General features: G+C 49.1%; 49 protein-coding genes (1 of these 49 running past the window's edge). 24 read left to right on the top strand and 25 right to left on the bottom strand.

Annotated elements, in window-relative coordinates; all coding sequences use genetic code 11:
* The 3 genes from recJ to yjgA all read right to left on the bottom strand — a co-directional run.
* Positions 1–357, bottom strand: the start of a protein-coding gene (recJ, locus tag ACTHTJ_RS08015; RefSeq protein WP_070584304.1) for a single-stranded-DNA-specific exonuclease RecJ. It extends 1344 nt beyond the left edge of the window; the window shows 357 of its 1701 coding nt (coding positions 1–357); its start codon is at positions 355–357; the stop codon falls past the left edge of the window.
* Between the two features lie 103 nt (positions 358–460).
* On the bottom strand, positions 461–1171 hold the full coding sequence (locus tag ACTHTJ_RS08010) for a hypothetical protein (RefSeq protein WP_070584302.1): 711 nt from the start codon (positions 1169–1171) through the stop codon (positions 461–463).
* A gap of 72 nt (positions 1172–1243) precedes the next feature.
* On the bottom strand, positions 1244–1777 hold the full coding sequence (gene yjgA / locus ACTHTJ_RS08005) for a ribosome biogenesis factor YjgA (protein WP_004519422.1): 534 nt from the start codon (positions 1775–1777) through the stop codon (positions 1244–1246).
* 124 nt (positions 1778–1901) lie between these two features.
* Here yjgA and pmbA point away from each other — a divergent pair, with 124 nt between their 5' ends.
* The 3 genes from pmbA (at position 1902) to ACTHTJ_RS07990 (ending at position 5150) form a co-directional block, all read left to right on the top strand.
* On the top strand, positions 1902–3233 hold the full coding sequence (gene pmbA, locus ACTHTJ_RS08000) for a metalloprotease PmbA (RefSeq protein ID WP_070584300.1): 1332 nt from the start codon (positions 1902–1904) through the stop codon (positions 3231–3233).
* Positions 3234–3320: 87 nt separating this feature from the next.
* The gene (locus ACTHTJ_RS07995; RefSeq protein WP_070584298.1) at positions 3321–4490 is read left to right on the top strand and encodes a glycosyltransferase; all 1170 of its coding nucleotides are present in this window, start codon (positions 3321–3323) and stop codon (positions 4488–4490) included.
* 153 nt (positions 4491–4643) lie between these two features.
* Positions 4644–5150 (top strand): cold-shock protein, encoded by a 507-nt coding sequence (locus ACTHTJ_RS07990; protein ID WP_070584296.1) that lies wholly within the window; start codon positions 4644–4646, stop codon positions 5148–5150.
* A gap of 96 nt (positions 5151–5246) precedes the next feature.
* Here ACTHTJ_RS07990 and smc read toward each other — a convergent pair whose 3' ends face one another.
* A complete protein-coding gene (gene smc, locus ACTHTJ_RS07985) occupies positions 5247–8732 on the bottom strand; it encodes a chromosome segregation protein SMC (RefSeq protein WP_070584295.1) in 3486 nt (1161 codons plus the stop codon).
* Between the two features lie 362 nt (positions 8733–9094).
* Between smc and ACTHTJ_RS07980 the strand changes: the two genes are divergently transcribed.
* Positions 9095–10534, top strand: a complete 1440-nt coding sequence (locus ACTHTJ_RS07980; protein WP_070584293.1) for a transferrin-binding protein-like solute binding protein — start codon at positions 9095–9097, stop codon at positions 10532–10534.
* A gap of 59 nt (positions 10535–10593) precedes the next feature.
* Here ACTHTJ_RS07980 and ACTHTJ_RS07975 read toward each other — a convergent pair whose 3' ends face one another.
* Entirely contained in the window at positions 10594–11388 is a 795-nt protein-coding gene (locus ACTHTJ_RS07975) for a thymidylate synthase (RefSeq protein WP_049331396.1), read from the bottom strand.
* A gap of 414 nt (positions 11389–11802) precedes the next feature.
* On the opposite strand from ACTHTJ_RS07975, the gene gdhA reads away from it, so the two are divergent.
* Positions 11803–13137, top strand: a complete 1335-nt coding sequence (gene gdhA / locus ACTHTJ_RS07970) for an NADP-specific glutamate dehydrogenase (protein ID WP_070584291.1) — start codon at positions 11803–11805, stop codon at positions 13135–13137.
* A gap of 69 nt (positions 13138–13206) precedes the next feature.
* On the opposite strand, the gene recG is transcribed toward gdhA, so the two are convergent.
* The 4 genes from recG to grxC form a co-directional block, all read right to left on the bottom strand.
* A complete protein-coding gene (gene recG, locus ACTHTJ_RS07965) occupies positions 13207–15246 on the bottom strand; it encodes an ATP-dependent DNA helicase RecG (RefSeq protein ID WP_070584346.1) in 2040 nt (679 codons plus the stop codon).
* A gap of 248 nt (positions 15247–15494) precedes the next feature.
* Positions 15495–18539, bottom strand: coding sequence for a TonB-dependent siderophore receptor (locus tag ACTHTJ_RS07960; RefSeq protein ID WP_070584344.1), 3045 nt, complete (start codon positions 18537–18539; stop codon positions 15495–15497).
* 263 nt (positions 18540–18802) lie between these two features.
* Positions 18803–19237 carry a protein-export chaperone SecB gene (gene secB / locus ACTHTJ_RS07955; protein ID WP_003745844.1) on the bottom strand — a complete coding sequence of 145 codons (435 nt, stop codon included), beginning with the start codon at positions 19235–19237 and terminating at the stop codon, positions 18803–18805.
* A 21-nt stretch (positions 19238–19258) separates the two neighbouring features.
* A complete protein-coding gene (gene grxC / locus ACTHTJ_RS07950) occupies positions 19259–19516 on the bottom strand; it encodes a glutaredoxin 3 (protein ID WP_003684090.1) in 258 nt (85 codons plus the stop codon).
* A gap of 237 nt (positions 19517–19753) precedes the next feature.
* Here grxC and ACTHTJ_RS07945 point away from each other — a divergent pair, with 237 nt between their 5' ends.
* Positions 19754–21247: an Rne/Rng family ribonuclease gene (locus ACTHTJ_RS07945; RefSeq protein ID WP_440360908.1), complete on the top strand. Its 1494-nt coding sequence runs from the start codon at positions 19754–19756 to the stop codon at positions 21245–21247.
* Between the two features lie 57 nt (positions 21248–21304).
* On the opposite strand, the gene ACTHTJ_RS07940 is transcribed toward ACTHTJ_RS07945, so the two are convergent.
* The 4 genes from ACTHTJ_RS07940 to ACTHTJ_RS07925 form a co-directional block, all read right to left on the bottom strand.
* Complete coding sequence (locus ACTHTJ_RS07940; RefSeq protein WP_070584289.1) at positions 21305–21973, bottom strand: DUF3108 domain-containing protein; 669 nt, start codon at positions 21971–21973, stop codon at positions 21305–21307.
* Positions 21974–22003: 30 nt separating this feature from the next.
* Entirely contained in the window at positions 22004–22630 is a 627-nt protein-coding gene (gene purN / locus ACTHTJ_RS07935; protein WP_070584287.1) for a phosphoribosylglycinamide formyltransferase, read from the bottom strand.
* 96 nt (positions 22631–22726) lie between these two features.
* A complete protein-coding gene (locus tag ACTHTJ_RS07930) occupies positions 22727–23542 on the bottom strand; it encodes an FKBP-type peptidyl-prolyl cis-trans isomerase (RefSeq protein WP_070584285.1) in 816 nt (271 codons plus the stop codon).
* A gap of 160 nt (positions 23543–23702) precedes the next feature.
* Positions 23703–24968, bottom strand: coding sequence for a Glu/Leu/Phe/Val family dehydrogenase (locus ACTHTJ_RS07925; protein ID WP_070584284.1), 1266 nt, complete (start codon positions 24966–24968; stop codon positions 23703–23705).
* A gap of 422 nt (positions 24969–25390) precedes the next feature.
* On the opposite strand from ACTHTJ_RS07925, the gene ACTHTJ_RS07920 reads away from it, so the two are divergent.
* The 3 genes from ACTHTJ_RS07920 (at position 25391) to ACTHTJ_RS07910 (ending at position 26899) form a co-directional block, all read left to right on the top strand.
* Complete coding sequence (locus ACTHTJ_RS07920; protein WP_440360907.1) at positions 25391–26104, top strand: phosphoglycolate phosphatase; 714 nt, start codon at positions 25391–25393, stop codon at positions 26102–26104.
* A gap of 96 nt (positions 26105–26200) precedes the next feature.
* Positions 26201–26662, top strand: a complete 462-nt coding sequence (gene recX / locus ACTHTJ_RS07915) for a recombination regulator RecX (RefSeq protein ID WP_070584279.1) — start codon at positions 26201–26203, stop codon at positions 26660–26662.
* A gap of 75 nt (positions 26663–26737) precedes the next feature.
* Positions 26738–26899 carry a hypothetical protein gene (locus tag ACTHTJ_RS07910; protein ID WP_049344044.1) on the top strand — a complete coding sequence of 54 codons (162 nt, stop codon included), beginning with the start codon at positions 26738–26740 and terminating at the stop codon, positions 26897–26899.
* A 117-nt stretch (positions 26900–27016) separates the two neighbouring features.
* On the opposite strand, the gene ACTHTJ_RS07905 is transcribed toward ACTHTJ_RS07910, so the two are convergent.
* The 3 genes from ACTHTJ_RS07905 to gmk all read right to left on the bottom strand — a co-directional run bounded on the left by ACTHTJ_RS07905 (position 27017) and on the right by gmk (position 30155).
* Positions 27017–29173 carry a RelA/SpoT family protein gene (locus tag ACTHTJ_RS07905; RefSeq protein ID WP_070584277.1) on the bottom strand — a complete coding sequence of 719 codons (2157 nt, stop codon included), beginning with the start codon at positions 29171–29173 and terminating at the stop codon, positions 27017–27019.
* 105 nt (positions 29174–29278) lie between these two features.
* On the bottom strand, positions 29279–29485 hold the full coding sequence (rpoZ, locus tag ACTHTJ_RS07900) for a DNA-directed RNA polymerase subunit omega (RefSeq protein ID WP_003682294.1): 207 nt from the start codon (positions 29483–29485) through the stop codon (positions 29279–29281).
* Positions 29486–29537: 52 nt separating this feature from the next.
* Positions 29538–30155, bottom strand: a complete 618-nt coding sequence (gene gmk, locus ACTHTJ_RS07895; protein ID WP_003686079.1) for a guanylate kinase — start codon at positions 30153–30155, stop codon at positions 29538–29540.
* Between the two features lie 168 nt (positions 30156–30323).
* On the opposite strand from gmk, the gene ACTHTJ_RS07890 reads away from it, so the two are divergent.
* Positions 30324–30884: an adenine phosphoribosyltransferase gene (locus tag ACTHTJ_RS07890; RefSeq protein WP_314512994.1), complete on the top strand. Its 561-nt coding sequence runs from the start codon at positions 30324–30326 to the stop codon at positions 30882–30884.
* A gap of 49 nt (positions 30885–30933) precedes the next feature.
* On the opposite strand, the gene ACTHTJ_RS07885 is transcribed toward ACTHTJ_RS07890, so the two are convergent.
* From ACTHTJ_RS07885 to ACTHTJ_RS07875, 3 genes are all read right to left on the bottom strand, one after another.
* Positions 30934–31671 (bottom strand): toxin-antitoxin system YwqK family antitoxin, encoded by a 738-nt coding sequence (locus ACTHTJ_RS07885; protein WP_070713118.1) that lies wholly within the window; start codon positions 31669–31671, stop codon positions 30934–30936.
* A 226-nt stretch (positions 31672–31897) separates the two neighbouring features.
* Positions 31898–32797 carry a 50S ribosomal protein L3 N(5)-glutamine methyltransferase gene (prmB, locus tag ACTHTJ_RS07880; RefSeq protein WP_070584272.1) on the bottom strand — a complete coding sequence of 300 codons (900 nt, stop codon included), beginning with the start codon at positions 32795–32797 and terminating at the stop codon, positions 31898–31900.
* A gap of 95 nt (positions 32798–32892) precedes the next feature.
* On the bottom strand, positions 32893–35148 hold the full coding sequence (locus tag ACTHTJ_RS07875) for a nitric-oxide reductase large subunit (protein WP_070584270.1): 2256 nt from the start codon (positions 35146–35148) through the stop codon (positions 32893–32895).
* Positions 35149–35547: 399 nt separating this feature from the next.
* Here ACTHTJ_RS07875 and nirK point away from each other — a divergent pair, with 399 nt between their 5' ends.
* The 4 genes from nirK to ACTHTJ_RS07855 all read left to right on the top strand — a co-directional run bounded on the left by nirK (position 35548) and on the right by ACTHTJ_RS07855 (position 40383).
* Positions 35548–36705: a copper-containing nitrite reductase gene (gene nirK, locus ACTHTJ_RS07870; protein WP_070584268.1), complete on the top strand. Its 1158-nt coding sequence runs from the start codon at positions 35548–35550 to the stop codon at positions 36703–36705.
* Between the two features lie 173 nt (positions 36706–36878).
* A complete protein-coding gene (locus tag ACTHTJ_RS07865) occupies positions 36879–37634 on the top strand; it encodes a formylglycine-generating enzyme family protein (RefSeq protein WP_070584265.1) in 756 nt (251 codons plus the stop codon).
* 210 nt (positions 37635–37844) lie between these two features.
* Entirely contained in the window at positions 37845–38114 is a 270-nt protein-coding gene (rpsO, locus tag ACTHTJ_RS07860) for a 30S ribosomal protein S15 (RefSeq protein ID WP_003679932.1), read from the top strand.
* A gap of 175 nt (positions 38115–38289) precedes the next feature.
* Positions 38290–40383, top strand: coding sequence for an AsmA family protein (locus tag ACTHTJ_RS07855; protein WP_070584264.1), 2094 nt, complete (start codon positions 38290–38292; stop codon positions 40381–40383).
* Between the two features lie 267 nt (positions 40384–40650).
* Here ACTHTJ_RS07855 and ubiD read toward each other — a convergent pair whose 3' ends face one another.
* Positions 40651–42129 (bottom strand): 4-hydroxy-3-polyprenylbenzoate decarboxylase, encoded by a 1479-nt coding sequence (gene ubiD / locus ACTHTJ_RS07850; protein WP_070584260.1) that lies wholly within the window; start codon positions 42127–42129, stop codon positions 40651–40653.
* A gap of 249 nt (positions 42130–42378) precedes the next feature.
* On the opposite strand from ubiD, the gene ACTHTJ_RS07845 reads away from it, so the two are divergent.
* From ACTHTJ_RS07845 to trmA, 7 genes are all read left to right on the top strand, one after another.
* Positions 42379–43041 carry a DedA family protein gene (locus ACTHTJ_RS07845; RefSeq protein ID WP_070584258.1) on the top strand — a complete coding sequence of 221 codons (663 nt, stop codon included), beginning with the start codon at positions 42379–42381 and terminating at the stop codon, positions 43039–43041.
* Positions 43042–43107: 66 nt separating this feature from the next.
* Positions 43108–44091 (top strand): asparaginase, encoded by a 984-nt coding sequence (locus ACTHTJ_RS07840; protein ID WP_070584256.1) that lies wholly within the window; start codon positions 43108–43110, stop codon positions 44089–44091.
* Positions 44092–44104: 13 nt separating this feature from the next.
* A complete protein-coding gene (locus ACTHTJ_RS07835; RefSeq protein WP_107792399.1) occupies positions 44105–44872 on the top strand; it encodes a TatD family hydrolase in 768 nt (255 codons plus the stop codon).
* Between the two features lie 287 nt (positions 44873–45159).
* The gene (locus tag ACTHTJ_RS07830; protein WP_440360906.1) at positions 45160–46428 is read left to right on the top strand and encodes an Nramp family divalent metal transporter; all 1269 of its coding nucleotides are present in this window, start codon (positions 45160–45162) and stop codon (positions 46426–46428) included.
* Positions 46429–46583: 155 nt separating this feature from the next.
* A complete protein-coding gene (prfA, locus tag ACTHTJ_RS07825) occupies positions 46584–47660 on the top strand; it encodes a peptide chain release factor 1 (RefSeq protein ID WP_009174477.1) in 1077 nt (358 codons plus the stop codon).
* 161 nt (positions 47661–47821) lie between these two features.
* Complete coding sequence (pta, locus tag ACTHTJ_RS07820) at positions 47822–49324, top strand: phosphate acetyltransferase (protein WP_070584248.1); 1503 nt, start codon at positions 47822–47824, stop codon at positions 49322–49324.
* 117 nt (positions 49325–49441) lie between these two features.
* Positions 49442–50524 (top strand): tRNA (uridine(54)-C5)-methyltransferase TrmA, encoded by a 1083-nt coding sequence (gene trmA, locus ACTHTJ_RS07815; protein WP_440360905.1) that lies wholly within the window; start codon positions 49442–49444, stop codon positions 50522–50524.
* 69 nt (positions 50525–50593) lie between these two features.
* Here trmA and ACTHTJ_RS07810 read toward each other — a convergent pair whose 3' ends face one another.
* Positions 50594–51634: a zinc-dependent alcohol dehydrogenase family protein gene (locus ACTHTJ_RS07810; RefSeq protein ID WP_003745786.1), complete on the bottom strand. Its 1041-nt coding sequence runs from the start codon at positions 51632–51634 to the stop codon at positions 50594–50596.
* A gap of 161 nt (positions 51635–51795) precedes the next feature.
* On the opposite strand from ACTHTJ_RS07810, the gene mutY reads away from it, so the two are divergent.
* The gene (gene mutY / locus ACTHTJ_RS07805) at positions 51796–52830 is read left to right on the top strand and encodes an A/G-specific adenine glycosylase (protein ID WP_049322116.1); all 1035 of its coding nucleotides are present in this window, start codon (positions 51796–51798) and stop codon (positions 52828–52830) included.
* A 6-nt stretch (positions 52831–52836) separates the two neighbouring features.
* Here the strand turns inward: mutY and ACTHTJ_RS07800 are convergent, their stop codons facing one another.
* Together ACTHTJ_RS07800 and ACTHTJ_RS07795 are read right to left on the bottom strand one after the other, a co-directional pair.
* Positions 52837–53193 carry a hypothetical protein gene (locus tag ACTHTJ_RS07800; protein ID WP_049322115.1) on the bottom strand — a complete coding sequence of 119 codons (357 nt, stop codon included), beginning with the start codon at positions 53191–53193 and terminating at the stop codon, positions 52837–52839.
* A gap of 3 nt (positions 53194–53196) precedes the next feature.
* On the bottom strand, positions 53197–53394 hold the full coding sequence (locus tag ACTHTJ_RS07795) for a zinc-finger domain-containing protein (protein WP_003745781.1): 198 nt from the start codon (positions 53392–53394) through the stop codon (positions 53197–53199).
* Between the two features lie 112 nt (positions 53395–53506).
* Here ACTHTJ_RS07795 and ACTHTJ_RS07790 point away from each other — a divergent pair, with 112 nt between their 5' ends.
* On the top strand, positions 53507–54001 hold the full coding sequence (locus ACTHTJ_RS07790; protein ID WP_049322134.1) for a DMP19 family protein: 495 nt from the start codon (positions 53507–53509) through the stop codon (positions 53999–54001).
* Between the two features lie 63 nt (positions 54002–54064).
* Here ACTHTJ_RS07790 and ACTHTJ_RS07785 read toward each other — a convergent pair whose 3' ends face one another.
* Both ACTHTJ_RS07785 and ACTHTJ_RS07780 read right to left on the bottom strand, forming a co-directional pair.
* A complete protein-coding gene (locus ACTHTJ_RS07785; protein ID WP_003745777.1) occupies positions 54065–54838 on the bottom strand; it encodes a M48 family metallopeptidase in 774 nt (257 codons plus the stop codon).
* 108 nt (positions 54839–54946) lie between these two features.
* Positions 54947–55855, bottom strand: coding sequence for a serine hydrolase (locus tag ACTHTJ_RS07780; RefSeq protein WP_371459479.1), 909 nt, complete (start codon positions 55853–55855; stop codon positions 54947–54949).
* A gap of 313 nt (positions 55856–56168) precedes the next feature.
* Here ACTHTJ_RS07780 and clpX point away from each other — a divergent pair, with 313 nt between their 5' ends.
* Positions 56169–57434, top strand: a complete 1266-nt coding sequence (clpX, locus tag ACTHTJ_RS07775; protein ID WP_070584238.1) for an ATP-dependent Clp protease ATP-binding subunit ClpX — start codon at positions 56169–56171, stop codon at positions 57432–57434.
* Positions 57435–57671 lie beyond the last annotated feature (237 nt).

Genomic DNA, 57671 nt, shown 5'->3' with positions numbered 1-57671 from the left:
GGGCGTTAAACCGTAGCCGTGTTCAAAGCGGTTGGGCACAAGGAAATCCACTTTCGCCCCCATCGCCGCCAAACCGCTCATACCGACGGAACACGCCGTCGCACCGTCGGCATCATAGTCGGCAACAATCAGGATTTTTTCCTGACGCTCAATCGCATCCGCCAAACGTCCGGCGGCGGCTTCGCAGTTTGTCAGCGTTTGATACGGCAAAAGCGCAGCAAGCTTGTCGTCCAACTCGGCCGGACTTTGCACTTCACGAGCAGCACACAGCCGCGCAATCAAAGGATCGGTACCTGCAGTGAGCAAGTCGTTGAAAACAGTCGGATTAATGGAACGTGTTTGGATTTTGACGGACATGGTGTGTGGGTTTAAATAGAGAGAAAATTAATATTTTTGAAGCGTTTATTTTAAGGAGGAGGCCGTCTGAAACCTACAATCCGTTTTCAGACGGCCTTGGATATTATTTGCGTGAATCATCGACAATTTCACCGATCACGACATAGGAGACTGCAATCACTGCGCCGACTGCGTCCAAAGCCAATGTAAATGGCGTTTTCAGGATATTCCCCGTCAACTTCCGAACGTCGGTGCTTTTTTTGGTTTCCGTATAATAAATTCTGACCGGAACGGCAGTGTCAAAACGGCGGTCTTCGGCAACATTTTTCGGCGTTGCATAATAATGACCTTCGGTAGAAATACACCGTGTGTAAACAGTTTTACCATCAAGTTCGACCGGTTTAAACGCCAGCTGTTTCAACTTGGCAATCTCGGCAACTTTTTGAGTATCGTAACGCAGGCAGAAATTCGAGCGGAAAGTTTGCGCTTCAGGGGATTTCAATTCAACCGGCAAAGCTTCATACACCTGTTTTGAATTTTGCCGAACCATTTGAAATCGTTTGCTCAGCTTAGCATCCAAAACCGCCTTCAACTTAGCTGAATCTTTAGGATTAACGACAAACCAATATTTTCCACCCATCATGACCAAGCTGCCTGTTTCCAATTGCGTATTGTCTTTGGCAACCACGCCAAATGCTTGAATATTGTCTTTGGCAACGGTTTTTTCAGTTGTGGTTTGCTGGAACGGGCTATTTCTTTCCCAAAGATCGGTAGTACATCCATTGAGGATCAATACACCAACCAGCAAGGCAGTTACAGAGTGGCGAAATTTCATGGTCATCCTCCTTCGGCATTACGATACAGGCCGTCTGAAAACCGCAATCCGTTTTCAGACGGCCTTAAGGGTTTATTCTTCCCAATCCTGCCCTTCTTCTGAAGCATCGGATTGACCGGCCTCCATCACTGCTTTAATTTCTTGGAACAGCGCGCGGAAGTTTTTAGGCGGTTTGTTTTGTTCCTGCTCTTTTTTGGTATTGCGGATCAAGGTGCGCAATTTACCGGCGTCGGCTTGCGGAAAATCGGCCATAAATTGGGTAATCGCGCCATCGTCTGCCAACAGTCGGGTACGCGCCTGCTCGACGCGTTGCAAAAAGGCATTGTGTGCTGCATTGTCGCCGCGCAGTTTGGCCAAATAGGCTTCGATGGGCGCAGGGTCGGTATCGCGCATCAGGCGGCCGATAAATTGGGCTTGGCGTTTGAGCGCGCTGTTGGACGTGATTTTTTTATAGGTGGCAATCGCCTCGAACAGTTCTTCGTCCAAGCCGATTTTTTTCAACGTATCGCTGGAGAGCTTGGTCAATTCCATACCCAAAGCCTGCAAATCGTTCATCTGCTTTTTCATTTGGGTTTTGCTGACCCATTCGTCTTCTTGTTCAAACATTGTGTTTACCTGATTTTCTGAATCTGCCTATTTTATCAGTTTTCAGACGGCCTTTCCGTGCGATTTTTGCAGAGGCCGTCTGAAACGGTTAAAATGCCGCAAAACCCTGTCAGGAAACCTTTTTATGCTGTTTAACCACACACCGGACGAGCTGTTGCGCTTGTGCGGACACACGCTGGATTTGGCCAAACAATCCGGCGCCACCTCGGCCGAAGCCGATTTCAGCGAGTCGCTCGGCCAAAGCGTCAGCGTGCGCTTGGGCGAAATCGAACAAATCGAGTTCCAACAAGACAAATCTTTAGACATTACGGTCTATGTCGGCCAACGCAAAGGCCGCGCCAGCACTGCCGACTTCTCCGAACGCGCCCTGCAAGATACGGTCAAAGCCGCCATCGATATTGCGCGCTATACCGCCGAAGACGATTGTGCCGGCCTTGCCGATGCTGCCTTAATGGCAACCCATATCGGCGACCTCGACCGCTACCACGAATGGGATTTAAGTACCGAATCCGCCATCGATTTGGCCAAGCAATGCGAACAGGCCGCGCTGTCAACGGACAAACGCATTGAAAATTCCGAAGGCGCATCGGTTCATACCGGCCATTACCAATACGTTTACGGCAACACCCACGGCTTTGCCGCACATCAGCAAAGCACGCACCACAGCATTTCTTGCAGCGTAGTCGCCAGTGACGAACACGGCATGCAGCGCGACTATTGGTACGATTCTTCCTGCCGTCACGAAGACATGGATGCGCCCGAACTCATCGGAAAAACCGCAGCCGAACGGACTTTACGCCGTCTGAACAGCCGCAGCGTTCCGACCGGCAGCTATCCCGTACTGTTTGACACCACTGTCGCCGTCGGCTTAATCGGCCACCTTATCGGCGCACTCAGCGGCGGCGCGCTCTACCGTCAAAGCAGCTTCCTGATTGACAGCATCGGCAAACAAGTGCTGCCCGAGTTTCTCAGCCTTCGTGAAGAACCGCATATCCTGCGCTCGTTCCGCAGCACTTATTTCGATGCCGAAGGCGTGGCCACGCAGCCGCGTTTTGTGGTGAAAGACGGCATAGTCGAAGGCTATTTCCTCAGCAGTTACAGCGCGAAAAAACTCGGTATGCAGACAACGGGCAATGCCGGCGGCGCGCACAATCTGTATCTGAACCACACCCACGCCACGCAGGCCGACCTGTTGAAAGAAATGGGAACAGGTTTGCTGGTTACCGAATTGATGGGACAAGGCGTCAACGGGATTACCGGCGACTACTCGCGCGGCGCGGCCGGTTTTTGGGTGGAAAACGGCGTTATTGCCTATCCGGTTCAGGAAATCACCATTGCCGGACGTTTGCAGGATATGTACCGCGACATCACCGGCGTGGCAGACGACGCATTACGCCGTTCATCCAATCAAATCGGCTCCATCTTGGTTTCTAAAATGACGGTTGCCGGCAACTGATTGAACTAAATATACAAAAGGCCGTCTGAAAGATATCTTTTCTTTTCAGACGGCCTCGCCGTTATCTACTTCCATAAAAAACACATCATGCATATTGTCGTTATCCCCTCTTGGTATCCTTCTTCCGAAACCGACGTGGACGGAATCTTTTTCCGCCTCCAAGCCCAAGCTCTGCAACGCGAAGGCATGAAAATCGGCATGGTCGTACCCATGTTCCGCTACTTGAGAAGCCATCCAAAAACCATCTTCTCACGCTTCTACGGCCTGCGCCGCCATCAGCAAGGCGGACTCAACACTTACGCCTACGACAGCATGTATTTCTTCCCGCGCTGCCCGGTTGTCGATATCGACCGCATCCGCTGGGTTAATGCAGGCATGAAAGCTTTTGAAGCCTATATCGCCGACAACGGCAAACCCGACGTAATTCACGCCCATTGCGTCAACTACGCCGCTATTTTGGCCTGCACCATCTTCAAAAAATACGGCATTCCCTATGTGATTACCGAACACAGCAGCGCCATTTCACGCGGCCTTGTCCGCAAAAACCAATGGCCGTCCATGCACGAAGCCGTGCGCCACAGCGCGGCCCGGTTCGCAGTAAGCCGTGATTTCTGCCGCATTCTCGAAAAAACCTACGCCGGTACAGACTGGCAATACCTGCCCAATATGCTGGGCGGCAATTTTGAACAGGATTTCGAGTTCCCCGAAAAAAACAATCAAGACTTCACCTTCTGCAGCGTCTCCCACCTGCGCCACCTCAAAGGCCACGACCTGCTCCTGCCTGCTTTTGCCGAAGCACTCAAAACCTATCCGCAGCTCAAACTCAAAATCGGCGGCGGCGGCGCAGAAGAAGGCCGTCTGAAACAACTGGCAAGCGACTTGGGTATCAACCACGCCGTTACCTTTACCGGCGCATTGACCACCGACCAAACCCTAGACCTCATGCGCCACAGCAACGCATTCGTCCTCGCCAGCCGTACCGAGACCTTCGGCGTCGTCTATATCGAAGCACTGTCGCAAGGTTTGCCCGTTATCGCCACACGCTGCGGCGGCCCCGAATCCATCGTCACATCCGACAACGGCCTGCTGGTGCCAATCGAAAACATACCGGAACTGACCAAAGCATTGCTCACCCTCTACGAAACCCATGCACAATACGATCCCGTCCGCTTACGCCAAGATTGCCTGCAACAATTCGGCAGCCGTGCCATTGCGCAACACCTGATTGACACCTTCCAAAAAGTGCTTAATAAGTAGGCATAAACCATACAGGCCGTCTGAAATCCTTCAGACGGCCTGCCTGCTTCCAATAAGACAAATCTAGTGTAAAATTAAGACAATAACTAAACTTTTTGATTTAAAATCAGTCAAAGGAAAAATTGTTACCTACAATAATATCCCACATATATTATGCGCTATTACGGAACGATTACTCGCTGGAACAGCAAACGCGGCTTCGGCGCCGCTACCATAGAAGACACAGGCCAAGAAATCTTTCTTGCCCTTGCCGCCTTCACCGCCCTTACTCGCCTTCCGGCCGAAGGGCAGCACATCTCCTTCAACATCACAGAAGGCCGACGCGGCCGCAAAGAAGCTGAAAATGTCTGCTTCGCCCTCGATTGCGCCGACTGCTTCGATGTCCTCGTCCCTCCCCCCGAAAAACCCCTCGCCGGCAAACAGGCCATCGTCGGCTTGATTGCCGTTATCTTCGTCTGCAGCATTTTCGCCGCCTTGTGGTACAGCCTCCACTTTTCCGACAACACGCCAAAAGAGCCGGCCGTCAAAAAACAAGAAACCATGGTTCACGAAGTAGCCGCCAAAATCGAAGCCGAACGCAAAGCATGGCGCGATGCCGTCAACCGCAGCAACCAACGCTCGGGGCAGCCTCAACGCGCCAAAGATAATACGTCGAAATAATAACGCTTTATCCAATACAAAAAGGCCGTCTGAAAAAATGGGAAGATGAAATTATAGATTTCTTCCTCATTCTTTCAGACGGCCTTTGTTCTTACCTCAATTCGGCTCAGCCATTTCCAACGCCTGTTTGATGTCCACGGCAACGACGCGCGATACGCCTTTTTCCTGCATGGTTACGCCGACCAGCTGCTCTGCCATTTCCATGGTCAGGCGGTTGTGGGAGATGTAGAGGAACTGGGTTTGCGCCGACATTTCTTTGACCAGGTTGCAGAAACGCGAGGTGTTGGCATCGTCCAGCGGGGCGTCGACTTCGTCCAGAAGGCAGAAGGGGGCGGGGTTGAGGCTGAACAGGGCGAACACGAGGCTCATGGCGGTGAGGGCTTTTTCGCCGCCGGAGAGGAGGTGGATGGTGCTGTTTTTCTTGCCGGGCGGGCGCGCCATGATGGACACGCCGGCGGTCAGGAGGTCGTCGCCTATCATTTTGAGGGTGGCTTCGCCGCCGCCGAACAGGGTCGGGAAGAAGGTTTGGACTTTGCCGTTGACGGCGTCGAAAGTTTCTTTGAAACGCGCTTTGGTTTTGTCGTCGATTTGGGCGATGGCTTCTTCCAAAAGGGTGATGGCGGCCTGCACGTCTTCGCTCTGGCTGCGGTAGTAGCCGTCGCGTTCGCGCGCTTCTTCGAGTTCTTGCAGGGCGGCGAGGTTGACGGCGCCGAGGGCTTCGATTTGCTGGGTGAGGCTGCCGATGCTGCTGTTCAATACTTTCGGCGATTCTTTCGCCAACGCTTCGAGCGCGTCCAAATCGGCGGCGCGTTCGGTCAGGTTTTGATGGTAGCGTTTGGCGTTGATCAGGGCTTCCTGCTGTTGCAGCAGGGCGGTTTGGGTGGCGGCCTGAAGCTGCGGCAGCTTGGTTTGCAGGGCTTGTACGCGGGCGTATTGTTCCCTGCCCTGCTCCTGAATCTGCGCGAGTTTTTCCTGCACGGCGATGTATTCTTCGTCCAGCGTGTGCACGGCTTCGGTCAGCTCGTCGAGCTTGATGTGCTGCTCGTCGTTTTGGAACTCGGTTTCATAGGCGAGGGCAAGCTCTTGCTGGCGTTCCTGCCAGTCTAGGGTTTGCTGTTCGAGCCGGGCGATTTGCTGCTGGTAGTTTTGTTTTTGCTGGTTGAGCTTGTGGACGGCGACTTCGGCCAGCCCGTATTGGCGGTTGGCTTCCAGCAGGGCAAGCTGCGCCTGTTTCAGACGGCCTTGTTGCTCTTGGCGGCTGTGTGCGGTGGTTTGCTGTTGGTGTTCGAGTTCGGCGGCGGCTTCCTGCAAAGTAGCGATGTCGTCTGAAAGCCCGTCGGACGTGTGTTGCAACACGGTCTGTTCTTCCGCCAACTGGGCCAGTTCGCGCTCGATGTGTTCGCGGCGGATTTGCCCTTGGTTGGTGCGCGCCAGAAGTTCGGCGGCGCGTTGCTGCGCCTGGCTGTATTGGCGCGTGTGCTGCTGTTGCTGCTGCATCAGGTTTTTGTGTTGCACTTCAGACGAGCGCACGACGGCTTCCGCCTGTTTGAACGCGGCTTCGGCGGCAGAAAGTTCGGGGGCGAGGTTGTCCAGTTCGGACGCGATGCCGTCGAGGCGCGCTTTTTGGGCAATCAAGCTTTCCTGCGCGGGTTTGGCATAGAGCAGGACGCTGACTTTATCAACCTGATGGCCTTCGGGTGTGAGCCAGATTTGGTGTGCGCCCAAATCGCTTTGATGCGCGAGGGCATAGCTCAAATCGGGCGCGCACAATACGCCGTCGAGCCAGTGGTGCAATGCCGTCTGAAACGGCGGCTGCGCTTGGATTTGATTCAGCAATGCCTGTACGGGCAGGGATTTTTTGATGCCGCCGGAGAGGTCGTCTGAAAGCCATGCCGCCTGCCCCTGCGGCAACGGCGCGGGCGGCACGAAGCCGTGCGGCACGGCGCGGGCGTGCAGGCGTTCGGCAAGGATGACGGACAAGGCGTGTTGCCACTCGGCGGGCGCGGTGATGTGTTGCCACAGCTGCGGCGCGGCGGCGTGGTCGGTTGCCTGCCAGAAGTCGGCGGCTTCCTGCTGTTGCGACAGGATTTGCGACAACGCCTGCTGCTGCGCCTGCAAGGTGATGTGTTGCTGCTTCAGACTTTGGAAGCGGTTTGAGGCCGTCTGAAACACCTCGCGTGCGGCGTGTAAGGCTTCTTCGGCGGCAATGATTTGTTCTTCGTAATGCTCTTGCTGGCTTTGCAACAAGGCGGCGGCTTCCTGCGCAGCGGCGGTTTCGGCTTCGTCGGGCAGGTTCAGGGCTTGGTTTTCCTGTTTCAGACGACCTTTGCGCTCTTCGTGCTTGGCAATCGTTTGTTCGGCATGGGCAAGCTGCTGCTGCTTCAACGCCAGTTCGCGGCGGATGCGGTTTGCCTCGTCCTGCTGGGTTTGGAAGGCGGCGTTGAGCGTGGCTTGGGCTTCTTCCAATTCGGGCAGACGCTCTTCGTGTTCGGCAACCTGCATCGCCCATTCCGCCAACTCGGTTTGCTTTTCTTCGGCCTGAAACTCGTTTTCTTCAAGCTGCACGCGGATTTGCTGCTGCTCCTGATGGATGCGCTGCATCTGCGCCTGCGCCGCCTGCTTGTCACGTTCGATGCGTTGGTGCAGGTTTTGCTGATGGCGGATTTGTTCTTCCAAACGGGCAATCTGCTCACGCAACACGCCGCGTTTGTTGCTCAGTTCGTGTACCGCCTGCTGCTGCGACTGTTCGGCGGTCTGCAAGGCGTGTACTTCGTCGTTTAACGCCTGAACCTGCGCGGCGGTTTCGTCCTGCTGCGCCTGCAAAGACTGATGCTGCGCGGTCGCCTTGTCGGCGGCGGCAAGCGATTGCTGCCATTGGGCGTAATCGAGCAAATCCTGTTGTTGGTTCAACTGCGCGGTCAGGGATTTGTAACGTTCGGCGGTTTCGGCTTGTTTCTCCAGCTTTTCCACCTGACGCGCCAACTCGTTCTGCAAATCGCCCAAACGCTGCAAATGCTCGCGCGTGTCTTTCAGACGGCCTTCCGTCTCCTTGCGGCGTTCCTTATATTTGGACACTCCCGCCGCCTCCTCGATATAGGCGCGTAACTCCTCCGGCCGCGCTTCGATGATGCGCGAAATCATCCCCTGCTCGATAACGGCATAACCGCGCGCGCCCACGCCCGTACCCAGAAACAAATCGGTAATGTCGCGGCGGCGCACGGTTTGATTGTTGATGAAATATGTCGATTCGCCCTGACGCGTCAGCTGCCGCTTGATGCTCACCTCGGCATACTGCCCCCATGCCCCCTGCAAACTGTGGTCGCTGTTGTCAAACACCAGCTCCACCGAAGCCCTCGGCGCAGGACGGCGCGTCGCCGCACCGTTAAAAATCACGTCCTGCATACTCTCGCCGCGAAGCTGCTTCGCCGAAGCCTCGCCCAACACCCAGCGCACCGCATCAATCACATTCGACTTGCCACAGCCGTTCGGCCCAATAACCGCAACAAGCTGCCCCGGCACATGAATCGTGGTCGGGTCGGTAAAAGATTTGAAGCCGGAAAGTTTGATGTGGGTAAGACGCATGGCAATGTTTCGAATCGGAAAAGAAGGCGTATTTTAACGGAAATACGCTTATTCGTTGAGAGAAAAGCATCCATAAAGTCCGACTGCTTTTTTATCCTCAAAAGGCCGTCTGAAAAGTTTGTTAAAAAGAAACAGACCAGCTATCGAACTCACTAAAATATTTAAAATAAATTCATATAAAACAATTAACTAAAAAAATACCCACCCAACCACCTTACCTTTGATTAATTTTTGTACAGAAATGAAAACAAACTGTTTATTTTTTTATGATTTATGGTTATTATCGGGCATTAAAGGTTTAAAAATCAGATAAACGATCTCTCCGACCTTTTTATCAAGCGAATAACTATACAGGGAATCTCATGTCAAACATCCAAACCAAACTTAAAACCATCGTTTTTACAGCCATCAGCGCAGCTATCTTGTCCGCATGCGGTGGTGGCGGAGGCGGCGGTTCATCTGCTTTAAGCACCGGCGCGACTCCTACCAATAATACCGGCAACTCTGCTGGCAACAATGGCAATTCTGCCAATAACAACAGCAATGCCAACACTCCGAAAGCGCCCTCTACTACGCTTACCAATAGTGCCGACAAGCTTGCCGAACTGACCGATGAAGCTCCAATCGATCCGGCCAATGTTAGCCAGCCTTTGCACACACATTTCATCTCTTCCAAAGGTGCACAACAATCCAACCCTAACGTACAAATCCGCAAAGATGCCACAGGCAAAATGTTCCAAACGGACAATCAAGACCGCAACCAAAATGGTCTGATCAGTTCTATTGACTTTAACAGCAATGATGAAGTCAAAATGGACGGCGTTGTGTTATTTAACAAGACCACTGATGGCAACGCAACCCAACCTACATGGACAAGCTATGCTTCTGTTATTGCCAAAGTATATTCAAAAGGCAATACTCAAACTGATGTCAGCGAACAAAAAGGTAAAGAGAAAAATACCGAATTCGCATACGGTAAATCAACTTTGGATGAACGTATTGTTGAACTTCATAAAAAGTTAGAAGCTGAAAAAGAAAATCTAAAAAAAGAACAAAACTCAGAGTCTGGTCAAGTTGATCATGACAAAATAAAGGAAATTAAAGCTAAAATTGAAGAATTAAATACCTTACACGCTAAAAATCTTGAAGTTCGGGCTAAACTAGCAGAAATGAATGAAAAAGCCAGCAAGAATCTAGCCTATTTCCGTCCAGACCAAGATGGCTTAGTTTTTGACAAACAATTCGACGGTGTCTATGTCATCAATTTTGATGACAAAACCAAAATTGTGTTGCATGATCCTTCTGCGGCCGGCTGGACATATCAAACCTTCGCGCATTACACCGACCCTAAAGGACATGTATACCAAGGCTACCAAAGCCTGGGCGATGAAACTGTCTTCACGACCCTGCCTGCTAAAGGTACAGCCACCTACAAAGGTATTTCCACTGCCTATGTGGTTACCGACAATAACAATCGTCAGTTGACTTCCAATGTCATGGCTATCGTTGATTTCGGCCTCAAAGGTGTCCGTTTTGAAACGTCAAACTCACACTTCCATACTTTGGAAAATGGTAAGCGCGTATCCAAAGCAGATAAAAACTACGATTTCAAAGGTACGGCAAGCTGGAAAGACGGCAACCTCTTCTCCGGTAAAGTCAGCACGGCCGATGACAAGTTAAGCGGTAACCTAAACGGCAAATTCTACGGCCCCAATGCTGCAGAAATTGGTGGTACTTACGGCTTGAAAAACAAAGATGCAACCGAACATTTAATCGGTGGCTATGGCGCGAAACGTCAATAAACCTGCCTAAACAAAAGGCCGTCTGAAGTTTCAGACGGCCTTTTTATTTTTAATTTGAATTACACCGATACGGCTGCTTTGATGTGCGGATGCGGATCGTAGCCTTCCAATTCAAAGTCTTCAAATTTAAATTCAAACAAATCTTTGACTTCAGGGTTGATTTTCATGGTCGGCAGTTTTCGGAAATCGCGGCTTAATTGCAGCTGGGCCTGCTCGATATGGTTGCTGTACAAATGCGCATCGCCAAACGTATGGATAAACTCACCGGCTTCCAAGCCGCATACTTGCGCCATCATCATGGTCAACAATGCGTAGCTGGCGATGTTGAACGGCACACCAAGGAAAATATCGGCGCTGCGTTGGTAAAGCTGGCAAGACAGTTTGCCGTTGGCAACGTAAAACTGAAACAGCGCGTGGCAAGGTGGTAAGGCCATTTCGTCGACCAAAGCCGGATTCCATGCCGATACAATCAGGCGGCGCGAGTCGGGATTTTTCTTGATTTGTTCCACCACGTTGGCAATTTGGTCGATATGGCGGCCGTCGGGTGCGGGCCAACTGCGCCATTGGTAGCCGTAAACTGGGCCCAAATCGCCGTTTTCATCCGCCCATTCGTCCCAAATAGACACATTGTTGTCTTTCAGGTATTTGATGTTGGTATCGCCTTTGAGAAACCAAAGCAGCTCATGAATAATCGAGCGCAGATGCAGTTTTTTGGTGGTCAACAGCGGAAAGCCTTCACTCAAATCAAAACGCATTTGGTAACCGAACACGGAACGCGTGCCGGTGCCGGTACGGTCGGATTTGTCGATACCATTGTCGAGAACATGGCGCATAAGGTCGTGATAGGCTTTCATGTGTTTCCTTAATGTATGTGTTGTGGGAATTTCGTGTGTATTGTACCGAATTTTCAGACGGCCTGCCTCTCTGTCTGCAATGGGGCGACCTTCCCCATATTCGCGTAATACACTCATTAACAATGTTGACAATTTAGCGCTAATTTACACAAATTTTTGAGCTGAATTAAATTTTTACAAAAAAATTTTCAACATTTTCTAGTTTAATTACTCAGCATTTTATTTTATTAAAATCTATTTAATGAAATATTTTTTAAATATTTTTAATTATATTTGAAATATAATTCTATTTTTACAAATTGGTAAAAAAATAATGTCAACAATCTAGGTAAAATTTTTCTTGGCAAGTAAAATTTTTACAGCTATATTTCAAAACATAAATATTGAAATATCTCACTCAATAGGAGTAGAAAAATGACCGACCTGAACACTCTATTTACCAATCTCAAACAACGCAATCCCAACCAAGAACCCTTCCATCAAGCCGTTGAAGAAGTGTTCATGAGTTTGGATCCGTTTTTGGCGAAAAACCCGAAATACACCCAACAAAGCCTGCTTGAGCGTATTGTTGAACCGGAGCGCGTGATTATGTTCCGCGTTACTTGGATGGACGACAAAGGCCAAGTCCAAGTCAACCGTGGCTACCGCATTCAAATGAATTCGGCCATCGGCCCTTACAAAGGCGGCCTGCGCTTCCACCCTACCGTCGATTTGGGCGTATTGAAATTCCTCGCTTTTGAACAAGTCTTCAAAAACGCGCTGACCACCCTGCCTATGGGCGGCGGCAAAGGCGGTTCCGACTTCGATCCTAAAGGCAAATCCGATGCCGAAGTAATGCGCTTCTGCCAAGCCTTTATGACCGAACTCTACCGCCACATCGGCGCCGATACCGACGTTCCTGCCGGCGACATCGGCGTAGGCGGCCGCGAAATCGGCTATCTGTTCGGCCAATACAAAAAAATCCGCAACGAATTTGCTTCCGTCCTGACCGGCAAAGGCCTCGAATGGGGCGGCAGCCTGATTCGCCCTGAAGCCACCGGCTACGGCTGCGTGTATTTTGCCCAAGCCATGTTGGAAACCCGCAACGACAGCATCGAAGGCAAACGCGTGTTGATTTCCGGCTCCGGCAACGTGGCGCAATACGCTGCCGAAAAAGCCATCCAACTGGGTGCAAAAGTATTGACCGTTTCCGACTCCAACGGCTTTGTCCTCTTCCCTGACAGCGGTATGACCGAAGCGCAACTGGCCGCTTTGATCGAGCTGAAAGAAGTACGCCGCGAACGCGTCGCCACTTACGCCAAAGAACAAGGCCTGCAATACTTTGAAAACCAAAAACCGTGGAACATCGCGGCCGAAGTCGCCCTGCCTTGCGCCACTCAAAACGAATTGGATGCAGACGCTGCCAAAATCCTGCTGGCAAACGGTTGCTATGTGGTTGCCGAAGGTGCGAACATGCCGTCAACTTTGGGCGCGGTCGAACAATTTATCAAAGCCGGCATCCTCTACGCTCCGGGTAAAGCGTCCAACGCCGGCGGTGTAGCGACTTCAGGTTTGGAAATGAGTCAAAACGCCATCCGCCTGTCTTGGACACGTGAAGAAGTGGACAGCCGCCTGTTTGACATCATGCACAACATCCACGAATCCTGCCTGAAATACGGCAAAGTCGGCGACAAAGTAAACTACGTCAATGGTGCGAACATTGCCGGTTTCGTCAAAGTTGCCGATGCCATGTTGGCGCAAGGTTTCTAAACCCCTATCCAGCCAAATCAAAAGGCCGTCTGAAAGATTTCAGACGGCCTTTTTCTTTTAAAGCAAACCTTATACGCCCAAATAGCCTTCCCTGCTGGAAAGCCATCTTGCCAAATGCGCTTCGACGATTTCGGGGTTTTGTCCAATCAGCATCGGGGCGATTTCGCGCGCTTGTTCTAAAAGGTGTAAGTCTTCTTCAAGATTGGCAAAACGCAGCATGGGAACGCCGCTTTGACGCGCGCCGAGAAATTCGCCGGGGCCACGGATGTTGAGGTCTTGTCGGGCGATTTCAAAGCCGTCGGTGTGTTCGTAGATGACTTTCAACCGCGCTTTGGCGAGTTCGCTCAAGGGTTCAGCAAACAGGAGGACGCACACGCTTTCTGCCGCACCGCGCCCTACCCGTCCGCGTAATTGGTGCAGCTGCGCCAAGCCCATGCGCTCGGCGTGTTCGATGACCATCAGGGCGGCGTTGGGCACATCTACGCCGACTTCGATGACGGTAGTGGCGACCAAGACGTTCAGACGGCCTGCGGCAAATTCCGCCATGACTTCGGCTTTTTCGGCGGCCTTCATACGCCCGTGTACCAAGCCGATACTGAGTTCGGGTAAGGCCGTCTGAAGTTGCTCGAGGGTTTCGGTGGCGGTTTGCAGTTGCAGGGTTTCGCTTTCTTCAATCAGCGGGCAGACCCAGTATGCCTGCTGCCCTTTGCGGCAGATGTTGAGGACAAAGCCTTCGACTTCGGCGCGGCGGACGTTGTTGACGAGGCGGGTTTTAATCGGGGTGCGCCCGGGCGGGAGTTCGTCGATGACGGACACGTCCAAGTCGGCGAAGAAACTCATGGCGAGCGTGCGCGGGATGGGGGTGGCGGACATCATCAGCTGGTGGACGTCGCGCCCTTTGTTTTTGAGGGCGAGGCGTTGGGCGACGCCGAAGCGGTGTTGTTCGTCCACAATCACCAAGCCGAGATTTTGAAACTCGACGTCGTCTGAAAACAGGGCGTGCGTACCGACGGCGATTTTGACAGAGCCGTCGGCAAGTTTGGTTTTGGCTTCGTCTTTGGCTTTTTTGCGCTGGCTGCCTGAAAGCCAGACGACTTCAAGCCCTAAAGGCTCAAGCCATTGTTTGAACTTGATAAAATGCTGTTCAGCAAGGATTTCGGTCGGCGCCATTACAGCCGCCTGCGCACCGGATTCGATAGCAGTCAAAGCAGACAAAGCAGCAACAATGGTTTTGCCACTGCCGACATCGCCTTGCAACAGGCGGTGCATGGGATGGGTTTGCGCCATGTCGCGGCGGATTTCGGATACAACTCTTTCTTGGGCATCGGTCAAGGCAAACGGCAAGGCGTGGCGCAGGGCTTGGGTGAGTGTACCATCGCCGCCCAATGCCGCCGCCGTGCCGCTGACACGCTTCTGCCGCGCCAGCCGCATGGACAACTGTTGCGCCAAAAGTTCGTCAAATTTGAGCCGTTGCCATGCAGGCAGCGTGCCGTTTGAAAGTTGATGAATGGTGAAACTCGGCGGCGGCGAATGCAAAAGGCGCAGGCTTTCGGCAAGGTGCGGCAGTTTCAGACGGCCTAATAAAGCATCAGGCAAGGTGTCGTGCAGCGGCGTAACATCCAAGGCCGTCTGAATAATGCGGCGCAAAGTGGGTTGATTTAAACCGTTTACGGTCGGATAAATCGGCGTAAGGCTTTCCGCCAAACCGCTGCTCTCAGCATCACGGATTTTAGGGTGAATCATCTCGTCGCCGTGAAACCCGTGTTTGATTTCGCCCACAGCGCGGATGCGCTTACCGACCGCCATCTGTTTCTGGTTGCTGGCGTAAAAGTGGATGAAACGCAGAAAAAGGACGCTGCCGGAACCGTCGGCGATTTGGACAATCAGCTGCTTGCGCGGTTTAAATGTCACTTCCTGATGAATGACTTCTCCCTCGACCTGACACGGCACGCCGATCGGCGCATCCTTAATCGGCATGATGTGCGTCTCGTCCTCATAACGCAACGGCAAATGCAAAACCAAATCCCATGCGGTATGGAGGTTGAGTTTTTCGAGCTTCTTGGCGGAAACATCGGTAATTTTGAGCTGTTTTTGGGTTTCGGGCGTCATCTTAAAAGGCAGCTGATTGAAAGTTTGCTGTATTTTATCCGAAAACAAAAAGGCCGTCTGAACGCAATGTTTCAGACGGCCTTCAAAGCTGAATACTTGAAACAAATGAATATTTGAAAATACGCCGGCTATCGAATCAACTTCAGCCATTGTTAGTAAACAGCTTTCAAAAAAGAAGGATGTTCAATCCATACTTTTATCAGGAATTTGGCCAATAATGTTTACATACCCAATCATTATCCATTCTCCTAAAAATGCCAATCCAATTTCAATTTGACTGTCCGCGGTTCGCCATAGAAATTGTTTTGACCTCGCGTACGGTTGTAGTTATTTTCAAAATACGTCCTGTCAGCCAGGTTCGTTCCTATCAGGCTGATTCTGCCGTGCTTGTGGAAGTCATATTGAACAAAGCCATCTATAAGTCCGTAGCCTCCTTGACGAATATTGTAAAGGCTACTTGTGCGACTTTGCGCGGATATTCCGCCGCCCAAGGTCAATTTAGTTTGAGGCAAGCGGTAGCTTGTACCGAGGCGGAACATATGTACCGGCGTGAAGTTACTGAAGTTATACGGGTCGGCAGTCGTGTTTTTCTCCAACCGCTCCGCATTGACTTCTGCAGCATTTTTATATTTACTTTTGTTATATGTGTAGCCAACAAAAATACGCCAGTTTTCCGACAATTCGCCAGCCAATTCAAGTTCTGCACCACTGCTCTTAACCTTACCCACAGGTTTAGCGATGGTTTGGAATGAACCTCCGTTACGACTAGTATCGGGAACAAATCCGAAATCGACAACGGTTCGGTTTTTCTGCTGTAAAACAAATAAGGCAAGCGAAGCATTCAGACGGCCTTGCAAGAACGACCCTTTCCAACCTATTTCATAGTTAGTCCCGATGAGTGGTGGAAGAACGGATTTGCTGGTTACATCAACGTTATCCTGTTGTTTAAAAATCTTAGTATAGCTGGCATACAAGCTTTGTTGCGGTGTCAGGTCGTAGGTAACGCCTGCATATGGCGTAAACCTATGACTTTGCATTTTTGAGGTGTAGTGTTCTTTGTCGATTTTATTACTGCTCTCAGTTTGGAATGCCGTAGCAGGCTGGCCGTAGCGTACAGGCATTTCTTTGGCTTGTGTGGTTTCATAGCGCGTATAGTGCATACCACCCAAGAGATGCAGACGGTTGGTTGCATTAAAGCGGGTACTGAAAGTCAAAGAATGTGTTTTATTCGTGTTAAGGTATTTCGAATAATTGTATAACGCCGGAACATGATCATCTGCAACCTGAACAGTTTTCCACAGCGGCGTTTTCAGATATTGGTTTGCCCATTTCAAATTTCCCTCTTCATCCCGCTCCTGTATTTTGTTTCCATTTGCATCCAATTCGTAAACAGGATCTTGCACCATTACGCGCTCACCATTGTCGTTGACTGTCCAGACAGGCTTACCCTCTGCATCCAAACGGGGAGTATATTTGGTAACATGCGCGCCACTGCATTCCGGCACATAGATTTTGTTATTACCTTTTTCGTTATAAATATGCCAATCTGGTTCGACAATGCCTTTTTCTAAAGGATTACGCTCCGGACCATCGGGATGAATGCCGCAACTGCCTGCACCTGCATAACCTTGAGGACGGACAAAATAACGGTTTTGATATATTTCCGTATAGGCAGAACGGATTTTTTCATTGTTATACGCATAGCCGACAAAGAAATCATGTTCACGTCCAAGCAGGCGGTAGTTACCTGTCAGATCCAGCTTAAAGCCCCATTGCACATCGTGTTTGGTATAGTGCAACGGCATGAAGTTGTAACGGCGGTTGTATGTGTGGCGAAGATTGTATGCTGAGTTGTATAGACGGTTGGGAAACAAACCTTCTGCATTGTTAATAATGCCTTGCTTTGCAAGCTCCTTATCAACAAACTCTTTTTTATCTACTTCTACACCAGGATCCTGCCAGTCGTTGCACAGGAAATCCAAACCAATGTCCTGCATACATTGATCAAAACCTGCCCGACGTGCTGCCGCCCTTTGGGAGCGATATTGTTCAAAAGCAGATGCATCGAAATGATGGGCAACGTAATCTACTTTTTTCTCTTCATATGTTTTAGTGACGCCATCACGATATTCTTTTAATTTTGCCAACGCCTTGTCTTTAGGCTCAAAAGGGATCACCTCTCCCTTTTCAGTTAGGAAACCTGTTGCCGCAGATGCTGAAATACCTGCCGCGTGTTCGTTTTTCAGAAAAAATTGTCCGACTTTGGCATCTGAATCATTACGCGTATAAGAAATTTCGGCATTGAGTTGCCATCCATTGTCAAAAACATGTTTGAAACCGGAAAAAATATTGTATTTATCAGCCTTCAGGCGTGACCATGAGGTTTCACCCAAATAAGTATTACGTGGCAATTTCAAAGGATTGTTACAGGCCGGACTGGAGCTGAAGGCCGCAGTTTTTTGATCCTCACAAGGTAAAATCACGCCGGCAAAATCGGGAATATCTTTATTTTTCTGATAAGTACCACCCAAAGTCAGCATACTGTTATCACTCAAATCCGTATCAATCACACCATAAACCATGTCTTTCTTGTTCCATACACCCTCTTTAAAAGAGCGGTGGTCCTCATGAACACCAACCAGCCTACCGCGTACCGTATGTTCATTATTCAAGCTTCCAGATACATCCAAAGCCAAACGCTTGCTGCCCCTATGGTCAGTGCTGATTTCACCTGTATGCTTAAACAGAGCTGTTGGCCGCTTACGGATTAAATTAATGGTTCCACCCGGTTCAGAATTGGACTGAGTAAGACCGGTTGCACCTCTGACAACCTCAATGTGATCATAAACAGCCAGGTCTGTACTGGGTGAGACATCGATTTTTGCCGTATAGCCCGAACGTCCAGACACATTAGTGGTAATACCGTCTTCACCAATCTGATCAACATAGAAACCACGAGACAAAAAACGAGTTTGTAGGCCCGAATCGCGAACCACGTTGATTCCCGTAGTGTTTTTCATTGCATCTTCTAAAGAATATATTGCTTTATCATCTAGCTGCCGACGCGTCATTACGCTCACCGACTGCGGCGTATCCTTGCCTGAAATACGCAAGCCAGTCGCCGTTGCCATCGTTCCGATTGTATAAGACTGACTGCGCTCGGTATTACTTTGTGCCTGCCGTTTGCCACTGACCTTGACCGTATCCATGTCTACATGTTCCACTTCTTGATGTCCTGTATCTGCAAAAACGGTTTGGCAAGGCAGCACCAATAACAAACAAATTGTTTTCATTTGAAAATCAGGTTTCACAACTATTTCCTTAATTAATAGAATCTATTTATCTGCTAGATAAAAATTACAATTTATTGATTTTAAATGGTATATAACCTATAAAATTTAAAATTAGATCGTAATGATAAACGATATCATTATATACTTATTGCATTAATATATGAACTTTTTGTTATAGATTTTTTCTTATGTCCTGATTTTTAGATAAAAAAAGGCCGTCTGAACGCAATGTTTCAGACGGCCTTAATTTAGGTATAACGCGATTAAGCGTTAGCTTCCTGTTGTTGTTGGTAGATGGCTTCGAAGTTGATCGGGGCAAGCAGTACAGGCGGGAAGCCTGCGCGGGTTACGCTGTTGGAAATGGCTTCGCGTGCGTAAGGGAACAGGATGTTCGGACAAGCAACGCCCAGCAGCAGTTGTACGTCTTCTTCAGGAATGTTTTCCAAACGGAAGATGCCGCTTTGGGTAACTTCGTTCAAGAACATGGTGCGCTCTTCGTTCAGTTTGGCAGTCACGGTAACGGTAACGTCAACGCTGTAGAAACCGTCTTCCAGTTTGGTGTTGCCGGTAGAAACGCGCATATCGACTTCAGGCTCGCCTTGTTCCAAGAAGATTTGTGGTGCGTGAGGCACTTCCAAAGACAAGTCTTTTACATACAGACGCTCAACGCTGAATACGGGTTGCAATTCTTCGCTCATTTTATTTTCCTAAGTTAAGGGTTAAGGATTCAGTAATTCGTCCAACTTGCCTTCCTGCTGCAAGCGGTACAAATCGGTAAAGCCACCGACATGGGTATCGCCGATAAAAATCTGCGGCACGCTGCGCTGGCCGGAAAGCTGCTGCATTTCGGCAAAAACTTCCGGATTGCCGTCGATGCGGATTTCGTTGATTTCTTTCACACCCACCGCCTGCAACAGCCTTTTCGCCATGGTGCAGTACGGGCAATATGGACCGGTATAAACAGTAACGGTTTGCATGATTTCTTCCAAAATACCAATGTTCATGACTATATGGGCATAGGTGCTATTTTACAAGTGTTCCCGCCGTACGGTTGTAAAAAACATTCAGACGGCCTCTTAGCTATAAACATTTGTGCAGATGCGGAAAAACCATAATTAAAGTATGATAAGCGCTTTCGCAGAATGACTTTTGCCATTTGTTTTTTGGAGAAGAACACATCGCAAAAGTTTTTCTATTCAAAATCAGGTATCGCCATGCTTTCAGGAATTCCCATCCCCAAGGACGCCGTGCGTCCGCCCGAAACCGTCCTCGTCAACATTACGCCGCAAGAAACGCGTGTGGCTGTTTTGGAAGAGAACAATATCTGCGAGCTGCACATCGAGCGCAACAGCGGCCACAGCTTGGTCGGCAATATTTATTTGGGCGTCGTCAAACGTGTCCTCCCCGGCATGCAAAGCGCGTTCATCGATATCGGCTTGGAACGCGCCGCGTTTCTGCATATCGTCGATGTCCTCGAACAACGCCGCAACCCGGACGAAACCCAACGCATCGAACATATGCTCTTTGAAGGCCAGTCTGTCTTGGTTCAGGTCATTAAAGACCCCATCAATACCAAAGGCGCACGCCTGTCCACCCAAATCTCACTGGCCGGCCGTTTCCTCGTCCATCTTCCGCAAGAAGACCACATCGGCATTTCCCAACGCATCGAGGATGATATCGAACGCAGTAGTTTGAGGGAGCGCCTCAACAACCTGCTGCCCGAAAACGCCTGCCACGGCTATATTATCCGCACCAATGCTGAAAACGCCTCCGATGACCAACTGCAATCAGACATCAACTATCTGACCAAAGTGTGGGAACACATTCAAAAACAGGCAAAAATTCAGCCGCCCGAAACCCTGCTCTATCAAGATTTGCCATTAAGCCTGCGCGTATTACGAGATATGTTCAGCCTCGATACACACAAAATCCTGGTCGATTCCACCGAAAACCACCGCCGCATGACCCAGTTTGCCGAACAATACGTTCAAGGTGCATTGGGCAGAATCGAGCTGTTCAAAGGCGAACGCCCTCTATTTGAAACCCACAACATCGAGCAGGAAATTGCCCGCGCCCTGCAACCGCGCGTCAATCTCAATTTCGGCAGCTACCTCATCATCGAGTCCACCGAAGCCATGACCACCATCGATGTCAACACCGGCGGCTTTGTCGGCGCGCGCAATTTTGATGAAACCATCTTCCGCACCAACCTCGAAGCCTGCCACACCATCGCCCGCGAGCTTCGCCTGCGCAATCTCGGCGGCATTATCATCATCGATTTCATCGATATGGCGCAGGAAGTCCACCGCGAAGCCGTCCTACAAGAGCTTGCCAAAGCCCTCAGTTTCGACCGCACCCGTGTCACCCTCAACGGCTTTACCAGTCTGGGCCTTGTCGAACTGACCCGTAAACGCTCGCGTGAAAACTTAAGCCAAATCCTCTGCGAACCCTGCCCTTCCTGCCAAGGCCGAGGCCGTCTGAAAACGCCGCAAACCGTGTGCTACGAAATCCAACGCGAAATCGTCCGCGAAGCGCGCCGCTACGATGTCCAAGCCTTCCGCATTTTGGCTGCTCCGAATGTCATCGACTTGTTCTTAGACGAAGAATCGCAATCGCTGGCGATGTTGATAGACTTTATCGGCAAACCGATTTCTCTGGCAGTCGAAACCGCCTACACGCAGGAACAATACGATATTGTGTTGCTGTAAAAATAAAAGGCCGTCTGAAAACTTTTCAGACGGCCTTCTTGTTTGAGCAAATAAAGATTACGGTTTCACTACTTTACCGTTGATTTTGACGGAAGTCAGTTTCAGGTTGTAGGTTTTACCGTCATCGGTATAACTGATTTGCGCAGGGATATTGTCGATATCGGAAGCAAACGAGTAAGTAACGGTATCATCGCCGCGGCGGACGCGATATTTACTCACAGGCGTTGTACCGCCGTTCAGCTTATAGCTTTCGCTGCCGATTTTGTTCATGCTGCCGACGGTGTACAGTTTTTTACCGTTGGTAATTTTCAAACCTGACGGCAGGCGCACGTCATTGGCGGCCAGTTGCCATGCCAAAGTGAACAAGTCCATGGCCGGGCCGGATTTTTCGGTTTTCAAATCACCTGCTTTGCCGTAAGTGATGTTGCCGCCGGAGAATTTGGCCTCGGCATACAATTTACCGCCGCGTACATCTTTGTAGTAAGACGGATGCAAGGTCGTGCCGTTGATGCTGCCGCCTGATTCAAAGCGGATATTGTAAAGCGGTACTTTGATGGTAGAAACGATTTTGTATTGGCTGCCGCTACGTGTGAAGGTCATGGTTGCAGGAATACCGTAGCTGCCTGAGTATTGCAAAACGGCAGATTGCGGCAATTCAGCGGCTTGTGCGCCGATAGAGGCAGTGAGCAGGGAAAGTGTCAGCAGGGTTGTTTTAATCGGATTCATGATGTTTTCCTTGTGTGTATGGTGTTTTAATTAAGCCAACAGGCTTTGACCGGCGGCATTGCGTTGTGCATTCAAAACGCGGTTGCCTTCGATTTTCAGACGGCCTGCAACGAAATCAGCAACGGCTTGCGGAAAAAGCTGGTGTTCAACCATCAACACGCGTGCGGCAACATTGTCAGCAGTATCGCCGTCCAAAATAGGAACAATGCCTTGTGAAATAATCGGGCCGCAATCCAGCTCGGGCGTCACGAAATGGATGGTGCAGCCTGCCACTCGGCAACCTGCTTCCAATGCGCGTTCGTGGGTGTGCAGACCGGTGAAAGAAGGCAGGATGGACGGATGGATATTGATCAGGCGGTTTTCATAATGTGCGCAGAACTCCGGAGTCAAAATGCGCATAAAGCCCGCCAATACAACCAAATCGGGCTGATAGGCATCGATTTTTTCCATCATAGCCTGATCAAATGCCAGACGCGAGTCGAAGTTTTTATGGTTCAAACTGTCAGTGGCTATACCGCGTTCTGCCGCCCATGCCAATCCGGCAGCGGTCTCGCTGTTGCTCAATACGGCTGCAATGTTGGCATCGGGAATATTGGCATTCACAATCGCCTGCATATTGCTACCGCGTCCGGAAATAAGGATGACGATATTTTTCATCATAATTCCTTGTTTGTTTGGAACAAAGGCCGTCTGAAACGGAATTTTTCAGACGGCCTTTTATCCGTTGTTTAAGGGCGTAAGCCTTGATTCGGATTATTGAACTTTTTGTACGTCAACTTGTACAGGTTGTTGTGCAGCAGCATCAGGCGCGCCGACTTTAACCAGTTTCACGTCGAATACCAAAGTAGCGTTCGGGCCGATTTTATCGCCGGCGCCAACTTCGCGGTAAGCCAGTTTGGCCGGGATGTAGAATGTTGCTTCGCCGCCTTCTTTCAAGAGTTGGATACCTTCAGTCCAACCTGGGATTACTTGGCTTACAGGGAAGCTTACAGGTTCGCCGCTGTTTTTGCTGCTGTCAAATACGGTACCATCAATCAGACGGCCTTCGTACTCAACGGTAACGATGTCGTCTTTAGTCGGTTTTTTGCCTTCACCTTCTTTGGTAATTTTGTATTGCAGACCGGAAGCGCTGGTTTTCACGCCTTCTTTAGTCGCGTTTTCTTTCAAGAACGCCTCGCCTTTTTCCAAGTTTACTTTGGCATCTTCAGCACGTTTGGCAGTAGCTTTTTCTTGTTGCTCTTGCAAGAATTTCATCATCACTTCCTGAGCTTGGGCTTCAGTCATTTTGACTTCTTTGCCTTCAAACATGGCTTCCATGGCTTCGGTGAAGACTTTCAAATCGATTTCTGTGCCTTGGTCTTTCATCTGTTTCAATGAACGGCCGATGTCTACACCCATTGCGTAGCTGGCTTGTTGGGCAGTAGAACCGATGGCAGAAGCATCTGCAGTCGCATTTGAAGCTGCGGAAGCAGCAGGGGCATCTTTAGCGGCAGTGTCTTTTTGGTTGCAAGCAGTCAGTGCCAACAAAGCAGACAAAGCCAATGCGCTGAATTTGAAAGTTTTGTTCATGATTATGTCTTTTCCGGAAAGGTCAAAAAAGGGGATTATAGCTGAGTTTGATTGAAATGGAATCAAGGTGGATAAAAATTTGTAAAGGCGCTTATCAAAAACATTAAGGCCGTCTGAAAAGAGGTTTCAGACGGCCTACTCTTAGCTATCGGTCAAACGATTAATACCAGCCGCGCAGTTTCATTGCTTTTTCAACACGACGGATACTCATCATGTAAGAAGCAGTACGCAGGTCAACATCGTATTCTTGAGCCAAGTTCCAAATATCGCGGAACGCACGGCGCAGAACAACGGTTTCTTTCTCTTGAACTTCGTCAAACTCCCAGTAGTAGCCTTGCAGGTTTTGTACCCATTCAAAATAAGATACCACCACACCGCCGCAGTTTGCCAAAATATCAGGAACAACCAATACGCCGTTTTGACGCAGGATAACGTCGGCCTCTGGAGTAGTCGGACCGTTTGCACCTTCAACCACGATTTTCGCGCGAACTTTACCGGCGTTTTCAGAAGTCAGTTGATTTTCCAGCGCGCAAGGGGCGAGTACGTCCACTTCCAAAGCCAAAAGTTCGGCATTGCTGATTTCTTTGCCGTAGCCGGCTTCGTTGGTGATGAAACCTTTGGTTTGGAATTCTTTGATGATTGCTTCCATATCCAAGCCGTTTTCGTTGTAGATGGCAACGTCAACAGTAGATACGGCAACGATTTTCGCACCGGCTTTGTGTGCATAGTAACCGGTGTGGTAGCCCACGTTACCGAAACCTTGAATGGCATAAGTAGCACCCTTCACGTCTTTGCCCAGTTTTTCCAAAGCTTGGACGGCGGCGAAGTTTACACCGTAACCGGTGGCTTCGGTACGCGCCAAGGAGCCACCAAACTCAACCGGTTTGCCGGTGAACACACCTGGTGCAGAATGTTTCACTACATTTTCATAGGCATCAACCATCCAAGACATGATTTTGCCGTTGGTGTTCACATCAGGTGCAGGAATATCGATTTTCTCGCCAATCAGCGGAGAAATGGCTTCGGAATAAGCGCGGGCGATGCGTTCCAATTCCGCTTCGGAATAATTGCGCGGATCCAAAGTGATACCGCCTTTACCACCGCCGTAAGGAATACCGGCTACGCAGCATTTGATGGTCATCCAGATAGACAGGGCTTTAACCTCGTCCATATTCACATGAGGATGGAAACGCACGCCGCCTTTATAAGGGCCGACGGCATTATTGTGTTGTGAACGGTAGCCGGTGAAGTTTTCTACTGTACCGTTATCGAGTTTGACAGGGAAGTTGACTTCCAAAACACGTTGCGGCTTTTTCAAGATTTCAAATACTGCCGGGTCGGCATTCAGGCGATCGCAGGCAATTTTCACTTGTTTTTGTGCAATTTCAAACGGATTCAGTGTTTCTTTAACAGCAGATGCGGACATGTATTTTTCCTTTTCATACACATGATTAGACGAGAGCCATACTTGTTACTATATACAAAAACAGGAAAAAATGTAATAGCATGTAGTCGATAAAAAGCAAATCTATTCATTTATATATAAATTTAGTTTGAGGCCGTCTGAAAATATCGGCACGCCGACCAAAAAATTTTCAGACGGCCCAGTATAAATGCTCATCAAACTATTCAAAAAAGCACACAAACCCTTTGTTTTTTAATGCCTACCAAATCACCCTTTTTGTTGACAAAATCCCTTTCACATTCCCAATAGGCTGACAGCCTTACACCAGCAAAAATTGTTAACAATTTAAACAAATATCCCTTTTAAAGAATCAGCAAAACATCGGCAAATCAGGCAAACAATGTTAAAATAACCGCTCAAATAATATGACAGAAAGCTACTCAATGACCACTGCTGCTTTAGAACACGTTCAAGCCGTTGCCTTTGATTTGGACGGTACCTTATGTGATTCCGTTCCCGATTTGGCCGCAGCAGCCCAAGCCATGTGTGCGTACTTAGGTTTACCTGTTTTACCTACCCAAACGGTTGAAAGTTATGTCGGCGACGGCATCAGCAAGTTGGTTCATCGCGTCATTACCAATGATCGTGAAAAAGAAGCCGATCCTGAAATCTGGGAAAAAGGTTTTGTGTTCTTTATGAAATATTATCGCGAACACTTGAGCGACTTTACCCGCCCCTACCCTGAAACCGAAGCCGGTCTCGGCCTGCTCAAGTCTTTGGGTATTCCATTGGTTGTCATTACCAACAAAAATGAAATTCTGGCAGCCGAGCTGCTGAAACAGCTCAATCTCGACGACTATTTCAGCCTGGTTCTCGGCGGAGACAGCCTGACTGAGAAAAAACCCAGCCCATTGCCGCTTCAACATGCGGCCGAAGTTCTGGGCATCGACGTTGCCAATATGCTGATGGTAGGCGACTCCAAAAATGACATTATTGCTGCTAAAGCGGCCGGTTGCTTCAGCGTCGGCGTAACATTCGGCTACGGCGACATGACCTTGCTCTCTCAAGACAAAGCGACCAAACCTGATTTGTTGATTCGAGCCCTGCCTGAAATCTACGAAAATCTACAACCGCAAAAAAATAAAGACGAAGAATAATTCGGCTTTATTTTCAGACGGCCTTTTCGGCTATTTTTCCAATCAGGCCGTCTGAAAATGTAATTCAATGTAGTCACTTCACCTCCACCATATCCCATGAGACCCCCTAAAACCTTACGTGCCCGCGCCTTGGATATTCTTTCCCGTCAGGAAGTCAGCCGTGTCGGCTTGAAACGTAAACTGGCCCCACACGCTGAAAGCGAAGAAGAATTGGAAAAGGTTTTGGACAAATTCGCCGAACGAAATTGGCAATCCGACCAACGTTACGCAGAAGCCTATATTCACAGCAAGAGCAACCGTTACGGCACGCTCCGCCTCAAGCAAGCCTTGGCGCAACAAGGTATCGATGCAGACGACTGTCAGGAGTTCCTACCCGATAGGGAGGACGAGCTGCAAACCGCCATTTCCGTCTTACGTAAAAAATTCAAGCAAGAAGCTCAAGATTTAAAAGAAAAACAAAAACAAGCGCGTTTCCTTGCCTATCGCGGTTTTGGTGCCGACACCATTCAGACAGCCTTAAAAACCGCGTGGAATGAAGACGAAGACTTCTATCAATAATCATTCCCACTTGAAACTTTGCTTCTATCGGCGTACCCTTACGCTTTTATTCAATAATTCAATCAGAGCTTCATCATGTCCGACAAACCGCACGATACACCTAATCCCCTACTCGAAGATGAACGCAAAAACCCTGTTTACCGCTTGGGTCAGGCAGTAGCCGGGTTCATGTTGCTGGTTTGGGCCGGCGTTTTGGCCTTGGTTTTCTTCTTGGTTTTCCGTTTTTGGTTGAATTAAACCCAATCCAATTACAAAAAAGCCATAAACCCTCTTAAAAAAGCCAACAGCTTTTATTTGTAAACATCAAAAAGGCCGTCTGAAAACACTTTCAGACGGCCTTTGCTTATAACGAGATCATCCTCGAATCACTTTGCGGATATTCGGATTGGCATGCATTGCATGAATAATCTGATTAACCTGATCCAAGTCTTTGACTTTAATTGTGAATTTAAATTCTACAAAACCTTCCGTTCCTGCTTGCGCTTTGGTTGGCGTATCGACAGATTCGATATCCGCACCGGAATTGGAAATCGCTTGCGCCATTGAAGCCAACAAACCATGCGCATCTTCGGATTTGACGTTGAGGATGGTTCGGTACGTTTGATTGCGCAAACTGTCCCAACCCGCATCGAGTTGCTCTTCCGGATCAGCTTTGACCAAAGTTTGACAGGTATCACGGTGGATAATCATACCCTTGTCTTTGACCAATAAGGCACGGATCGCATCGCCGGGAATCGGATGGCAACATTCGGCAAAATGAATCCGGCCGGTTTCCTGATCGTTGACTTTGATCGGGCTGAGTTTGACCGTGCTGCCAAAATGTTGGCCTGCCAACTCGGCAATGTGCATGGCAACGTGTACCGGCAAAGTATGCCCCATCCCGACATTGTAGAGGACCTCTTCAAACGAGGTTTGTTTGGTATTCAAATCGGCAAGGTATTTTTCTTTGAGGTCGTCTGAAAGCAGGATATCTTTAGGCAACAGGCTGGATAAAGCTTTTTGCAGCAGGTTCTCACCCAAAACAACGGCATCGTGACGATTCAGATTTTTAATGTATTGGCGGATGGCGCTGCGCGCACGGCTGGAAACGGTAAAGTTCAGCCATGCCACATTAGGCTTGGCATGCTCGGAAGTAATGATTTCTACCGTATCGCCGGTTTTCAGCTTGGTGCGCAACGGCATCATGACGTTATTGATACGCGCGGCAACGGTTTTATGACCGATATTGGTGTGAACGGCATAGGCAAAGTCAATCGGCGTTGCACCTTTCGGCAAGGTAAGGATATCGCCTTTCGGGGTAACGATATAGACTTCGTTGGGGAATAAATCGACTTTGACATGCTCCAGAAACTCGATGGCATTTGAGCTGCTGGCTTGCAGGTCAAGAATATTTTTCATCCATCGGTTCATATGGAGGACGGCTTGGTCCGGAGTGTTTTCACCGGATTTGTAAATCCAATGGCCGGCAATACCGCCCTCAGCCACAGCGTCCATTTCACGCGTACGGATTTGCACTTCGATCGGCAAACCGTAAGGGCCGACCAAGGTTGTGTGCAAGCTTTGATAACCGTTGCTTTTCGGAATGGCGATATAGTCTTTAAAACGGCCGGGCTTGGGGTGGTATAAATTATGCAATGCACCCAACGCGGCATAACAGGCAGGAATGCTGTTTACAATGACCCTAAAGCCGTAAATATCCATCACTTCGGCAAAACGCAGCTTTTTAGCCAGCATTTTTTGATGGATGCTGTACAAGTTTTTCTCGCGGCCTTTGATTTTGGCTTCAATATTGATACCGACCAAACGCTGACTGAATGCACGCAACACTTTGCCGACAACATCGCGGCGATTTTTGCGGCTGTTGTCCATGGCTTTTTTCAGGGTTTCGTAGCGTCTTGGGTGGAGGTTTTGGAACGATAAGTCTTGAAGCTCTTGATACGCATTGTTCAGGCCAATGCGGTTGGCAATTTGAGCATAGATTTCGAGGGTTTCTTTGGCGATGCGGCGGCGTTTTTCCGGACGCATAGAGCCAAGGGTGCGCATATTGTGCAATCGGTCGGCAAGTTTGACGACGATGACGCGCACGTCTTTAGTCATGGCGAGGATAAGCTTGCGGAAACTTTCCGCCTGATGCTCGGCATGATCTTCGAATTTGAGCTTTTCCAGTTTGGAGAGGCCGTCTACCATTTCGGCAATGGTATCGCCGAATTCTGCCGCCATTTCGACTTTGGTTACGCCCGTATCTTCCAATACATCGTGCATAACGCCTGCACAGAGGCCTTGAACATCCATGTGCCAAATCGCAAGCTGCGTGGCAACGGCAAGGGGATGGGTGATGTAAGGTTCGCCGCTTTTACGGGTTTGTCCGTCATGGGCGTGGAAAGCGTAGGCAACGGCTCTTTCAAGCTCGGCCTGCTCATTGGTATTGAGATAGGATGCGGTGCGAAACAGAAGCTCGCGCGCTTCTGCTGTCAGCGGGTCATAGGGGGCGGTAGGCAGTGGGGCTGGCATTTTCAGACGGCCTTTTATGGCTATTTTTTAAGCCGTCAGACTGTATCGGTTGTGATATCGCACCGATACAGTCCGCGCGGCGGTTTTATCGGTTTGCCGGTTGGTTTATTTGTTGCGGGTCAGCAACTCGGTTCCGATTTGTCCGGCTGCGATTTCGCGCAGGGCGGTTACGGTTGGTTTGTTGTTGCGAATGTCGTCAACCAAAGGCGTGTTGCCGTTTTCGAGCTGGCGTGCGCGACGGGCGGCAACAAGTGTAAGGTCGAAGTGGTTAGGGATTTTACCTGTGCAATCTTCAGTAGTAATACGGGCCATGTTTGCTTGCTTTCTTTCTATGTTTCAAATAAACGGTTATTTTCGCTGTTTTTTACGAATTTTCCAACAGGTTTGAGATAAACCCCTGTTGAGAGGATTTTTTCAGACGGCCTGCTTTAATAATGTGGAACAAATCGGCTTCGGCACGATCCAAATCGTCATTCACGACGACGTAATCGAACAAAACAGATTGCTCAATCTCATGTCGAGCTTTTGAAAGGCGTGTTTGAATAACTTCTTCGCTGTCTGTACCACGGCCGATCAAACGTTGTGCCAATACTTCAAAGGAAGGTGGCAGGATAAAAATGCTGCTGGCTTCAGGCAACGATTTACGCACTTGCGCCGCACCTTGCACATCAATTTCCAAAATTACGTCATAGCCCTCTTCGCTCAGCGAATTTACGCCGGCGATGCTGGTGCCGTAATAATTGCCGAACACATTGGCGTGTTCCAAAAAGGCTCTTTGCTCAATCAGTGATTCAAATTCTTCTTTGGGAACAAAGTGGTAATGCACGCCATGTGCCTCACCCTCACGCGGCTGGCGCGTGGTATGAGAAATGGAAACACGGATGTCGTCATGATTTTTCAACAGGCGCGACACCAAGGTTGTTTTACCTGTGCCAGAAGCGGCAGAAATGATGTAAATATTGCCTTTTTTATGATTTTGCATGGTGGTTCAGCCGATGGTATGTACCTGTAAATTATAACACAACACAATGTTTCTCGGAATTTCAGACGGCATGTTGCAAAATTTGGCTATTGTATCGATTAATTTGGCAAGTCCGCATATGACCGCTACAATATCGCGTTAAAAACTTTTTGATTTCGGAATGTCGAGATGTTGATTCATCCTGAAGTAATGGGCGTAGAAGCTTTGGCGGACAAAATCCGTAAAATTGAAAACTGGCCGCAAAAAGGGATTTTGTTTCATGACATTACTCCCGTTTTGCAAAGCGCAGAATATTTCCGCCTGCTGGTCGATTTACTGGTTTACCGCTATATGGGGCAAAAAGTTGATGTCGTAGCAGGCTTGGATGCGCGCGGCTTTATCATTGGCGCAGCTTTGGCCTATCAGCTGAACGTTGGCTTTGTCCCCATCCGCAAAAAAGGCAAACTGCCGTTTGATACGGTTTCTCAGAGTTACGCTTTGGAATATGGCGAAGCAACGGTAGAAATCCATACCGACGCCATCAAGCCGGGTGCACGCGTTTTATTGGTAGATGATTTGGTGGCAACCGGCGGCACAATGCTGGCAGGTGTCGAGCTGATCCGCAAACTGGGCGGCAAAGTAATCGAAACAGCTGCTATTTTGGAATTTACCGATTTGGACGGCGGCAAAAAAATCCGCGAAAGCGGCGCGCCGTTATTTACCCTGTGCCAAAACAAAGGCTGTATGTAACACACAAAAAACCGCAAGCCGATCAGCCTGCGGTTTTTTATTGTTAAATTTATTCGAGAACGTACCCGTCCGTATCCCAGAAAGTTTTTTTCACCAACTGGTCATCTTTATAAACCAGCTCGGATTTCTTCGCACCATCATCATACCAATCCAAAATAATGCCGCTGCGTTTACCGTTGCGAATACTCAATTCAGACACGATGCGGCCATTTTCATCCCAACTGATAATCTCCGTTGGTTTATCATTGCTCATCATCATTTCGGTTTTTGGACTGCCGTCTGAATACCATTGTTTCCAATGACCGTTGGCCTTATCGTTCTTGAATTGGATTTCACTTTCTTTGACGCCGTTGCGGTAATAACGAGAGCCTACGCCCTCACTCAAGCCGTTTTGATAAGGCATGACTGCAGATTTTTTGCCGTTTGGATACCAGTTAATCCACTCACCGTGCGGCTTGCCGTTGCGATAGCTGCCAACCATCTTTTTCTGCCCGTTAAAATGCCACAGGGTCAGTGTGCCATTGTCCAGAGCCGGCACAAAAACCTTAATCTGACCGGCAGGTACTTCATAAGGATCAGAATATTTTTTCATCGATGGATAGTAAAAATCCTGCACCTGCGCCTTACCTGCCTCAATCTTGTATTGGCGGACATAAGCAACCGAAGGCATGGTCGCCGTCAGTTTACCGTTTTGATTGAAATAAACGGTATGTTGCTGGGCAAAGGCGGCAACGGGCATACTGAACAAGGCAGCAGCCAACAGGCCTGATTTTAAATAATTATTCATAATATGGAGTTTGGCAGTATATGTTCTACAAAAAGTCAGTAATAAAAATCCACTGACATTAGAAACTATGACAAATATTATAAGCCATAGTTTCAAAGCCTGCTTGGATTTCACAGCCGACATATCATAGGCATTTGTATTTTCTTAAAACATTAAAGACATTACAAAATAGAGGCCGTCTGAATTTTTTTTCAGACGGCCTCTGTTTCAATTACATTAAAACAATTTATTCTTCACCCAACAATTGCTCACGGGTCAATAAGAATACAAACCCGTCGCCACCGCTGGTTTCCAACCAAGTAAACGGTAATTCGGGATAAGCCGCTTCCAATACCTCACGGTTGTGACCGATTTCAACCAACAATACACCTTTTGGATTCAAATATTTCGCCGCTTGCAGAATAATTTGACGTGTAGCGTCCAAACCATCTTCACCACTACCCAAAGCCAATTCCGGCTCGTACAGGTATTCATCAGGCAACGCTTCCACAGATTCCGCATCGACATAAGGCGGATTGGAAACAATCAAGTCGTAGGTTTCATCCAGACCTTCAAACAAATCGGTATGCACCAAGCTGATGCGGTCTTCCAAGCCATAATCTTCGATATTGATGGCGGCTACTTCCAGCGCATCCAAGCTTAAATCAACGGCATCAATTTGTGCATCGGGATAGTGATGCGCCATTTGAATGGCCAAACAGCCGCTACCGGTACACAAATCCAAAGCTCGATGCACCAACTCATCATGTTCAATCCAAGGACGGATACCGTCGCCCAGCAATTCATAAATGAAAGAACGAGGCACGATAACACGCTCATCGACATAAAAATCAAACTCACCCTGCCATGCCTGATGCGTCAGATACGCGGCAGGAATATGCTCAACTGCGCGACGTTCGATAATCGACAGCACTTCCTCCTTCTCACTTTGCAACAATTTGGCATCCAAATAAAGCTCCAACATATCCAAAGGCAGGTTCAAAGTATGCAAAATCAGATAGGCTGCCTCGTCATGGGCATTATCACTTCCGTGTCCGAAAAACAGTCCGGCATCATTAAAACGGCTGACGGCGAAACGCAATAAATCGCGAACAGTGGTCAGCTCTTGAGCAGCTTGGTTGAACATAATGTTTTGTCTTGTCAATTTAAGAATGTTGAAATTATAACAGAAAGGCCGTCTGAAAACTTTTCAGACGGCCTTCGATTTAATTCAGCTTAAGATTATTTATCGCGGCTGAATACGATTTTGGTAGCTTGGATAGCAACGCAGACAGCACCACCGATAAAGATCAAGTCAGCAGCGGTACGAACCCAACGCAGGGTATCCAAGATTTCCATTTGCAAGAATTCTTCGCTACGTGCATACCACAGACCATGAGTGATAGAAGCGTAAGCTTGAATCACGCCGACCGGCAACAGGCTGATGGCAATCATACCGACCAGACCGCCGTTCAGCAGCCAGAAGCCCCAAGTCATCAGTTTGTCGTCAAATTGAACATTAGGTTTCAGGTAGCGTGCAACCAGCAATACGAAGCCCAGAGCCAAGAAACCATACACACCGAACAGAGCCGCGTGAGCGTGAACTGCAGTAGTGTTCAGACCTTGGATGTAGAACAGGGAAATCGGCGGGTTAATCAGGAAGCCGAATACGCCAGCACCGATCATGTTCCAGAAGGCAACTGCTACGAAGCACATCAGAGGCCAACGCAGACGTTTCGCCCAGTCAGACAGGTGTTGGTAAGACCAGTGTTCGTAAGCTTCACGACCCAGCAGAATCAAAGGTACAACTTCCAAAGCGGAGAAACATGCACCGATTGCCATAGAGGCAGAGGTAGAGCCGGAGAAGTACAAGTGGTGCAATGTACCTGGAATACCGCCCAACATAAAGATGGCAGCAGCAGCCAAAGTAGAAGCAGTGGCAGTACTACGGCGGACAAAGCCCATGTTATAGAAGATGAATGCGAAAGCGGCAGTAGCGAACACTTCGAAGAAACCTTCTACCCACAAGTGAACCACCCACCAACGCCAGTATTCCATCACAGCGATTGGAGATTTTTCACCGTAGAACAGACCAGGAGCATAGAACACACCCACACCGACCATAGAAGCTACGAAGATAGCCAACAGGTTTTTGTCTGTACCTTTTTCTTTAAAGGCAGAAATGGTGCAACGCAGCATCAGGAACAGCCACAACAGCAAGCCGACCATCAGCAGAAGTTGCCAGAAGCGACCCAAATCCAAGTATTCGTAACCTTGGTGACCGAACCAGAAGTTCAGCTCAGGCGGAATGATGTGAGTCAAAGCAAAGAAGTTACCTGCGTAAGAACCGCCAACTACGATGAACAGGGCGATGTACAGGAAGTTCACACCGGCACGTTGGAATTTAGGATCTTTACCGCCGTTCACAATCGGAGCTAAGAACAGACCTGCTGTCAGGAAGCCGGTTGCAATCCAGAAAATAGCGGATTGGATGTGCCAAGTACGGGTCAGCGCATATGGGAACCAGTCGGCCATTTCAAAGCCCAAGGCGGTATCGATACCGTAGAAGCCTTGACCTTCGACAGTATAGTGAGCGGTCAAACCACCCAACAGTACTTGTACGACAAACAGCGCAACAGTCAGGAATACATATTTGCCCAACGCTTTTTGAGAAGGAGTCAGTTGTACTTTAGAGATAGGATCTTCAGTAGGTACTTCAACCTCTTCATGTTTGGTCAAGAAAGAGTAACCCCACATCAGCAAGCCGATACCCATCAGCAACAATACCACGCTGGTGAAAGACCACATATAGTTTTCAGTAGTCGGTACGTTGTTGATCAAAGGCTCGTGCGGCCAGTTGTTTGTGTAGGTAAAAGTTTCGTCAGGACGGTTGGTCGAGGCAGACCAAGAAGTCCAGAAGAAGAAGTTGAACAGTTTTTCACGCGCTTCTGGGCTTGGCAATGTGTTGTTTTTCATTGCAAAGTGTTCGCGAGTGGTTTGGAACTTAGGATCGTCGCTGTACACACCGTGGTAGTAAGGCAGGATGCTTTCGATCGCTTTCACGCGGGTTTCGCTGACAACGACAGAACCATCTTCCTTAACACGGCTTTGGTTGCGGTATTCGTCAGCCAAACGGGTTTTCAGAACAGCTTGTTCTTCAGGAGAAACTTCGTCAAATTTTTTGCCGTAAGTTTCTTGCGCAGTCAGATCCAACCATGCAACCAGCTCGCGGTGCAGCCAGTCGGCAGTCCAGTCCGGAGCTTGGTATGCACCGTGACCCAATACAGAACCGACTTCCATACCGCCGGTAGTTTGCCATGCAGATTGACCTGCCAAAATATCGTCTTTGGTCATCAGGACTTTGCCGGATGCAGAAACGACTTGTTCAGGGTATGGCGGAGCCTTTTTATAGACTTCGCTACCCATATAACCAAGAATGGTAAAGCATACTGCCAGCACGGCAAACAGCAAGTACCAAAGCTTCTTGTACTGTCCCATTTTAAGTACTCCTTGATTTTGGTAAAAAGTGGTTGGGTATTAATTCATCAAATATGAATGTTAAAGATTGTATCACGGTTTAATAAGTAAAGAAATATTTTGTCAATAATATTCCTTTAAAACCATTAACTTATATGATATTGATTCCCATTTGCCTATACAGACCCTCCTTTATCGTATTTTGTGTTAAGTTCTCGCTAACATTTTCACACAAAATTAAACTTTTCGATGTATTTTTTTATACTTCTAAAGGAGTATTTAGGGATTAAAAGATTCATATTCCCTGAACAATTTGATTTACATCAAAATATGACCAAACAAGCGCCTACATAATCATACAAAACTTCAAACCATCCTATCAGGATTCTTAACTTTTCTTACTATAAGGAAACTTTAAACATGAAACGCCAAACCTTAGCCGCACTTATCGCTTCTGTATTTGCACTGGCCGCATGCGGCGAGCAAGCTGCTAAACCTGCTGAAACTCCAGCTGCTACCGCTTCTGCTGAAGCTCCTGCCGCTTCCAACTCACAAGCTGCTGCAGAGACTCCTTCTTCAGAACTGCCTGTAATCGATGCTATCGTAACTCACGCTCCGGAAGTTCCACCTCCAACTGATCGCGATCATCCGGCTAAAGTACGCGTTAAAATGGAAACCATCGAAAAAACCATGACCATGGAAGACGGTGTTGAATACCATTACTGGACATTCAACGGCGACGTTCCGGGCCAAATGATCCGTGTACGCGAAGGCGATACCGTAGAAGTAGAATTCTCTAACAATCCTTCTTCTACCGTTCCTCATAACGTTGACTTCCACGCTGCTACCGGTCAAGGCGGTGGTGCAGAAGCTACCTTTACTGCCCCAGGCCACACTTCTACCTTCAGCTTCAAAGCACTGCAAGCTGGTTTGTACATCTACCACTGTGCCGTTGCTCCTGTAGGTATGCACATCGCCAACGGTATGTACGGTTTGATCTTGGTTGAACCTAAAGAAGGTCTGCCTAAAGTGGACAAAGAGTTCTACATCGTACAAGGTGACTTCTATACTAAAGGTAAAAAAGGTGCTCAAGGCCTGCAACCTTTCGATATGGATAAAGCGATTGCTGAACAACCTGAATACGTTGTATTCAACGGTCACGTAGGCTCTATCGCCGGCGACAACGCTCTGAAAGCTAAAGCTGGTGAAACTGTTCGTATGTACGTTGGTAACGGTGGTCCTAACTTGGTATCTTCTTTCCACGTTATCGGCGAAATCTTCGACAAAGTATATGTTGAAGGTGGTAAACTGATTAACGAAAACGTACAAAGCACAATTGTTCCTGCCGGTGGTGCCGCTATCGTTGAATTCAAAGTCGACATTCCAGGCAGCTACACTTTGGTTGACCACTCTATCTTCCGTGCGTTCAACAAAGGTGCTTTGGGTCAATTGAAAGTTGAGGGTGATGAAAACCCTGAAATCATGACCAAAAAACTGAGCGACACCGTTTACCAACCTGCCGGTGCTGCCGCTTCTGCTCCAGCAGCTGCGTCTGGTGCTTCTGAAGCCGCTAAATAATCTCTCGGTTTAATACGCCAAGCCACTGCTGCCCTACTCTTTAGAGCCGCAGTGGCTTCCATCACGATTAATCTTCCTATTCAATCAGACAGATTGATTTTTCAGACGGCCTTGTTATGATTAGGCTATCTGAAAAATAAATTTTCTGTTTCAATCGATAATAAGGGCGTACCATGAAACTCATACGACTCCTCCTCTTAGGCAGTGCCTTAATCTGCGGCAATACATTTGCTGCCGAAATGGTAAAAATCGAAGGAGGCAGCTACCGTCCTCTCTATCTCAAAAAAGAAACTTCCCTTATTAAAGTCAAACCTTTCCAGCTTGACAAATATCCGGTAACCAATGCTGAATTTGCCGAATTTGTGAAAACACATCCGCAATGGCAAAAAGGCAATATTGGCTCCAAACACGCTGAAAAAGCTTACCTGAAACATTGGGTAAAAAACGGCAGCAACAGTTTTGCGCCTAAAGCCAGCGAACTCAAACACCCTGTAACCAATGTTTCATGGTTCGCCGCAAATGCCTACTGCGTTTCCAAAGGCAAACGTCTGCCGACTATTGACGAATGGGAGTTTGCAGGCTTGGCTTCTGCCAGTCAAAAAGACGGCTCTGCCGAGCCTGGCTATAACCGCACTATCTTAGATTGGTATGCAGACGGCGGCCGAAACGGCCTGCACGATATCGGTAAAAACAAACCCAACTATTGGGGCGTATATGATATGCACGGCCTGATTTGGGAATGGACTGAAGATTTCAACAGCAGCCAACTCTCTGCCGGCTCATCCAACACACAAATGTTCTGTAGCGGCGCATCCGTAGGCTCAAGCGATCCATCCAACTATGCGGCTTTCTTACGCTACGGCATCCGCACCAGCCTGCAGTCCAAATATGTTTTAAATAACTTGGGCTTCCGTTGCGCAAGCAAATAAAGTTTAGTTTTTATCACCAAAGCAGCTTTGGCGGTACTGAAAGGTATCGCCGCTTTTTTTGGCCGTCTGAAAAGATGTGGCATACCAAGACAAATTGTGGCATAATCCGCCCGTCTTTATAAAAAGGCACTTAGGAGTTTGCTTAGGTCGTTCGGCTTGGCAAACTTGTCCGAACCTGAAAAGGTTCTTTTATTTTCGGAGTTATCCATCATGGCATTGACCGTAGAACAAAAAGCACAAATTGTTAAAGATTTCCAACGTAAAGAAGGCGATACCGGCTCTTCTGAAGTACAAGTCGCTCTGTTGACCTTCCGCATCAACGACCTGACTCCTCACTTCAAAGCCAACCCTAAAGACCACCACAGCCGTCGCGGTCTGTTGAAAATGGTTAGCCAACGTCGTCGCCTGTTGTCTTACCTGCGTCGTACTCAGCCTGATACTTACCGTACACTGATTACCCGCCTGGGTCTGCGTAAATAATTTATGCTTAAATCAACACCGCCTTCGGGCGGTGTTTTTTATTAACATACCGAGCCGTCTGAAACACATGCCCACTCTGTGTTATACTTCCACACGCTTAAGCAGCAAGGCTTAAACTTCCAATCACTCCTTAAAGCTCCCATCAAAGCGAGAATCTGAATTGTCTGTTCATTCCATGTTGCACTCAGGAAAATTTTGGCTGAAAACCCTGGTTTTCAGCATTGCCGTGCTTTTATGCCTCGCGGCGGTATTGAGTGCCTTAATGTTCCGCATATTCAATACAGAAAACATCGACGCATTCATACAGAAAAACTTTTCCGCCCATGACTGCCAAGTCAAATACAATGCCAATATCAGCAGAAAATGGCTGCCTCGCCCTACGCTTATTTTAAAAGACCTCAGCCTTTCATCTGCCGAACCTGACACGCCGACGCTGAACATTGCCGAATCCAAAATGGGCTTTGGCTGGAGCAGCCTATGGTCAGACGCCCCCGTTCTTGAAAAATGGATTCTTTCCAATCCGTCGCTGACGCTGGGTCCCAAAAACCACCTGCCTGCCTGCCTGCAACAAAACCATACATCAAAAGAAAGCTTCCAGCTCAACCGCGTCATCATCAATAGCGGCAGCATCCGCTATTACAATAAAGAGCAAGATGTTGCCTTAAACGATCTGCAATTTTCCCTGCGCAGAGCCGATTCAGACGGCCGTCCATTCGATATTAGCGGCACACTGCAAAACATAGGTAGCCCTATCAGTTGGCAAGGCGTCGGCCATCTTGTACAAGATGATGCCGGCTGGAGCGTTCCCACCCTCAAATTAAACCTGCAAACCGTATTACTCAAAAACAAGCTTGATGCCCAAATCGCAGGCAGCCTTAATTGGCAAAATCAAACCGCCCTTTTCCGCGACTTCAATCTGCAAGCCGAAAGCGGCTACCAAAACTTGCATATCAACGCACGTTCTCCCCTCTTGCAATTCAAAAACGGCTATTTGCACCTCAACACACTCAACGGCGCATTGACTGCCGGCAGTGAAAACAACCAATGGGACGGTTCATTCAAACTGGACAAAACCAACCTCTATCCAACCGTTTTAACCGCCGCTAATCTTGAACTCAAAGGCAGCCATAAAAACGACCGCCTCCAAACCAACTTTACCTTTTCCAGCCCGTTGGTTTGGCAAAAAGGCAAAGGCATCGATGCGCCCAAACTGCACCTCAGCACCCTGCAAGACACCATCAACCGCCTTCCCCGCCCCCGATTCATCAGCACCCTTGAAGGACAGGCCAATTTCAGCCTCAATGCATGGGAAGGCCGTCTGAAAGGCGCATTTGACAGACAAGCCCTTGCCGTGGCCTTTAAATACCAACGCGATGCCCAACCGCGTCCGCACCTTGACGCCGGTATCGCCTTACAAAAACTCAATCTGACTCCTTACTTGGAAGATCTGAAAACCCAGCCATCACTGAATCTTCCTTCCCTGCTGGCCAAATCCTGGTTGCCCGACATTGAGGCTAACCTCCAAATCGGCAGCATTCAAACTGCCGGCCTGCAATTAGAAAACGTCGAATCCCTGCTTACCGCCGATAAAGAACATATTGCCCTGCACCGTTTCAAAGCCGGGCTTTATGGCGGCAAAACCGAGGGCGGCCTGAGTATTGCGGCGACCCAACCTGCTTCCTACCACCTTCAGCAAAACGCGAAAGGCATACAAATTCAGCCGCTGTTGCAAGACCTGTTCGGTTTCCACAGCTTTAGCGGCAGCGGCGATGCCGTTATCGACATTAAAACCACCGGCAACGACCGCGCCCAAATGATACAAGCCCTAAACGGCAGCCTGCTCCTCGATATTACCAACGGCGCATGGCACGGCATCGATATGGACAGCATTTTGAAAAACGGCATCTCTTCGGAAAAAATCGACAACAGCAACCTTAAAACCCCTTTCCATCATTTCATCCTCAATAGCGAAATTGAGAAAGGCATCAGCCATCATATCAACACCGAACTGTTTTCCGACAGCCTGCACGTTGTCAGCAGCGGCTATACCGATTTGAATACCCAAAAGCTGTCCGAAAACCTGCTTATCAGCAACGTACTGCAACCCAAAAACAAACCGATCCCCCTCAAAATCGGCGGAACCGTACAAAACCCTTCCATTACCCTTGATTACAGCCGCTTGACCAATGGCATGAACACACCGGCAGAAAAACAAAAAGTCCTGCAAGAAACCATACAAGAACAATGGAAGTGGCTCAAACCGCGCTAGGTTTTCAAATCAAAGGCCGTCTGAAACCCAAAAAGTTTCAGACGGCCTTTTAACAGATACATTGTCAGAATAAGATGTTTACTTAGAAATGACCATATACACAATCAGTGCAACAATGACGGCAGACCATACGGTCAATATTATCAAGCCTTTTTTGGAGAGTTTTCTTTTTCTCCAATCGAGCCTCAATATTTTTACCGTACCCTCAAACATCGCCCCAATCATTTCCATCACGATTTGAAGTATAAATTCCAATAGAAATGACATCTATAAGCCTAAACCCTCCCAAATCTCATCGATTTTGGCCGTAACGGCAGGGTCTTTTTTGATCACACGACCCCATTCGCGGTTGGTTTCACCCGGCCACTTGTTGGTCGCATCCAAACCCATTTTGCCGCCGAGTCCGCTGACAGGGCTGGCGAAGTCCAGATAGTCGATGGGCGTGTTTTCCATCAAAACGGTGTCGCGTACGGGATCCATGCGCGTGGTGACCGCCCAGATGACTTCTTTCCAGTCGCGCACGTTCACATCGTCATCCACCACGATGATGAATTTGGTGTACATAAACTGGCGCAGGAACGACCAGCAGCCCATCATCACGCGCTTAGCGTGTCCGGCGTACTGTTTTTTCATGCTGACCACCGCCATGCGGTAGGAACAGCCTTCGGGCGGCAGATAGAAATCGGTGATTTCGGGGAACTGCTTTTGCAAAAGCGGCACGAACACTTCATTCAACGCCACGCCCAAAACGGCAGGCTCATCGGGCGGTTTTCCCGTGTAGGTGGAATGGTAAATCGGGTTTTCGCGCATGGTGATGCGTTCGACCGTAAACACGGGGAAATGATCCTGCTCGTTGTAATAGCCCGTGTGGTCGCCGTATGGGCCTTCCAACGCGGTTTCATTCGGATGAATCACTCCTTCCAATACGATTTCGGCGCGGGCAGGCACTTGCAAATCATTGCCGATACATTTCACCAGCTCCGTCCGCGAACCGCGCAGCAGTCCGGCAAATTGGTATTCGCTCAAAGTATCGGGAACGGGCGTTACCGCGCCCAAAATGGTGGCGGGGTCGCAGCCAAGTACGACGGCGACGGGATACGGCGTATCGGGATTGAGTTTGCGGAATTCCTGATAATCCAGCGCGCCGCCGCGATGCGACAGCCAACGCATAATCAGCTTGTTTCTGCCGATTAATTGCTGGCGGTAAATGCCTAAGTTTTGGCGTTTTTTGTGTGGACCTCGCGTTACGGTCAAGCCCCACGTTACCAGCGGCGCAACGTCTTCCGGCCAGCAATGCTGAATCGGAAGTTTATACAAATCAACGTCTCCCCCTTCCCACACGATTTCCTGACACGGCGCGTTTTTCACCACGTTCGGCGCCATGCTCCAAATGTCTTTCAGCAGCGGCAGTTTGGAAAACGCGTCTTTAATGCCTTTGGGCGGTTCGGGTTCTTTCAAATACGCCAGCGTCTGCCCGATTTCGCGCAGTTTGGACACGCTGTCCGCGCCCATGCCCAGCGCCACGCGTTCGGGCGTGCCGAACAGATTCGCCAAGACGGGATAATCGTAGCGTGTACCGTCGGGCTTAATCGGGTTTTCAAACAACAATGCCGGCCCTTCGGCGCGCAGCACGCGGTCGGCGATTTCGGTCATTTCCAAATGCGGCGACACCGGATGCTGAATGCGCTTGAGTTTGCCATCAGCTTCCAATCCGGCGATAAATTCTCGCAAATCTCTGTATTTCATGATTTCATTTTCCTGAACAGGCCGTCTGAAAACAGACTGCCATTTCGGGTTTGAAAGATAAACCAGCGGCTATTGTACCTGCCAAATCTGTTCAAATCCCAACTTTCTACGTCCGAATTTCGAGATTTTTTGCAAACTACCGTCAAATTTAAACAATATCTGCTTGTGATTGCTTTCAGACGGCCTTATCTTTGGTAAAATTCCAAATTAATCCAGTCATCAATCAATATCTATCGTGGGACAGCGGCCATGTTTGCATTTTTAGAATCTTTTTTCGTTGAATACGGCTATGCGGCCGTGTTTTTCGTTTTGGTTATTTGCGGCTTCGGCGTGCCGATTCCTGAAGATTTGACACTGGTAACCGGCGGCGTGATTTCCGGCCTGGGTTATACCAATTCGCATATTATGTTTCTTGTCGGTATGCTCGGCGTATTAGCGGGCGACGGCTTTATGTTTGCGGCCGGCCGGATTTGGGGGCAAAAAATCCTTAAATTCAAGCCGATTGCACGCGTGATGACGCCCAAACGCTATGCCCAAGTACAGGAAAAATTCGACAAATACGGCAACTGGGTTTTATTCGTCGCCCGTTTCCTGCCCGGCCTGCGTACCGCCGTTTTCGTGACCGCCGGCATCAGCCGCAAGGTTTCCTACCTGCGCTTTATCCTAATGGACGGCTTGGCCGCGCTGATTTCCGTTCCGGTTTGGATTTATCTGGGTGAATACGGCGCACGCAATACCGACTGGCTGATGAAAAAAATGCACAGCCTGCAATCCGGTATCTTTGCGGTACTGGGCATCGGCGCCGTCATTATCGGCTGGATTTGGTGGAGAAAACACCGCCGCCATACCTTCTTCCGTGAAAAATTACACGAAAAACGTGCTGCAAAAGCCAAAAAACAAACCAATCAATAAACCATTCCAGGCCGTCTGAAACACTTCCCCGCTTTCAGACGGCCTCAATCATTCATCAGAAACACCATGAAACAAAAAATCTTCGTCCTCTACACCGGCGGCACCATCGGCATGACCCAAAGCAGCGCCGGCCTGCGTCCCGACACCGCTCTCGTCGATAAAGCCCTTGCCCCCTTTTCGGAAGCCCTTGATTTCGAATGGCACGTTTGCCAGCCGCTCATCGATTCTTCCGCAGTAACGCTGCAAAACCAACGCGACTGGTTGAAGCTTATTATCACCAAACTGCCTGACTATGACGGCATTTTGGTGCTGCACGGCACAGATACCATGGCATACACTGCCAACCTCTTCGCCCTTTCACTGCAAGGCTTGGACAAACCCGTTATCCTGACCGGCTCGCAATGGCCTTACGATGCCGCCAACAGCGATGCGTCGCGCAACCTTGCCACCGCCGTTTCCGCTTTCTCGCTCAAACTCAAACAAGTGGTGATTGCCTTTGACGGCAAGCTCTTCCCATCCGTCGGCAGCAGCAAGGTCAGCACCGAGACCGCCGCAGGTTTTGACAACCTGCATTTTGGCACGCTCGCCGAATGGGAGGAAAACAAAGGTTGGCACAATATCCGTACCGCCCCGGCTGAACATTCAGACGGCCTCAAACCGCGTCTTCCAAATCCTGAAGCCAAAGTTTCCGTCCGCACGCTGATTCCCGGTTATGCCACGCAAGAACTTTCAGACGGCCTGCCCCACCTTTCCGCCCAAGCCCTGATTCTGCAAAGCTACGGCCACGGCAATGCGCCGAGCAACGATGCGTTTGTCCGAGCCGTCCAAGCCTTTACGCAACAAGGCAAGTTGCTGCTCAACATCAGCCAAGTGCCGCAAGGTTGCGCCGCTGCCGTCTATGCCCAAGGCGATGCTTTGCGTCAGGCAGGTATCATCAACGGCGGCAAATGCAATCTCGAAACCGCCACTGCGCTGATGACCCTCGCCGTATCTCATGACTGGAATGCAGATAAGGTGCAACAAGAATTGCGACAATTAAATCTGCTGTAAACCACCATTAAATATGACTTTCACCGACACCCACTGCCATCTTGCCGATCCCAAACTTGCCGATACGCTGCCTGCCGTGCTTACCGAAGCGCAAGCCGTAGGCGTGGCTCGTTTTATCGTACCGGCTACATCTCCCAATGATTGGCAGGCAGTTGCGCAGTTGGAGAGGCCGTCTGAAAATATCCATATCGCTTTGGGTATTCATCCGTGGTTTTCAGACGGCCTCAACGAAGTGGCATTCCAAGAGTTAGAGTCCGAATTAATCCAGCATCCGCAAGCATGGGTTGGCGAAATCGGCTTGGATTTTTATGGCAAAGAGCAAACCCAAGCGCAACGCGACACGCAGACCGATGTCTTTATCCGCCAACTCATCCTCGCCCAAAATCTCAATCGCCGCGTCATCATCCATAATCTGAAAGCCACCGCCGCCATTGTCGCCGCCGTTAAAACCGCCGGTTTCACACGAGGCGGTATCGTTCACGCCTTCTCCGGCAGCGTAGAAGAAGCACGGATTTTGGTGAAACTCGGCTTCAAAATCGGCATAGGCTCGCTGCTGCTCAATCCCAATGCAAAAAAAGTCCGTGCCGCCTTACAAGCCTTAGACGACACGGATTTTGTTCTCGAAACCGACAGCCCTTTTATGCTCGGCCATGAAACCAATACACCAGCCAACATCCGCCGTATCGCCGAAATTGCCGCCGAATTGCGCGACGTACCACTGGTACAACTGGCTGAAATCACCGAGCAAAACGTGGATTCCCTGCTCCATACTTCCCCTTAATATGCCGACCTCAAGGCATCAAAAAGCCTTGCCCAGCCATTTCGTTTCCAAACCGACACACTCTGCCCTCCCTACCCCATATTCATGAATAAAAAGCGATACAAGGCCGTCTGAAAAAATGTTTTTGGCACAAAATATCGTTCACTCCGTCATCTCGGCTTTTTAACACCGTATTTTCCCTTTGATTGATAAAAAGTATTACGCATATTATTGGGCAAACTTTTTATTTACGTTAAAATATGCCTTTTTTTGATAATAAGGCCGTCTGAAAAAGGCGGAAACTAATTATGGCTGAACAACATACACACGCTTCCACCTGGAAGAGCAAAATCAATGCTCTCGGCCCGGGCATCATGATGGCTTCGGCAGCGGTCGGCGGATCGCACCTGATTGCCTCCACGCAGGCAGGTGCACTTTACGGCTGGCAGCTTGCGCTGATCATTATTCTGACCAACCTGTTCAAATACCCGTTTTTCCGCTTCAGCGCACATTACACGCTGGACACGGGCAAAAGCCTGATTGAGGGCTATGCCGAAAAAAGCCGCGTTTATTTGTGGGTATTTTTGATTTTATGTATTGCATCGGCAACGATTAATGCCGGTGCAGTCGCCATCGTTACCGCCGCCATCGTCAAAATGGCAATCCCATCACTGACTTTCGATGCCGGTATGGTGTCCGTCATGATTATGGTTTCCTGCCTGCTGATTTTGGCAAGCGGCCGCTATAAAGCATTGGATAACGTTTCCAAAATCATCATCGTCAGCCTGACCATTGCCACCGTCGCCGCAGCAGCCGTGGCCATGTCCCGCGGTATGCAGATGAAACCCGACTTTATCGAGCCCACCCCATGGACGCTGGCCGGCTTGGGCTTCTTAATCGCACTGATGGGCTGGATGCCTGCGCCGATTGAAATTTCCGCCATCAACTCTTTGTGGGTAACCGAAAAACAACGCATCAACCCTTCCAGCTACCGCGACGGTATTTTCGACTTCAACGTCGGCTACATCACCAGCGCAGTGTTGGCGGTCGTCTTCTTGGCCTTGGGTGCATATGTCCAATACGGCAACGGCGAAGCTGTACAAATGGCCGGTGGCAAATATGTCGGCCAGCTGATTAATATGTACGCCGTGACCATCGGCGACTGGTCGCGTCCGCTGGTGGCATTTATCGCCTTTGCCTGCATGTACGGCACCACCATTACCGTAGTGGACGGCTACGCACGCGCGATTGCCGAACCGGTACGCCTGCTGCGCGGCAAAGACAAAACCGGCAATGTCGAATTGTTTGCCTGGAACGTCTGGGTTGCAGGTTCGGGCTTGGCCGTGATTTTTTGGTTCAACAGCGCGATGGCCGAGCTGCTCAAATTCGCCATGATCACCGCCTTCGTTTCAGCCCCTGTGTTCGCTTGGCTGAACTACCGCCTCGTCAAAGGCGACAAACGCCACAAACTGACCATGGGCATGAACTTCCTCGCCATCCTCGGCTTGATTTACCTGACCGGCTTTACCGTTTTGTTCCTACTGAACCAAACAGGCATCTTGGCTGCGCCTAAATAAGCCCATATAAAAAAGGCCGTCTGAAACTTAAAAACAGGTTTCAGACGGCCTTTCCAATCAATCATATCTTTTTGAATTTTCATTCAAACACATTATAATGACTCCTTATTTCGCCGTTGCAGACCACTCGACGGCATCCGTATTTTGGAAAATTTATGAAGCCGTCTATCTTAGAAAAACTACAACAACTCAGCGACCGACTGGAAGAAGTCACGCACCTGCTCGGTCAGCCCGAAGCCACGTCCGACATGGACAACTACCGCAAGCTCACGCGCGAACACGCCGAATTGACGCCCGTGGTCGAAGTGTTCCAAAACTATCAGCTGGCGCAAAGCGACTTGGCGGATGCCGAAGAAATGCTGTCCGACCCCGAAATGAAAGACTTTGCCGCCGAAGAAATCGAAGCAGCGAAAGCCAAAATCGACACGCTCGATACCGAACTGCAAAAACTACTGCTGCCCAAAGATGCCGACGACGACAAAAACATCTTCATCGAAGTACGCGCCGGAACGGGCGGCGACGAAGCCGCGCTGTTTGCAGGCGATTTGCTGCGCATGTACAGCCGCTACGCCGAGCGCAACCGCTGGCAGGTTGAAATCGTCTCCGCCAACGAAAGCGAGTTGGGCGGTTATAAAGAAGTCATTGCCCGTATTGTCGGTTTGGGCGCGTACAGTCGTCTGAAATTCGAATCAGGCGGCCACCGCGTACAGCGCGTTCCCGCCACCGAAAGCCAAGGCCGTATCCATACTTCCGCCTGTACCGTCGCCGTCATGCCCGAAGCGGACGAACTCGAAGACATCGAGCTGAACCCCGCCGACCTGCGCATCGACACCTTCCGCGCATCCGGCGCGGGCGGTCAGCACATCAACAAAACCGACTCCGCCGTCCGCATTACCCACTTGCCGACAGGCATGGTAGTCGAATGCCAAGACGGCCGCAGCCAGCATGCCAATAAAGCGCAGGCGATGAAAGTCCTCGCCGCCCGCTTAAATGACGCGCAAAAACGCGAAGCCCAAGCCAAAGAAGCCGCCGAACGCAAATCCCTAATCGGCAGCGGCGACCGCAGCGAGCGCATCCGCACCTACAACTACCCACAAGGCCGCGTGACTGATCACCGCATCAACCTTACCCTGCACAAACTGGATTTTGTGATGGACGGCGATTTAGAAGAAATCACCAATGCCCTGATTGCCGAGCATCAAGCCGAGCTTTTGGCGGCAATGGGGGATTGATGGATTTGGTCCATTGCGTTTATACTTTTCAGACGGCCTGATGACATATGTCAATATGACCGTGAATACATTAAAGAAACTTCAATCCTGAAGTATTAAAATGCAGCACCAGCTGCGCCACAGCAACACCCTTCTACAATTAACGAAAGAGAGGACACAAAATGGCAAAAATCCTGATCGCACCGGTATCTACCGGCCTGAGCGCCGATGCAGCGGCAAAAGCATTTGCAGCGGCATTGAATGCGCAAGTTTTCCAAGCCGTTGACTCCACTACAGAAGCCCTGTTGGCTCAAGGCAAGAGCGACGACTGGTTTGACGCACTTGTCGGTAAAGTTACAGCATTGAATGCAGATAACCTCGTTATCGAAGGCATCACTCCTGATGCGGACAAATTGTTCTTGGCAGGCAAAAACGTCGAATTGGCGCTGTCTTTGGATGCAGGCGTTGTATTGGCGCTGAAATCCGACAACACCGACGCAGCCGCCGTCACCCAACAATTAAACCTCGCCAAACAGCTCTACACCAACTCCCCAGGCTTATTGGAAGGCTTTATCATTGACGGTGCAGCCGCTGCTTTAGGCGCACAAGTTGCCGAGCAAACCGGTCTGACTTTCTTCGGCTCCAGCGACAAACTGCAAGACGTATCCGCTTTGGCCAAACGCGAAGCCAAACGCCTGTCTCCAGCCCAATTCCGTTACAACCTGATCGATTTCGCACGCAAAGCCGATATGCGCATCGTTCTGCCTGAAGGTGCAGAACCGCGCACCGTCGCCGCTGCCGCCATCTGTCACGAAAAAGGCATTGCTCGTTGCGTACTGTTGGCGACCCGTGAAGAAGTTGAGGCCGTAGCAAAAGAACGCGGCATCTCCCTGCCTGATTCTTTGGAAATCATCGATCCTGCCTCTTTGGTTGAGCAATACGTCGAGCCGATGTGCGAATTGCGCAAATCCAAAGGCCTGACTCCTGAAGATGCACGCAAACAGCTGCAAGATACCGTCGTACTGGGTACCATGATGATGGCTCAAAACGACGTGGACGGTTTGGTTTCCGGCGCAGTCCACACTACTGCCAACACCATCCGCCCTGCACTGCAACTGATTAAAACCGCTCCAGGTGCAAGCCTCGTATCCAGCGTATTCTTCATGTTGCTGCCCAACCAAGTTTTGGCGTTCGGCGACTGCGCGGTTAACCCGAACCCAACGCCTGAACAACTGGCCGACATCGCCATCCAATCTGCCGACAGCGCCAAAGCCTTCGGTATCGATCCAAAAGTGGCCATGATTTCCTACTCTACCATCAACTCAGGCAGCGGCCCTGATGTCGATGCAGTGATCGAAGCAACCAAACTGGCTAATGAAAAACGCCCTGATTTGGCCATCGAAGGTCCGTTGCAATACGATGCGGCTACCGTTCCATCTATCGGCCAATCCAAAGCTCCGGGCAGTGCTGTTGCCGGTCAAGCAACCGTTTTGGTTTTCCCAGACCTCAACACCGGCAACTGTACTTACAAAGCCGTACAACGCAGCGCCAACGTCCTGAGCGTAGGCCCGTTGTTGCAAGGTTTGCGCAAACCGGTTAACGACTTGTCCCGCGGCGCATTGATTGAAGACATCGTCTTCACCATCGCCCTGACTGCCGTTCAAGCCAAACAAATGCAAGGCTGATTGACAAGTTGATGCTTTGAAATCAAAGGCCGTCTGAAACCGATGTTTCAGACGGCCTTTCGTATCTTTGCACCAACTATATTATAATTCGCCATTATTTTTCGAAAGACTGCCCCAATGACTGCCTACCAGCAACAACTAGCCGACAAAAAGCAATATCTTCAGCAACTTTTCCAAGGACTGGATTTCCCTGAAATCGAAGTCTTTGAATCTCCGGAGCAGCATTACAGAATGCGCGCCGAGTTCCGTATCTGGCATGAGGGCGGCGAAATGTTTTACGCCATGTTTGAGCGCGGACAAAAGGCAAGCGGGGCAAGCCTGATCCGTTGCGACCAATTTCCTGCCGCATCCGAATCCATCAATGCCTTGATGCCGAAACTGATTGAAGCTGCATCCAATCATCCCGAGCTGAAAAACCGCTGGTACGCCGTCGAATTTTTATCTACTTTAAGCGGCGAAATGCTGGTTACCATGATTTACCACAAGAAGCTGAACGACGCATGGCAACAAGCCGCACAAGAGCTGGCGCACAATTTGGGCATCCACATCATCGGCCGCAGCCGCGGACAAAAAATCGTATTGAGCCAAGATTTTGTGACCGAAGCGTTGGAAGTCAACGGCAAAACCTTCCGCTATCGTCAAATTGAAGGCAGCTTTACCCAACCCAATGCCCAAGTGTGCCAAAAAATGCTGACTTGGGCGTGTGATGCCGCGCAAAACTTAGGCAAAGACATGCTTGAGCTGTACTGCGGCAACGGCAATTTCACCCTGCCGCTTTCGCAACATTTCAATCAGGTACTGGCAACCGAAGTTTCCAAAACTTCCGTCAATGCCGCCCAATGGAATATTGAAGCCAACCAAATTACCAATCTTAAAATTGCCCGCCTATCTGCGGAAGAATTTACCGAGGCCTACACGCAAAACCGTGAATTCCGCCGCCTGCAAGAACAAGGCATCGACTTGAAAAACTATGATTTTTCAACTATTTTTGTCGATCCTCCACGCGCCGGTGTTGATGATGAGACGCTCAAATTGGTTGCCCGATTCGACAATGTCCTCTATATTTCATGCAATCCTGAGACTCTGCGCGCCAATCTCGACACACTCTGTCAAACCCATACCATCGAACGCGCTGCTTTATTCGACCAATTCCCATTTACCCACCATATTGAAAGCGGCGTTTGGTTGAAGAAAAAATAAAACCATACAAAAAGGCCGTCTGAATGTTCAGACGGCCTTTAATTAAGGGCATATTAAGCGATTTTCAAATCAATCCGCTTCCAAAACCACTTTCATGGCTTGGTTTTCAGCAGCGTGTTTGAATACATCGTAAGCTTTTTCCAATTCGCTGAATTTGAAATGGTGGGTCATCATTTTGGTGTAATCCACTGAGCTGCTGGAAATGGCTTTCATCAGCATTTCGGTGGTATTGGCGTTAACCAGGCCGGTAGTGATGGCAAGGTTTTTAATCCACAGTTTTTCCAGTTTGAAATCAACAGATTGGCCATGTACACCAACCACAGCGATATGACCGCCGGGTTTCACAATGTCTTGGCACATATTCCAAGTTGCAGGGATACCGACCGCTTCGATGGCGCAATCTACGCCGTCTTCGCCGACGATAGCGGTAACTTGCTTGCTCACATCACCGGAAGCAGGGTTGATGGTATGGGTCGCGCCCAATTCTTTCGCCAGTTTCAAGCGGTTTTCATCCATATCGCAAACGATGATGGCGGCAGGGCTATACAGTTGCGCAGTCAGCAACGCAGACATACCGACAGGGCCGGCACCGGCGATGAATACGGTATCGCCAGGTTTCACATCGCCATATTGCACGCCGATTTCGTGGGCGGTAGGCAAGGCATCGCTCAACAGCAGGGCAACTTCTTCGTTGACGTTGTCAGGCAGCGGAACCAAGCTGTTGTCTGCATAAGGCGTACGGACGTATTCGGCTTGCGTACCGTCGATCATATAGCCCAAGATCCAACCGCCGTTGCGGCAGTGTGAATAAAGTTGGATTTTACAGTTGTCGCAAGTACAGCATTTGCTGACACATGAAATAATGACTTTATCACCGACTTTGATGTTTTTTACAGCATCGCCGACTTCTTCTACAATACCGATGCCCTCATGACCGAGAATACGCCCGTCGGCAACTTCAGGGTTTTTACCCTTCCAAATACCCAAGTCAGTACCGCAAATCGTGGTTTTAACGATTTTGACGACTGCATCGGTCGGATCGATAATTTGAGGGCGGGGTTTTTCTTCGAAACGGATGTCGTTTGCGCCATGATAAACCATTGCTTTCATGTGAATCTCCTTGAGCAGTTAATAAACTTTAACAATACAGCGTAAATCCACGTTAACTATATTTATATACCCCTACATCAGATAAGTCAATCCTGATTATTATTTTTATGTTATACTGTAACATACTGTTTTAAAAATAAATACTTAAAAAGTAAATATTAATGAACATACCCACATCCTTCGCGCGACGACTCATCGATTGGCAGCAGCAGCATGGCCGTCACGACTTGCCTTGGCAGGTCAAAGACCCCTATTCCGTCTGGCTTTCAGAAATCATGCTCCAACAAACGCAGGTTGCTACCGTATTGGACTACTATCCGCGTTTCTTAGCCAAATTCCCAACTGTGCAATCGCTTGCCGCCGCGCCGCAAGACGAGGTTTTATCCTTGTGGGCAGGCTTGGGCTATTACAGCCGCGCACGCAACCTGCACAAAGCCGCGCAACAAGTCATCGGACAATTCGGCGGTATCTTTCCATCCGAACGCAAAGACTTAGAAACGCTCTGCGGCGTAGGCAGAAGTACCGCTGCCGCCATTTCTGCCTTTGCTTTTAACCGACGAGAAACCATCTTGGACGGCAACGTCAAACGCGTTCTCTGCCGTGTCTTTGCTCAAGACGGCAATCCGCAAGATAAGAAATTTGAAAACTCGCTTTGGACGCTTGCCGAAAGCCTGCTGCCGTCTGAAAACACTGATATGCCTGCCTACACGCAAGGCTTGATGGATTTGGGCGCAACCGTCTGCAAACGGACAAAACCTTTGTGTCATCAATGCCCTATGGCAGACATCTGCGAAGCAAAAAAACAAAACCGCATTGACGAGCTTCCCCGCAAAAAAACTGCTCCCGAAGTGCAAACCCTACCGCTTTACTGGCTGATTATCCATAACACTGACGGCGCATTATTGCTTGAAAAACGCCCTGCCAAAGGCATTTGGGGCGGTCTGTATTGCGTACCCTGTTTTGAAAAATTAGACGATTTGTATGCTTACGCCAAACGCTTCGGCATTGTTTCAGACGACCTTGAAGAACAAACCACGTTTACCCACCGCCTGACCCACCGCTTATTGATGATTACCCCTTTTCAGACGAAACAAAGGCCGTCTGAACATCTTTCAGACGGCCTTTGGATATCATCGGAACATTTGGCGGATTATGGTTTGCCCAAACCTTTAATCAAATATTTGGCTAAAGGCTAAACCGCCCTATTCCACAATCTCTTTAAATACAACTTCTTTTCCGCCGCGAATCAGCACGGCAAACCCGTCGCCAATCTGCCAACGCGAGCTTGGATTGGCGTACTCGACACCCTGACTGCGCAAGCGGACTTGCACCAGTTTCTCAACCGTATTGCCTTCACGCAGCTCAACCATCATCGGGCTGTGGCTGTTGATATAAATTGCAGTAATCGTCCGACCTTGTACGGATTGATAACGGACAGAATACGTCTGCGCCTGTGCAATGACCGGTAACGGCGCATCAGGGCGCACGGCCTTATACGAGCCGCACGCAGCACACAAACTCAGGCACAAAGCGCAGATGATTTTGTTCAACATAGGCATAGATTAGTAATGGTGATGCGGAATCTCGCCATCAAGACGGTAATAAGTGCCGCAATATGGGCATTCAATCTCACTATTGGACTGAATCGGCAAGAACACGCGCGGATGGCCGTTCCATGTTTCATGATTAGGGCCGGAGCAATGCAGCGGCAAATCCTGCGGCTTGATGACTACAACGTTTTTTTCAGACTGTGTACTCATGGTTTGGTTCCTCACTATGTTTTCTTATCTTCCGATATTGTAAAGCAAAACGGCCGCTAGGTTCGACTGAAAACATTATATAATCACTTTTTTCAGACGGCCTTTGATGATGATGACTACCCTGCTCCGCCTTCAAGATTTCGATACTTCCGATTCCGCTTCATTTCTTTATACACTCAGCGCAGCCTATTTGGACCACACCGAACAGGCAGGAGATGAGGAAATGTCCGGCCTTAACGACGAACAGCATACATTGACCGCCCTTTGCTATCTCGACAGCCAGGTTCAAGAAGGCGGCTTCGTACAGCTTATCGCTTCAGGATACGGAGAATACATCTTCGGCAATCCGGTTACCGACAGCCTGCGCCGCTGGCGCATCAAACCGATACCGAAAATCTTAGACAAAGCCAAAACCTTGTACGAAAAACACGGCGAAGCCATTGAAAAAATGGCAGATGAGCAAAGGGATTTCGACGAAATCCGTAAAGCTTTTCCCGATTTTGAAGAGCTTGACGGCGATTATTATGACGTTGCCGACGAAGACTTGGAAACCGCAGCAGCCTACGTTCAAGCAAATTGGGATAAATTTGCCAAACTGTCAGACTGAAACCATAAAACTTTGCCGGTTTGAATCATCTGTTCAAACCGGCAAAATTATAAGTACATCAAATTAACGTTTGTTTTTCTGATAAATCGGCATTACTTCAGGCAACATTTTGCGGATTGCATTGATACGCGCCTGATTGGTTGGGTGGGTCGACAAAATAGACAATGAGCTACCGCCCTGTACTTTGTTCATTTTTTCCCACACGCTTACCGCAGCCTCAGGGTTGTAGCCTGCTTCAGCCATCAAACGTACACCACCGGCATCCGCTTCGCTTTCCTGATGGCGTGAGAACGGTTTGGTTGCCAACAAATCTGCACCCAAGCCGACCAAATCACCATCCACACCGGTTGAGCTAGCTAAAATCGAACCGCCCAAACCGGTCAATACTTGTCCGCCCAAAGCTTTTTTACTGTGTTCCAATAGAGCATGGGTCATTTCATGGCCGACAACGGCGGCAATTTCATCATCCGTCAGCTTCAATTTTTCTACTATACCGGTGTACACGGCCATTTTACCGCCCGGCATTGCCCATGCGTTCATTTCATCACTGCGGATAACGTTCATCTGCCAGTTGAAAGGCACGCCGGTTTTGTTGGCGCGCTCAGCATGAGGACGCAGACGTGCAAACACGCGTTGAACGCGTTGAGCGGTTGGAGATGAAACATCCAAAGCTTTTTGACCACGCGCGTTTTGAATGACTTGTGAGTAACTTTTAGCCGCGTCTTCATTTAAAGTCGCAGTATCGTAGCCAACCATATCCGCTACAGAAGTACAGCCGGTCAACGCCAAAATCACACCCATGCCGGCCCAATATTTTTTATTCCATTTTTTCAACATGTTTTCTCTCTGTGTTTTAAAATTAATGTAACGACATTGTACCCAAATTTAATACCCTTTACACAAAAGGCCGTCTGAACGGTTTCAGACGGCCTTTAAGCGTAATATTTAAGAACGGCGCTGCAGCATCCAAGACTCAATCTTACGCGCATCGTTCACGCGGGTTGTGGAAGACGGAGAGTTGAGCAATACAATGGTAATCGGCTGATTCTGTACATTGGCCTTAACCACCATAGAACGTCCTGCTTCACGAATATAGCCGGTTTTCTGCAATTCGATATTCCAGCTGCCCTCACGCACCAAGGCATTGGAGTTTTTGTAGTTTTGACGACCATTTGCCGTCCAAACCGAGCCGTAATTTGAAGTCGAATTTTTGCGAATCAGCGGATACTTACTGGCTGCCGCAACCATGCGGTTCAAATCGCGTGCAGTGGAAACGTTTTGGAAATTCAAACCGGTAGGCTCATAGAAACGACTGCTGGTCATACCCAGGCTTTGCGCTTTGGCATTCATAGCCGCAACAAATGCGCTCATACCGCCCGGATACGTACGGCCCAATGCATGAGTAGCACGGTTTTCACTGCTCATCAGGCTCAGGTGCAACAGTTCGCCGCGTGTCAGCGTCGTGCCGATGCTCAAACGGCTGCCTGTACCTTTCAAACGGTCGATTTCAGCCTCGGTAATCGTGATAGGCTCGTTCATATCAAGATGCGCATCCAACACCACCATCGCGCTCATCAATTTGGAAATAGAGGCAATCGGCATGACACGATCAGGGTTTTTCTGATACAGCACTTCACCGGTTTTATTATTGAAAATCAAAGCAGATTGCGAAGACAACAGAGGGCCTGCCAAAGCGGCTTGAGCTTCGACTTGGTCGGCATGACTCAATGCAAAAGCTTCCAGCGGGTCATTTTGCACTGGGAAATTTTGCTCCAAAAATTGTCCCAATACATCCATATCATTGGCAACGGCAGGCGCAGAAGCAAAGGCCAATGCCACACCTGTCCATACCATTCCTAAAGTTTTATAGATTTTCATATCTGCCAATTCAAAAAAATACATTTAATTCAACATTCTGTTAAATTTTTCAACAATTGTAAAGCGAGTTGAGAAAACTTTGCGTTTGTTTGCGAGATATTCAAATCCAACGTCCGCATCTGTTTCTTAGACGATACGGCGCAATGCCTGCTCTGATTTGAAAAAACACAAGATAGTCATTATACTTAGGCTCCTTTGTCAGAGGCATTCCCTCAATCCGGCAATACGCCCGAAATATCTGTTCCCCCTTTACAACACAGCCTCCATACAACCATACGAAGAAATTATTATGTCTGAAGAAAAACGCACCTGTTCATTCTGCGGGAAGTCCGAAAACGACGTTAAAAACCTGATCGAAGGCGAACACGCCTTCATCTGCAACGAATGTGTAGAAACTTGCGGCATAATGCTGCAAGACAACGAGTTCGGCGAAATTGAAAACGAGCTTGTCAAAGCGAAAGAAGAAAACGCCGAGAAAAAACTGCCTACCCCGGCCGAAATCGTTGCCAACCTCAACGACCACGTTATCGGTCAGGAACACGCAAAAAAAGCGTTGGCAGTATCGGTTTACAACCACTACAAACGCCTGCGCCACCCGAAAGCGGAGGGCAAAGTCGAGTTGTCCAAATCCAATATCCTGCTCATCGGCCCTACCGGCTCAGGTAAAACCCTGTTGGCGCAATCTTTGGCGCGCAAACTGGATGTACCTTTTGTCATGGCGGATGCCACAACTTTGACCGAAGCCGGTTATGTCGGTGAAGACGTCGAACAAATCATCACCAAACTTTTGGGCAAATGTGATTTTGACGTTGAAAAAGCCCAGCGCGGCATCGTTTATATCGATGAAATCGATAAAATTTCACGCAAAAGCGACAATCCGTCCATCACGCGCGACGTATCCGGCGAAGGTGTGCAACAAGCCTTGCTGAAACTGATTGAAGGTACAGTGGCCAGTGTCCCTCCTCAAGGCGGACGCAAACATCCGAACCAAGAATTCATCAACGTTGACACCACCAACATCCTCTTTATCTGCGGCGGTGCATTTGCCGGCTTGGAAAAAGTTATCCGCCAACGTACTGAAAAAGGCGGTATCGGCTTTGGTGCAGCAGTACACAGCAAAGATGAAAACGCTGATATTTCAGCCCTGTTTGAAACAGTCGAGCCTGAAGACTTGATTAAATTCGGTTTGATTCCCGAGCTTATCGGCCGTCTGCCCGTGATTGCCACATTGGCAGAATTGGATGAAGATGCTTTGGTCAACATTTTGACCGAGCCGAAAAATGCCTTGGTCAAACAATATCAAACCTTGTTTGAAATGGAAGATGTCGGCCTTGAGTTTGAAGAAGACGCCTTGCGCAGCATCGCCAAACTGGCTATGGAACGCAAAACCGGTGCGCGCGGCCTGCGCTCTATCGTTGAACGTTGCCTCTTGGACACCATGTACACCCTGCCAGATTTGAAAGACGTAGCAAAAGTCATCATCAATAAAGAAGTGGTGGAAAAAGGCGATCAGCCAAAACTTTTCCGTGAAGACGGCAGCGAATATAAGCAATAAAGCTCATTCTCTGAAAAAGACGTGTACCCGTTACACGTCTTTTTTTATTTTTTAATAAAACCAAAAGCATATCTTTGAATAATGGTCTTATACATGAAAAAACAAAGGCCGAGACCTTTGCAAAAAAGTCCTTCCCCCGACAGCCGAAATCTAAACAAAGATTTTCGGCTGTTTTTGTTTCAAATATCCACTGATTCTACTCAAATATCCCCATAATCCCCCTTGGATACCTGATTA

The organism is Neisseria sp. P0018.S001 (assembly GCF_051957355.1).
GTDB lineage: Bacteria > Pseudomonadota > Gammaproteobacteria > Burkholderiales > Neisseriaceae > Neisseria > Neisseria subflava_A.
This window is presented reverse-complemented; position numbering and strand designations above follow the sequence as displayed.

Coding starts and splice junctions, on each gene's coding strand:
- ACTHTJ_RS07835 (WP_107792399.1), top strand. CDS start 44,105: ATGACTTTCACCGACACCCACTGCCATCTTGCCGATCCCAAACTTGCC.
- smc (WP_070584295.1), bottom strand. CDS start 8,732: ATGCGTCTTACCCACATCAAACTTTCCGGCTTCAAATCTTTTACCGAC.
- ACTHTJ_RS07840 (WP_070584256.1), top strand. CDS start 43,108: ATGAAACAAAAAATCTTCGTCCTCTACACCGGCGGCACCATCGGCATG.
- pmbA (WP_070584300.1), top strand. CDS start 1,902: ATGCTGTTTAACCACACACCGGACGAGCTGTTGCGCTTGTGCGGACAC.
- pta (WP_070584248.1), top strand. CDS start 47,822: ATGGCAAAAATCCTGATCGCACCGGTATCTACCGGCCTGAGCGCCGAT.
- grxC (WP_003684090.1), bottom strand. CDS start 19,516: ATGCAAACCGTTACTGTTTATACCGGTCCATATTGCCCGTACTGCACC.
- ACTHTJ_RS07940 (WP_070584289.1), bottom strand. CDS start 21,973: ATGAATCCGATTAAAACAACCCTGCTGACACTTTCCCTGCTCACTGCC.
- ACTHTJ_RS07905 (WP_070584277.1), bottom strand. CDS start 29,173: ATGCCAGCCCCACTGCCTACCGCCCCCTATGACCCGCTGACAGCAGAA.
- ACTHTJ_RS07830 (WP_440360906.1), top strand. CDS start 45,160: ATGGCTGAACAACATACACACGCTTCCACCTGGAAGAGCAAAATCAAT.
- ACTHTJ_RS07990 (WP_070584296.1), top strand. CDS start 4,644: ATGCGCTATTACGGAACGATTACTCGCTGGAACAGCAAACGCGGCTTC.
- secB (WP_003745844.1), bottom strand. CDS start 19,237: ATGAGCGAAGAATTGCAACCCGTATTCAGCGTTGAGCGTCTGTATGTA.
- prmB (WP_070584272.1), bottom strand. CDS start 32,797: ATGTTCAACCAAGCTGCTCAAGAGCTGACCACTGTTCGCGATTTATTG.
- ACTHTJ_RS07885 (WP_070713118.1), bottom strand. CDS start 31,671: ATGAATAATTATTTAAAATCAGGCCTGTTGGCTGCTGCCTTGTTCAGT.
- ACTHTJ_RS07810 (WP_003745786.1), bottom strand. CDS start 51,634: ATGAAAGCAATGGTTTATCATGGCGCAAACGACATCCGTTTCGAAGAA.
- purN (WP_070584287.1), bottom strand. CDS start 22,630: ATGAAAAATATCGTCATCCTTATTTCCGGACGCGGTAGCAATATGCAG.
- mutY (WP_049322116.1), top strand. CDS start 51,796: ATGAACATACCCACATCCTTCGCGCGACGACTCATCGATTGGCAGCAG.
- ACTHTJ_RS07865 (WP_070584265.1), top strand. CDS start 36,879: ATGAAACTCATACGACTCCTCCTCTTAGGCAGTGCCTTAATCTGCGGC.
- ACTHTJ_RS07790 (WP_049322134.1), top strand. CDS start 53,507: ATGACTACCCTGCTCCGCCTTCAAGATTTCGATACTTCCGATTCCGCT.
- recG (WP_070584346.1), bottom strand. CDS start 15,246: ATGACGCCCGAAACCCAAAAACAGCTCAAAATTACCGATGTTTCCGCC.
- gdhA (WP_070584291.1), top strand. CDS start 11,803: ATGACCGACCTGAACACTCTATTTACCAATCTCAAACAACGCAATCCC.
- trmA (WP_440360905.1), top strand. CDS start 49,442: ATGACTGCCTACCAGCAACAACTAGCCGACAAAAAGCAATATCTTCAG.
- ACTHTJ_RS07925 (WP_070584284.1), bottom strand. CDS start 24,968: ATGTCCGCATCTGCTGTTAAAGAAACACTGAATCCGTTTGAAATTGCA.
- ACTHTJ_RS07785 (WP_003745777.1), bottom strand. CDS start 54,838: ATGTTGAAAAAATGGAATAAAAAATATTGGGCCGGCATGGGTGTGATT.
- prfA (WP_009174477.1), top strand. CDS start 46,584: ATGAAGCCGTCTATCTTAGAAAAACTACAACAACTCAGCGACCGACTG.
- ACTHTJ_RS07890 (WP_314512994.1), top strand. CDS start 30,324: ATGTTGATTCATCCTGAAGTAATGGGCGTAGAAGCTTTGGCGGACAAA.
- ACTHTJ_RS07975 (WP_049331396.1), bottom strand. CDS start 11,388: ATGAAAGCCTATCACGACCTTATGCGCCATGTTCTCGACAATGGTATC.
- ACTHTJ_RS07995 (WP_070584298.1), top strand. CDS start 3,321: ATGCATATTGTCGTTATCCCCTCTTGGTATCCTTCTTCCGAAACCGAC.
- rpsO (WP_003679932.1), top strand. CDS start 37,845: ATGGCATTGACCGTAGAACAAAAAGCACAAATTGTTAAAGATTTCCAA.
- ACTHTJ_RS07980 (WP_070584293.1), top strand. CDS start 9,095: ATGTCAAACATCCAAACCAAACTTAAAACCATCGTTTTTACAGCCATC.
- ACTHTJ_RS07945 (WP_440360908.1), top strand. CDS start 19,754: ATGCTTTCAGGAATTCCCATCCCCAAGGACGCCGTGCGTCCGCCCGAA.
- clpX (WP_070584238.1), top strand. CDS start 56,169: ATGTCTGAAGAAAAACGCACCTGTTCATTCTGCGGGAAGTCCGAAAAC.
- ACTHTJ_RS07780 (WP_371459479.1), bottom strand. CDS start 55,855: ATGGTATGGACAGGTGTGGCATTGGCCTTTGCTTCTGCGCCTGCCGTT.
- ACTHTJ_RS08010 (WP_070584302.1), bottom strand. CDS start 1,171: ATGAAATTTCGCCACTCTGTAACTGCCTTGCTGGTTGGTGTATTGATC.
- ACTHTJ_RS07800 (WP_049322115.1), bottom strand. CDS start 53,193: ATGCCTATGTTGAACAAAATCATCTGCGCTTTGTGCCTGAGTTTGTGT.
- ACTHTJ_RS07960 (WP_070584344.1), bottom strand. CDS start 18,539: ATGAAAACAATTTGTTTGTTATTGGTGCTGCCTTGCCAAACCGTTTTT.
- yjgA (WP_004519422.1), bottom strand. CDS start 1,777: ATGTTTGAACAAGAAGACGAATGGGTCAGCAAAACCCAAATGAAAAAG.
- ACTHTJ_RS07930 (WP_070584285.1), bottom strand. CDS start 23,542: ATGAACAAAACTTTCAAATTCAGCGCATTGGCTTTGTCTGCTTTGTTG.
- ubiD (WP_070584260.1), bottom strand. CDS start 42,129: ATGAAATACAGAGATTTGCGAGAATTTATCGCCGGATTGGAAGCTGAT.
- ACTHTJ_RS07845 (WP_070584258.1), top strand. CDS start 42,379: ATGTTTGCATTTTTAGAATCTTTTTTCGTTGAATACGGCTATGCGGCC.
- ACTHTJ_RS07855 (WP_070584264.1), top strand. CDS start 38,290: ATGTTGCACTCAGGAAAATTTTGGCTGAAAACCCTGGTTTTCAGCATT.
- rpoZ (WP_003682294.1), bottom strand. CDS start 29,485: ATGGCCCGTATTACTACTGAAGATTGCACAGGTAAAATCCCTAACCAC.
- ACTHTJ_RS07920 (WP_440360907.1), top strand. CDS start 25,391: ATGACCACTGCTGCTTTAGAACACGTTCAAGCCGTTGCCTTTGATTTG.
- ACTHTJ_RS07910 (WP_049344044.1), top strand. CDS start 26,738: ATGTCCGACAAACCGCACGATACACCTAATCCCCTACTCGAAGATGAA.
- nirK (WP_070584268.1), top strand. CDS start 35,548: ATGAAACGCCAAACCTTAGCCGCACTTATCGCTTCTGTATTTGCACTG.
- ACTHTJ_RS07795 (WP_003745781.1), bottom strand. CDS start 53,394: ATGAGTACACAGTCTGAAAAAAACGTTGTAGTCATCAAGCCGCAGGAT.
- ACTHTJ_RS07875 (WP_070584270.1), bottom strand. CDS start 35,148: ATGGGACAGTACAAGAAGCTTTGGTACTTGCTGTTTGCCGTGCTGGCA.
- gmk (WP_003686079.1), bottom strand. CDS start 30,155: ATGCAAAATCATAAAAAAGGCAATATTTACATCATTTCTGCCGCTTCT.
- recX (WP_070584279.1), top strand. CDS start 26,201: ATGAGACCCCCTAAAACCTTACGTGCCCGCGCCTTGGATATTCTTTCC.